At 73.0% G+C, this 57,671-nt stretch carries 47 protein-coding genes (2 of these 47 running past the window's edge); 30 read left to right on the plus strand and 17 right to left on the minus strand.

Features of this window, described 5'->3' with window-relative positions:
- Positions 1-2,125: the 5' portion of a NosR/NirI family protein gene (locus tag BLW17_RS06245; protein ID WP_231572839.1), read on the minus strand. 275 nt of this gene lie to the left of the window's left edge; only the first 2,125 of its 2,400 coding nucleotides appear in the window; the start codon lies at positions 2,123-2,125; the stop codon falls past the left edge of the window.
- A gap of 274 nt (positions 2,126-2,399) precedes the next feature.
- On the opposite strand from BLW17_RS06245, the gene BLW17_RS06250 reads away from it, so the two are divergent.
- From BLW17_RS06250 to BLW17_RS18500, 10 genes are all read left to right on the plus strand, one after another.
- Entirely contained in the window at positions 2,400-4,406 is a 2,007-nt protein-coding gene (locus BLW17_RS06250; RefSeq protein ID WP_269429102.1) for a cytochrome D1 domain-containing protein, read from the plus strand.
- Positions 4,407-4,506: 100 nt separating this feature from the next.
- Positions 4,507-5,292, plus strand: coding sequence for a uroporphyrinogen-III C-methyltransferase (cobA, locus tag BLW17_RS06255; protein ID WP_036736051.1), 786 nt, complete (start codon positions 4,507-4,509; stop codon positions 5,290-5,292).
- Positions 5,285-5,635, plus strand: a complete 351-nt coding sequence (locus BLW17_RS06260; protein ID WP_052176598.1) for a c-type cytochrome — start codon at positions 5,285-5,287, stop codon at positions 5,633-5,635. Before cobA ends, BLW17_RS06260 begins: the two co-directional genes overlap by 8 nt.
- Positions 5,632-6,951: a cytochrome D1 domain-containing protein gene (locus BLW17_RS06265; RefSeq protein ID WP_081969241.1), complete on the plus strand. Its 1,320-nt coding sequence runs from the start codon at positions 5,632-5,634 to the stop codon at positions 6,949-6,951. Before BLW17_RS06260 ends, BLW17_RS06265 begins: the two co-directional genes overlap by 4 nt.
- 2 nt (positions 6,952-6,953) lie before the next feature.
- Entirely contained in the window at positions 6,954-8,000 is a 1,047-nt protein-coding gene (ahbB, locus tag BLW17_RS06270; RefSeq protein ID WP_074826227.1) for a siroheme decarboxylase subunit beta, read from the plus strand.
- On the plus strand, positions 7,997-8,479 hold the full coding sequence (locus tag BLW17_RS06275) for an Lrp/AsnC family transcriptional regulator (RefSeq protein ID WP_052176417.1): 483 nt from the start codon (positions 7,997-7,999) through the stop codon (positions 8,477-8,479). The genes ahbB (BLW17_RS06270) and BLW17_RS06275 overlap by 4 nt, the downstream gene beginning before the upstream one ends.
- Positions 8,476-8,958, plus strand: coding sequence for a siroheme decarboxylase subunit beta (gene ahbB / locus BLW17_RS06280; RefSeq protein ID WP_036701770.1), 483 nt, complete (start codon positions 8,476-8,478; stop codon positions 8,956-8,958). The genes BLW17_RS06275 and ahbB (BLW17_RS06280) overlap by 4 nt, the downstream gene beginning before the upstream one ends.
- A 12-nt stretch (positions 8,959-8,970) precedes the next feature.
- Positions 8,971-10,194, plus strand: coding sequence for a heme d1 biosynthesis radical SAM protein NirJ (gene nirJ / locus BLW17_RS06285; RefSeq protein WP_036733974.1), 1,224 nt, complete (start codon positions 8,971-8,973; stop codon positions 10,192-10,194).
- Complete coding sequence (locus BLW17_RS06290) at positions 10,169-11,812, plus strand: nitrite reductase (protein ID WP_081969149.1); 1,644 nt, start codon at positions 10,169-10,171, stop codon at positions 11,810-11,812. Before nirJ ends, BLW17_RS06290 begins: the two co-directional genes overlap by 26 nt.
- A gap of 88 nt (positions 11,813-11,900) precedes the next feature.
- Entirely contained in the window at positions 11,901-12,062 is a 162-nt protein-coding gene (locus BLW17_RS18500) for a hypothetical protein (RefSeq protein WP_231572789.1), read from the plus strand.
- Here the strand turns inward: BLW17_RS18500 and BLW17_RS19015 are convergent.
- The 3 genes from BLW17_RS19015 to BLW17_RS06305 are packed head-to-tail and all read right to left on the minus strand — an operon-like array spanning position 12,059 to position 14,272.
- Entirely contained in the window at positions 12,059-12,517 is a 459-nt protein-coding gene (locus tag BLW17_RS19015; RefSeq protein WP_269429083.1) for an aldehyde dehydrogenase family protein, read from the minus strand. The genes BLW17_RS18500 and BLW17_RS19015 overlap by 4 nt on opposite strands.
- 37 nt (positions 12,518-12,554) lie before the next feature.
- The gene (locus BLW17_RS19020) at positions 12,555-13,475 is read right to left on the minus strand and encodes an aldehyde dehydrogenase family protein (RefSeq protein WP_197055280.1); all 921 of its coding nucleotides are present in this window, start codon (positions 13,473-13,475) and stop codon (positions 12,555-12,557) included.
- Positions 13,472-14,272 carry an SDR family oxidoreductase gene (locus BLW17_RS06305; protein ID WP_036733977.1) on the minus strand — a complete coding sequence of 267 codons (801 nt, stop codon included), beginning with the start codon at positions 14,270-14,272 and terminating at the stop codon, positions 13,472-13,474. Before BLW17_RS06305 ends, BLW17_RS19020 begins: the two co-directional genes overlap by 4 nt.
- Before the next feature lie 242 nt (positions 14,273-14,514).
- On the opposite strand from BLW17_RS06305, the gene BLW17_RS06310 reads away from it, so the two are divergent.
- The 7 genes from BLW17_RS06310 (at position 14,515) to BLW17_RS06340 (ending at position 22,728) form a co-directional block, all read left to right on the plus strand.
- A complete protein-coding gene (locus BLW17_RS06310) occupies positions 14,515-16,389 on the plus strand; it encodes a TRAP transporter large permease (RefSeq protein WP_036733979.1) in 1,875 nt (624 codons plus the stop codon).
- Positions 16,390-16,409: 20 nt separating this feature from the next.
- Entirely contained in the window at positions 16,410-17,426 is a 1,017-nt protein-coding gene (locus BLW17_RS06315) for a TRAP transporter substrate-binding protein (protein WP_036701757.1), read from the plus strand.
- Positions 17,426-18,274, plus strand: a complete 849-nt coding sequence (locus tag BLW17_RS06320) for an IclR family transcriptional regulator (protein WP_052176418.1) — start codon at positions 17,426-17,428, stop codon at positions 18,272-18,274. The genes BLW17_RS06315 and BLW17_RS06320 overlap by 1 nt, the downstream gene beginning before the upstream one ends.
- Positions 18,271-19,461, plus strand: a complete 1,191-nt coding sequence (locus BLW17_RS06325; protein ID WP_197055281.1) for an acetyl-CoA acetyltransferase — start codon at positions 18,271-18,273, stop codon at positions 19,459-19,461. Before BLW17_RS06320 ends, BLW17_RS06325 begins: the two co-directional genes overlap by 4 nt.
- Positions 19,458-21,047: an acyl-CoA synthetase gene (locus BLW17_RS06330; protein ID WP_052176419.1), complete on the plus strand. Its 1,590-nt coding sequence runs from the start codon at positions 19,458-19,460 to the stop codon at positions 21,045-21,047. Before BLW17_RS06325 ends, BLW17_RS06330 begins: the two co-directional genes overlap by 4 nt.
- A gap of 98 nt (positions 21,048-21,145) precedes the next feature.
- Positions 21,146-21,967, plus strand: coding sequence for a PCC domain-containing protein (locus tag BLW17_RS06335; protein ID WP_036733983.1), 822 nt, complete (start codon positions 21,146-21,148; stop codon positions 21,965-21,967).
- Complete coding sequence (locus tag BLW17_RS06340) at positions 21,964-22,728, plus strand: SDR family NAD(P)-dependent oxidoreductase (RefSeq protein ID WP_036733985.1); 765 nt, start codon at positions 21,964-21,966, stop codon at positions 22,726-22,728. Before BLW17_RS06335 ends, BLW17_RS06340 begins: the two co-directional genes overlap by 4 nt.
- A gap of 3 nt (positions 22,729-22,731) precedes the next feature.
- Here BLW17_RS06340 and BLW17_RS06345 read toward each other — a convergent pair whose 3' ends face one another.
- From BLW17_RS06345 to BLW17_RS06365, 5 genes are all read right to left on the minus strand, one after another.
- The gene (locus tag BLW17_RS06345; RefSeq protein WP_036733988.1) at positions 22,732-23,502 is read right to left on the minus strand and encodes an ABC transporter ATP-binding protein; all 771 of its coding nucleotides are present in this window, start codon (positions 23,500-23,502) and stop codon (positions 22,732-22,734) included.
- The gene (locus BLW17_RS06350; protein WP_036708591.1) at positions 23,499-24,398 is read right to left on the minus strand and encodes an ABC transporter ATP-binding protein; all 900 of its coding nucleotides are present in this window, start codon (positions 24,396-24,398) and stop codon (positions 23,499-23,501) included. Before BLW17_RS06350 ends, BLW17_RS06345 begins: the two co-directional genes overlap by 4 nt.
- Positions 24,395-25,327 (minus strand): nickel transporter permease, encoded by a 933-nt coding sequence (nikC, locus tag BLW17_RS06355; RefSeq protein ID WP_036733990.1) that lies wholly within the window; start codon positions 25,325-25,327, stop codon positions 24,395-24,397. Before nikC ends, BLW17_RS06350 begins: the two co-directional genes overlap by 4 nt.
- Positions 25,324-26,334 carry an ABC transporter permease gene (locus BLW17_RS06360; RefSeq protein WP_052176420.1) on the minus strand — a complete coding sequence of 337 codons (1,011 nt, stop codon included), beginning with the start codon at positions 26,332-26,334 and terminating at the stop codon, positions 25,324-25,326. The genes nikC and BLW17_RS06360 overlap by 4 nt, the downstream gene beginning before the upstream one ends.
- A 105-nt stretch (positions 26,335-26,439) precedes the next feature.
- A complete protein-coding gene (locus BLW17_RS06365; RefSeq protein ID WP_036701737.1) occupies positions 26,440-28,047 on the minus strand; it encodes an ABC transporter substrate-binding protein in 1,608 nt (535 codons plus the stop codon).
- Positions 28,048-28,342: 295 nt separating this feature from the next.
- Here BLW17_RS06365 and BLW17_RS06370 point away from each other — a divergent pair, with 295 nt between their 5' ends.
- The 3 genes from BLW17_RS06370 to BLW17_RS06380 all read left to right on the plus strand — a co-directional run bounded on the left by BLW17_RS06370 (position 28,343) and on the right by BLW17_RS06380 (position 37,788).
- Entirely contained in the window at positions 28,343-33,970 is a 5,628-nt protein-coding gene (locus tag BLW17_RS06370) for an alpha-2-macroglobulin family protein (protein ID WP_231572740.1), read from the plus strand.
- A complete protein-coding gene (gene pbpC, locus BLW17_RS06375) occupies positions 33,945-36,053 on the plus strand; it encodes a penicillin-binding protein 1C (RefSeq protein ID WP_139305922.1) in 2,109 nt (702 codons plus the stop codon). Before BLW17_RS06370 ends, pbpC begins: the two co-directional genes overlap by 26 nt.
- A 217-nt stretch (positions 36,054-36,270) precedes the next feature.
- A complete protein-coding gene (locus tag BLW17_RS06380; protein WP_036732235.1) occupies positions 36,271-37,788 on the plus strand; it encodes an aldehyde dehydrogenase (NADP(+)) in 1,518 nt (505 codons plus the stop codon).
- A 39-nt stretch (positions 37,789-37,827) separates the two neighbouring features.
- Here BLW17_RS06380 and BLW17_RS06385 read toward each other — a convergent pair whose 3' ends face one another.
- Both BLW17_RS06385 and BLW17_RS06390 read right to left on the minus strand, forming a co-directional pair.
- The gene (locus BLW17_RS06385) at positions 37,828-38,064 is read right to left on the minus strand and encodes an Lrp/AsnC family transcriptional regulator (protein WP_036704934.1); all 237 of its coding nucleotides are present in this window, start codon (positions 38,062-38,064) and stop codon (positions 37,828-37,830) included.
- Positions 38,065-38,137: 73 nt separating this feature from the next.
- The gene (locus BLW17_RS06390) at positions 38,138-39,487 is read right to left on the minus strand and encodes an MATE family efflux transporter (protein WP_052174893.1); all 1,350 of its coding nucleotides are present in this window, start codon (positions 39,485-39,487) and stop codon (positions 38,138-38,140) included.
- 265 nt (positions 39,488-39,752) lie between these two features.
- On the opposite strand from BLW17_RS06390, the gene BLW17_RS06395 reads away from it, so the two are divergent.
- Positions 39,753-43,580: a glycosyltransferase gene (locus tag BLW17_RS06395; RefSeq protein WP_036732233.1), complete on the plus strand. Its 3,828-nt coding sequence runs from the start codon at positions 39,753-39,755 to the stop codon at positions 43,578-43,580.
- A 58-nt stretch (positions 43,581-43,638) separates the two neighbouring features.
- Positions 43,639-44,757 carry a polysaccharide pyruvyl transferase family protein gene (locus BLW17_RS06400; RefSeq protein ID WP_036732231.1) on the plus strand — a complete coding sequence of 373 codons (1,119 nt, stop codon included), beginning with the start codon at positions 43,639-43,641 and terminating at the stop codon, positions 44,755-44,757.
- A gap of 58 nt (positions 44,758-44,815) precedes the next feature.
- On the opposite strand, the gene fmt is transcribed toward BLW17_RS06400, so the two are convergent.
- From fmt to def (BLW17_RS06425), 5 genes are all read right to left on the minus strand, one after another.
- Positions 44,816-45,709: a methionyl-tRNA formyltransferase gene (gene fmt, locus BLW17_RS06405; RefSeq protein WP_036702843.1), complete on the minus strand. Its 894-nt coding sequence runs from the start codon at positions 45,707-45,709 to the stop codon at positions 44,816-44,818.
- Positions 45,710-45,794: 85 nt separating this feature from the next.
- Positions 45,795-46,262 (minus strand): hypothetical protein, encoded by a 468-nt coding sequence (locus BLW17_RS06410; protein WP_052171841.1) that lies wholly within the window; start codon positions 46,260-46,262, stop codon positions 45,795-45,797.
- Positions 46,262-46,762, minus strand: coding sequence for a peptide deformylase (gene def, locus BLW17_RS06415; protein ID WP_036702845.1), 501 nt, complete (start codon positions 46,760-46,762; stop codon positions 46,262-46,264). The genes BLW17_RS06410 and def (BLW17_RS06415) overlap by 1 nt, the downstream gene beginning before the upstream one ends.
- A gap of 1 nt (position 46,763) precedes the next feature.
- Positions 46,764-47,375: a peptide deformylase gene (locus BLW17_RS06420; protein ID WP_083388340.1), complete on the minus strand. Its 612-nt coding sequence runs from the start codon at positions 47,373-47,375 to the stop codon at positions 46,764-46,766.
- Positions 47,376-47,409: 34 nt separating this feature from the next.
- Complete coding sequence (gene def / locus BLW17_RS06425; protein WP_036702847.1) at positions 47,410-47,928, minus strand: peptide deformylase; 519 nt, start codon at positions 47,926-47,928, stop codon at positions 47,410-47,412.
- A 94-nt stretch (positions 47,929-48,022) separates the two neighbouring features.
- Here def (BLW17_RS06425) and BLW17_RS06430 point away from each other — a divergent pair, with 94 nt between their 5' ends.
- Both BLW17_RS06430 and BLW17_RS06435 read left to right on the plus strand, forming a co-directional pair.
- The gene (locus tag BLW17_RS06430) at positions 48,023-49,219 is read left to right on the plus strand and encodes a MalY/PatB family protein (RefSeq protein WP_036732229.1); all 1,197 of its coding nucleotides are present in this window, start codon (positions 48,023-48,025) and stop codon (positions 49,217-49,219) included.
- Positions 49,216-49,845, plus strand: a complete 630-nt coding sequence (locus BLW17_RS06435) for a L,D-transpeptidase family protein (protein ID WP_036732227.1) — start codon at positions 49,216-49,218, stop codon at positions 49,843-49,845. Before BLW17_RS06430 ends, BLW17_RS06435 begins: the two co-directional genes overlap by 4 nt.
- 114 nt (positions 49,846-49,959) lie before the next feature.
- Here BLW17_RS06435 and hrpB read toward each other — a convergent pair whose 3' ends face one another.
- Positions 49,960-52,365, minus strand: a complete 2,406-nt coding sequence (gene hrpB / locus BLW17_RS06440) for an ATP-dependent helicase HrpB (RefSeq protein WP_036732225.1) — start codon at positions 52,363-52,365, stop codon at positions 49,960-49,962.
- Between the two features lie 174 nt (positions 52,366-52,539).
- Between hrpB and BLW17_RS06445 the strand changes: the two genes are divergently transcribed.
- The 6 genes from BLW17_RS06445 to BLW17_RS06470 all read left to right on the plus strand — a co-directional run.
- Positions 52,540-53,781, plus strand: a complete 1,242-nt coding sequence (locus BLW17_RS06445) for a hypothetical protein (RefSeq protein ID WP_036732223.1) — start codon at positions 52,540-52,542, stop codon at positions 53,779-53,781.
- A 107-nt stretch (positions 53,782-53,888) separates the two neighbouring features.
- Complete coding sequence (locus tag BLW17_RS06450; protein ID WP_036732221.1) at positions 53,889-55,259, plus strand: YcjX family GTP-binding protein; 1,371 nt, start codon at positions 53,889-53,891, stop codon at positions 55,257-55,259.
- A 63-nt stretch (positions 55,260-55,322) separates the two neighbouring features.
- The gene (locus BLW17_RS06455; protein WP_036732219.1) at positions 55,323-56,492 is read left to right on the plus strand and encodes a YcjF family protein; all 1,170 of its coding nucleotides are present in this window, start codon (positions 55,323-55,325) and stop codon (positions 56,490-56,492) included.
- 121 nt (positions 56,493-56,613) lie between these two features.
- Positions 56,614-57,237 (plus strand): CDP-diacylglycerol--glycerol-3-phosphate 3-phosphatidyltransferase, encoded by a 624-nt coding sequence (gene pgsA, locus BLW17_RS06460; protein ID WP_036702859.1) that lies wholly within the window; start codon positions 56,614-56,616, stop codon positions 57,235-57,237.
- On the plus strand, positions 57,234-57,488 hold the full coding sequence (gene moaD / locus BLW17_RS06465) for a molybdopterin converting factor subunit 1 (protein WP_036732218.1): 255 nt from the start codon (positions 57,234-57,236) through the stop codon (positions 57,486-57,488). Before pgsA ends, moaD begins: the two co-directional genes overlap by 4 nt.
- 3 nt (positions 57,489-57,491) lie before the next feature.
- On the plus strand, positions 57,492-57,671 hold the 5' end (the start) of the coding sequence (locus BLW17_RS06470; protein ID WP_036732216.1) for a molybdenum cofactor biosynthesis protein MoaE. 255 nt of this gene lie beyond the right edge of the window; 180 of the gene's 435 nt are visible here — the first part of the coding sequence; the start codon lies at positions 57,492-57,494; its stop codon lies beyond the right edge, outside the window.

The raw sequence follows: 57,671 nt of genomic DNA on the forward strand, positions 1-57,671 counted from the left end.
ACAGCACGCATTCGTTGGCGTTGATCCGGCCCAAGGGGTCGATGGCGCCGACGGTGCATTTCGTCTCGCACAGCCGGCACTCGCGCCCGCATTGCGGCCGGCGCTTGAGCCAGTCGAAGACCTTGAGCTTGGCCGGCAGCGCCAGCCCGGCGCCAAGGGGGCAGACATAGCGGCAGTAGAAGCGCTCGATGAACAGCCCCGCGGTCAGCAGCGCCACGGCGTAAAGCACGAACGGCCACGCCCGCAGGAAACGCATCGAGATCGCCGTCTTGAACGGCTCGACCTCGGCCATGACCAGCGCCCGCTCCATCGAGTAGAAGGAGAGCGCGACGAGGGCCACGAACAGCGTGTACTTGATCACCCACAGCCGCTCGTGCAGCGCCTGCGGCACGGCGATCTGGCGGATGCCGATCCGCTGGGCGGCCTGGTTGAGCAGCTCCTGCAAGGCGCCGAAGGGGCACAGCCAGCCGCAGAACACCCCGCGGCCCCAGAAGAGCATCCCCAGCGCCACCGCGCCCCAGAGGACGAAGATCAAGGGCGCGATCAGGAAGTTCTCCCACCGGAAGCCCAAGAGCAGCGCGTGCAGGAAGGCGATCACCTGCACCACCGAGAGCTGCGCGCCGAGCCACCAGCCCAGCACCAAGAGGGTGAGCAGCAGGTAGCCGGTCCTGAGCCTGAGCCAGAGCCGGTGGCGGCGGACGATCCACTCCTGCGCGAAGAGGATCAGCCCGAGCACCCCGAGCATCGCGCCGACGACGGCGACCTGATGGCGCTTCTGCCACCAGAACTGCTGCCAGAGCGGCGGCTCGGGCGCGGGCGCGGCAAGGCGGAACGCGGCGGGCAGCGTGACCTCGGCGCTGACCGGCAGGGTCAGCGTCTCGCCGCCCACGCCCGCGCGGGGGGTCAGGACGGTGACGCGGAAGGGCTGGGTCACGTCGATCCCGCCCGCCGCCGGGTCGGCGTTGATGCGGAAGACGCTGCGCTCTTTCAACTCGGGCGCGCCGGCGATGGGCAGGCCGGCGAGCTGGGTATAGTCGGCGGCCGCCGGGGTCAGGCGCACGTCGCCCTGCGTGATCTCGATCCGGGCAAAGCGCCCCTCGCGTTGCCAGCCGGTGCCGCGGTGGGATTGCAGCCCCCGCGACAGCACGACGAGCAGCGCCTGCCCGGGGCCGAGCGCGCCCGCCGCCTCGGTCAGCGCCGCCTGCCCGATGAGGTTGCGCCCCACGGTGGGGGTGTCGGCGAGGCCGGTCCACATCTCGAACCACGGCGCGTCCGAGGGGGTGATCGGCGGCGCGGCGGTGGGCAGCGCGGCGGCGGCCTCGGCCATCGAGACGCGGACGTGGGCCAGCGCGCCCATCGCCTCGAGCGCGGGCCAGTCGGCGGGGGCGTAGGCCACCCGGTCGATGCCGCCCGCGCCCAAGCCCTGCGCGCCCGCGAGGATGCGGGCCGCGCGCAGGATGCCGTCGCGGATCACCCCGGTCGAGATCGTCGCGCGCGAGATCACCGGCGGCAGGCCCGCGCCGTCCGCGGCGGGGTGGGCGGTGTCGTAGCCCGCGAACCCGTCCACATAGGCGGCGATGTCGGCGTCCGAGATGCCGAGCGTCAGCACCGGCTCGGCGTGGCGCATGAGCCGGGCGCCGGCGACGCGGCCTTCGGGCGTCACCGCCACCAGCACGTCGAGCGGGCGGCTCGAGTAGCCGGTCGAGCCGACCAGCTCCCACGTCGAGCCGATGAGGCCGAGCACCGCCCCCTGCGCCTCGGCCCGCCAGCCGGGGACCGGCGCGTCGATGCGGGTGAGGGTGGGCAGGGTGCCCTGCGGCAGGCCGAACAGCGCGGCGGCAAGCGCCGGGTCGGGCACGGCGGGGGCGAGGTCGGGGTCGGCGGCCTCTCCGCCGCCGTGTGCCCCGGTGTGCGATCCGGCCTGCGCCGCCACCTGCGCCGCGCCCTGCGCCAGCGCCGGGGCGGCGGCGAGCGGGGCGGCGCCCAGCATGGCCAGGCCCAGCGCCCAGAGGGTCAGGACAAGGACGCCCAGCCCCGCCCGGACCCCGGCGCGGGGCCGGACGGCCCGCGGCGTCCGCGGGCTGAGGCGGCAGCGGCGGGCGGCAGGTCTGGGGATAGCGGGCATGATGTTCCAGCGAAGGCGGCAGGGCGGGCCGCGGGGACGGCAGGGCAGCGGTGGGACCGACCGGCAGAGCGGCGGGCGATCTGCAATCGACTATGTCGGCGGTCGATGGCAGGCTGGCCTTAACCGAAGTCAAAGACGCGACACACGGGATTGTTAACGTCCCGCAGCCTCACCAGCAAACACGGAGATTCTGATGAAGACCCCAGCGCATTCTGCCAGGACGTCGCTTCTGGCGTCTGCGGCATTGGCCTTGGTGCTCGGCGCCGGGATGGCAGTGGCCCAGACGGCCGCGCCCGCACCCGCCGATGCCACGGCCGCCGCGCCCGCTGCGACTGCCCCTGCTGCGACCGCCCCCGCCGCAACCGCGCCTGCGGCCGACGCCGCGGCACCGGCGGCGAACGACAACGCGGCCCCTGCCGCGGACGCCGCCCCCGCCGCGGATGCGGCCCCTGCTGCGGACGCCGCCCCGGCTGCGGATGCCGCTCCGGCTGCCGATGACAGCGACCCGAACGCCGTGTCCGGCCCGCGCGCCGGCGCCGACACCAAGGTCGAGATCGCCCCCAGCTCGGCGGGCGCCGAAAAGACCACCGCCGACCAGGCCGCCCAGAAGGGCGAGGTCGCCGACCACACCTCGAAGCCGCAGGACCAGTACCAGCCGGCCCTGACCACGCTGGCCCAGGAACAGGTCGCCGCGCCCGGCACCGTGGACGGCGTCCCCTCGATGACCGAGGACGAGTTCAACCAGGCCAACAAGATCTATTTCGAGCGCTGCGCGGGCTGCCACGGCGTGCTGCGCAAGGGCGCGACCGGCAAGCCGCTGACCCCCGACATCACCCGCGAGCTGGGCTTCGACTACCTCAAGTCCTTCATCACCTACGGCTCGCCGGCCGGGATGCCCAACTGGGGTACCTCGGGCGACCTGACCGAGGCGCAGGTCGACCTGATGGCGAAATACGTCATGCAGGACCCGGCCAGCCCGCCCGAGTTCGGGATGCCGGAGATGAAGGAGACCTGGAAGCTCATCGTCAAGCCCGAGGACCGGCCGAAGCAGAAAGAGAACGACTGGGACCTCGAGAACCTGTTCTCGGTCACGCTGCGTGACGCGGGCCAGATCGCGCTGATCGACGGCGGCACCTACGAGATCAAGGCCGTGCTCGACACCGGCTACGCCGTCCACATCAGCCGGATGTCGGCCTCGGGCCGCTATCTGCTGGTCATCGGCCGCGACGCCAAGGTCGACATGATCGACCTGTGGATGAAGGAACCGGCGGTCGTCGCCGAGATCAAGGTCGGCTCGGAAGCGCGCTCGGTCGAGACCTCGAAGATGGAAGGCTGGGAGGACAAGTACGTCATCGCCGGCTCGTACTGGCCGCCGCAGTACGTGATCATGGACGGCGCGACGCTCGAGCCGCTCAAGATCGAATCGACCCGCGGGATGATCTACGACGAGCAGACCTATCACCCCGAACCGCGGGTGGCGGCGATCCTGTCGAGCCACTACCGGCCCGAGTTCATCGTCAACGTCAAGGAAACCGGCAAGATCCTGCTGGTGGACTACACTGACATCAAGAACCTCAAGACCACCGAGATCGAGGCCGAGCGGTTCCTGCATGACGGCGGCCTGGACAGCACCCACCGCTATTTCATCACCGCGGCGAACGCGCGCCACAAGCTGGTCGTCATCGACACCAAGGAAGGCAAGCTCGAGACCGTGGTGGACACCGGCGGGCAGACGCCCCACCCGGGCCGCGGCGCGAACTTCGTGCACCCGACCTTCGGGCCGGTCTGGGCGACCTCGCACCTCGGCGACGACAGCGTGGCGCTGATCGGCACCGACCCCGAGGGCCACAAGGACCAGGCCTGGAAGATCGTCGACAGCTTCCCGGCGCTCGGGGGCGGCTCGCTGTTCATCAAGACCTATCCGGGGTCGAACCACCTCTATGTGGACGCGCCGCTGAACCCCGAGGCGGACATCTCGGGTTCGGTCGCGGTGTTCGAGATCGACAAGATGAAGGGCGACGGGTCCGACCCCGAGTTCAAGACCCTGCCGATCGCCGAATGGGCCGAGATCGCCGATGGCCAGCCGCGCGTCGTCCAGGGCGAGTTCAACAAGGACGGGACCGAGATCTGGTTCTCGGTCTGGAACGCCAAGGACAAGGAATCGGCCATCGTCGTGGTGGACGACAAGACGCTCGAGCTGAAGAAGGTCATCAAGGACCCGCGGCTGGTCACGCCGACCGGCAAGTTCAACGTCAAGAACACCATGGGCGACATCTACTGATCGCCTGACTGAACCCGGGGGGCGCGGGTCCGCCTGCGCCCCCCTTTCTTCCCCCCCCAAGCCTTCCCCCCAGCCTTTCATGCAAGGGACACCGACCAAGATGCCGGGCAAAGTCTTCCTCATCGGCGCCGGATCGGGCGATCCGGACCTGCTGACGCTCAAGGCGCTGCGTCTCATCCAGAGCGCCGATGTGGTGGTCCATGACCGGCTGGTCAGCCCCGAGATCATGGCGCTGGTGCCCGCCGCCACGCGCCGCATCTCGGTCGGCAAGACCGCGGGCTTCCACTCGGTCCCGCAGGACCAGATCAACGCGCTGCTGGTCGAGCTGGCGCAGGCCGACCTGACCGTGGCGCGGCTGAAGGGCGGCGACCCGCTGATCTTCGGCCGCGGCTCGGAAGAGGCCGAGGAGCTTGCCGCCGCGGGCGTGGCCTATGCCTATGTGCCGGGGATCACCGCGGCGCAGGGGGCGGCGGCCTCGACAGGCGTGCCGCTCACCCACCGCGGGCTCGCCACCGGCGTGCGCTACGTCACCGGCCACCGCGCCGCGGACGAGGCGCTCGAACTCGACTGGGAGAGCCTTGCCGACCCCGACACGACGCTGGTCGTCTATATGGGCGCGGCCAACATGGCCGAGATCGCCGCCCGGCTGATCGCCCACGGCCTGCCCATCGACCTGCCGGTGCTGGCCGTCGCCCACGCCACCACCCCGCGCGAGCGGCGCCTGCCCTCGACGCTGGCGCGGATCGCCGCGGACCTCGCCGCCGAGCCGATGGAGGCGCCGGTGCTGTTCATGATCGGCCGCGTCGCCGGGCTTTACGCCACCGCCGCGCTGCCCCTGCCGCGCGAGCTGAAGGCGGCGCATCTGCGCGTGGTCGGGCATGGCTGACCCCGGCGTGACCGCGGCCCTCTGCGCGGCCGCCCTGGCCGTCACGGGCGCGGTCGCGGCAGCGCCCGGGACGGTCGCGCCCGACACGGTTGCACCCGCGCGGGCGGCCGAGCTGCGCCACATGGTCGTGCAGGACTGCGGCTCGTGCCACGGGCTGACGATGAAGGGCGGCCTCGGCAAGCCTATCACCCCCGCCGACCTCGCGGGGTTCGACACCGAGGGGCTGGCCGCGATCATCCTCGACGGCATTCCCGGCACCGCGATGCCCCCCTGGCGGCCGCTCATCTCCGAGGCCGACGCCCGCTGGATCGCCGACTACCTCAAGACGGAGAAGGTCGAATGACCCCGAAAACCCTGCTCGCCCTGACGGCCCTCACGCTTTCCCTGCCGCTCGCCGCCGCCGCGCAGGCGCCCGCGGCCCCGCAGGGGTCCGCGGTTGCGGAACCTGCGCCCGCGGCCCTCGCCGCCAGCGCCCCCGCCACCAGCGCCGCCTCCACCAGCGCCGCGGCGGCCGCGGACGTGCCGCACATCCCCGTCCCCACCCCGCCCTCGGTGCCCCCGGCGCTGTTGCGCGGGACCGGCGACCTCGGCGTCGTGATCGAGCGCGCCACCGGTTCGGTCCTCGTCGTGGACCAGTCCGATCGCGCCGCACTCTGCCGGATCGAGGGGTTGGGCGACCTTTCCCACGCCTCGCTGACCTTCTCGCCCGACGAGCGGCACGCCTATGTCTTCGGCCGCGACGGGGGGCTGTCGAAGCTCGACATCCTCGCCTGCACGCTCGAGGCGCGGATCGTCCAGGCCGGCAACGCCATCGGCGGGGCGATCTCGGACGACGGCAAGCTGGTCGCGGTCTCGAACTACGAGCCGGGCGGGGTGCGGGTGTTCGACGCCGACACCCTCGCCCCGGTGGCCGACGTGCCGATGGGGTCGAAGACCGTGGGCCTCGCCGACGTGCCGGGGTCGCGCTTCATCGTGGCGACCTGGGACACGGGCGAGGTCTGGCTGCTCGACCACGCCCGCAACCCCGCGAAGCCCGAGATCACCCGCGTCGAGGGCGTGGGCAAGAACCCCTATGACGGGCTGATGACCGCGGACGGGCGGACCTATCTGGTCGGGCTCTTCGGCGAAAAGGGGCTGACCACGCTGGATCTGTGGCAGGACCCGCCGGCGGTCCGGCGCATCCTGCCCGACTACGGCAAGGAGGAACCGGACCTGCCGGTCTACAAGATGCCGCATCTGCAGGGCTGGACGCTGGCCGCGGGCAGCTATGCGCTGCCGGCAGTGGGCCACCACGAGGTGCTGTGGGCCGATGCCGCGACCGGGGCCGAGACCGGCCGCACCAGGGTCGCGGGCCAGCCGGTGTTCGTCACCGCCCGCCCCGACGCGCGCGAGCTGTGGGTGAACTTCGCGCCGCCCGACAACGGCACGGTGCAGGTGCTCGACGCGCTGACGCACGAGGTCAAGCGCACCCTGACCCCCGGGCGCGGCATCCTGCATATGGAGTTCACGCCGCGCGGCCGCGAGGTCTGGCTGTCGGCGCGCGACGAGAACAAGGTGCTGATCTACGACACCCGCACCTATGAGCTGATCGGCGAGGTGCCGGCGCAGGCGCCCTCGGGCATCTTCTTCACCGCCCGGGCGCACCGGATGGGGCTGTGACGATGAACGACCTGACCCCGCCCCGCCCCACGCCGCCCCGCCCCACCCCCTGCCCCGACACGCGGCTGCTGGACGAGTTCCAGCGCGACCTGCCGCTGGTCCCGCGCCCCTTCGCGGCGATGGGCGCGGCGCTCGGGCTGACCGAGGCCGAGGTGCTCGACCGCCTGACCCGGCTCAAGGCGTCGGGGCGGATCACCCGCGTCGGCGCGACCTGCCGGCCGAACACCGCGGGCGCCTCGACCCTCGCGGCGCTGGCGATCCCGGCGGCGCGGATCGAGGCGGTCGCGGCCATCGTCGGCGCCGAGCCGGGGGTGAACCACTCGTACCTGCGCGAGGACGACTGGAACCTGTGGTTCGTCGCCACCGCGCCGACCGAGACGGAGCTTTCCGCCTGCCTCGCCCGGATCGAGGCGGCGAGCGGCCTGCGCGTCCTGTCGCTGCCCTTGGTGCGGCCCTTCAACATCGACCTCGGCTTTCGGCTCAGCGGCCCGCGCGCGGCACTCGGGCTGGACCGCGCGGCGGATATGGACGTGCTGCGCGACGACGACCGGCCGCTGATGCAGGCGCTGTCGGCGGGCCTGCCGCTGGTGCCGCAGCCCTTCGCGGCGCTGGCCGAGACGCTGGGGCGCAGCGAGGCCGAGGTGATCGACCGCATCGCCGCGCTGTCGGCGGCGCGCATCCTGACCCGCGTGGGGGTGATCGTGCGGCACCGGGCGCTCGGCTGGACCGCCAACGCGATGGTGGTCTGGCAACTGCCAGAGGACCGGATCGAGGCCGCCGGCACCGCGCTCGCGCAGTTGCCGGGGGTCACGCTCTGCTACCAGCGCCGGACGGTGCCGGGGGTCTGGGACTGGCCGCTCTTCTGCATGATCCATGCCCGCACCCGCCCCGAGGCGATGGCGGTGCTGGCCCGCGCCCGCGCCCTGCCGGCGCTGTCGGACGCGCCGCACAAGATCCTGTTCTCGACCCATTGCTTCAAGCAGCGCGGTGCGCTGATCGAGGCCCCCGCCGAAGACCCGGCCGCGCACCTCGCCGGGGCGGACGCATGACCCGCCCCGCCCGCCAGACCCTGCCCGAGGGCACGCTCGACGCGACCGACCGCGCGATCCTCAACGCGCTGCAGGAGGGGTTTCCGATCACCCCGCGCCCCTATGACGACGCGGGCGCCGCGCTGGGGATCACCGGCGATGCGCTGATCGCCCGGATCGCGCGGCTCAGAGAGATCGGTGCCATCACCCGCTTCGGCCCGTTCTTCGACGCCGCCGCGATGGGCGGGGCGTTCTGCCTCTGCGCGATGTCGGTGCCCGCCGAACGCTGGGACGAGGTCGTGACAAAGGTCAATGCGCGGCCCGAGGTGGCGCATAACTATGAACGCAGCCACGCGCTGAACATGTGGTTCGTGCTGGCCACCGACCGGCCCGAGGGCATCGCCCGCGCGGCCGGGGCGATCGAGGCAGAGACGGGGCTGAGCGTGATGCTGTTTCCAAAGCTCGAGGAATATTTCATCGGCTTCCGGGTGCCGGCATGACCCCGCTCGACGCCATCGACCGCAGCATCGTCAAGGCCACGCAGGCCGGGCTGCCGCTGACGCCCGCGCCCTATGCCGAGGTCGCGGCCGTGATCGGCCTGACCGAGGCCGAGGTGATCGAGCGCATCGCCGCGATGCAGGAGCGCGGGATCATCCGCCGCATCGCCATCGCGCCGCATCACTACGCGCTCGGCATGACCGCCAACGGGATGAGCGTCTGGGACGTGGACGACGACCAGATCAGCGCGCTCGGCGCCCGGATCGGCGCGCTGCCCTATGTCACCCACTGCTACCAGCGCCCCCGCGCGCGGCCGGCCTGGCCCTATAACCTCTTCGCCATGCTGCACGGCTCGGGCCGGGACGAGGTCGAGGCCAAGCGCCGCGAGGTCGAGGCGATCCTCGGCCCCGCCTGTCGCGCGTCCGACATCCTCTATTCGACGCGCATCCTGAAAAAGACCGGCCTTCGGCTGGCCGACTGAGAAGGGAACGCCATGTTCCGCCTGACCCAGTACATGCACCAGCTCAAGCACCCCACCCCGGTGCGCCGCCGCGGCACGCCGGGATCGGTGAAGCCGGTGGTGATCTGGAACCTGACCCGCACCTGCAACCTCAAGTGCCGGCACTGCTATACCGTCAGCTCCGACAACGTCTTTCCGGGCGAGCTGACCCACGACCAGGCGATGGGGGTGCTCGATGACCTCGCCGCCTTCCGCATCCCGGCGCTGATCCTGTCGGGCGGCGAGCCGCTCTCGCGCTTCGACTTCTGGGACCTGGCCGAGCGGGCGCGGGCGCTCGACTTCCGCCACCTGTCGCTTTCGACCAACGGGACGAAGCTGGGCGAGCCGGGGGTGGCCGACCGGGTCGCGGCGCTGGGGTTCGACTATGTCGGCATCAGCCTCGACGGGATCGGGGCCACGAACGACTGGTTCCGGGGGGTCGAGGGGGCCTTTGCCAACGCCCTCGCCGGCGTCCGGGCCTGCAAGGCGCGCGGCGTCAAGGTGGGGCTGCGCTTCACCATCACCCGCGACAATGGCGACCAGCTGCCGCAGATGCTGGACCTGTGCGAGGCCGAGGGGGTGGACAAGTTCTACCTGTCGCACCTCGTCTATGCCGGGCGCGGCGACAAGCACCGCGGCGAGGATCAGGAGCACGACCACACCCGCCGGGCGATGGACCTGCTGATCGAGCGCGGCTGGGATGCGGTGGCGAACGGCCGCCCGCTCGAGATCGTGACCGGCAACAACGACGCCGACGCGGTGTATTTCCTGCGCTGGGCCGAGAGCCGCTTCGCGCCCGAGGCGGTGGCGCATCTGCGCGAGCATCTCGTGGCGTGGGGCGGCAACTCGTCGGGCCTGGGGGTCGCCAACATCGACCCGCAGGGCAAGGTGCACCCCGACACCTACTGGTCGGACTACACGGTGGGCTCGGTCAAGGAAAAGCCGTTCAGCGCGTGGTGGACCGGCGACGACCCCATGCTGGCGACGCTGCGGACGCGGCCCCGCCCGCTCAAGGGCCGCTGCGGCGCCTGCGCCTTCCAGGACGTGTGCGGCGGCAACACCCGCATCCGGGCGCTGCAACTGACCGGCGACCCGTGGGCCGAGGACCCGGCCTGCTATCTCTCCCACGCCGAGATCGGGGTCGCGCACGACCTCGACCGGCTGACCGTTTCCCCGTTCCGAGGCAAGAGCCATGATCCCGCGCATCGTTTCTTCTGAAAGACACCCTCGGCGGGGGGATTTTCACCAGAAGGAAACGCCCGCGCGCGCACGCTCCGGCGTCCTTCTGGCCCGGATACCCCTTCGCCCGCTGTCGCTCGCGCTCACGCTGGCCCTGCCCGGCGCGGCGCTGGCCGATGCCGCGGCGGATTACGCCGAGCATTGCGCCTCCTGCCACGCCGAGAACCGCATGGGCGGCACCGGGCCGGCGCTGATCCCCGAGACGCTGGGGCGGGTCAAGGGCCTTGACGCGGTGATCGCGCATGGCCGCCCCTCGACCCAGATGGCGGGATTCGAGGGCACGCTCTCGCCCGAGCAGATCGCCGGGTTGGTCGAGTTCATCAAGTCCCCGGTGGCCGAGGTGCCCGCCTGGGGCGCGCCCGAGATCGCCGAATCGCGCGTGATGGCCGAGGACTACACCCCCGCCGAAAAGCCCGTGTTCAGCGCCGACCCGATGAACATCACGCTGGTCGTGGAAACCGGCGACCACCACGTGAGCGTGCTGGACGGCGACAGCTTCGAGGTGCTCGACCGCTTCCCCACGCCCTACGCCGTCCACGGCGGGCCGAAGTTCTCGCCCGACGGGCGCTATGTCTTCGTCATGTCGCGCGACGGCTGGGTCGAGAAATACGACATCTGGTCGCTGAAAGAGGTCGGCCGCGTCCGCGCCGGCCTCAACAGCCGCAACATCGCCATGAGCCACGACGGCAAGTGGCTCGCCGTCGCCAACTACCTGCCGCAGACGCTGACCATCCTCGACACCGCCACGCTCGAGCCGGTCAAGGTGATCGAGGTCAAGGCCAAGGACGGCACCCCCAGCCGCGTCTCGGCGGTCTATCAGGCGCCCGATCGCAAGAGCTTCATCCTCGCCCTCAAGGACGCCCCCGAGATCTGGGAGGTGGCGACCTCGCCCGACGCCGGCCCCTACGAGGACGGCTACGTCCACAGCTACGAGGCCGGCGCGAAAGAGAGCTTCGGCGCGCAAGCCGGGCTGTTCGCGCGGCGCCGCATCCCGATCGCCGAGCCGCTGGACGATTTCTTCTTCGACCCCGGCTACCGCAACCTGATCGGCACCAACCGCGAGGGCACCAAGGGCGTTGTGATCAACCTCGTCTCGGGCGGCAAGGTGGCCGAGCTGCCGCTGCCGGGGATGCCGCATCTCGGCTCGGGCATCACCTGGGATCGCAACGGCCACAAGGTGCTGGCCACCCCGCATCTGAACGAGGGGGTGCTGTCGGTCATCGACATGAGCGACTGGAGTCTGGTCAAGCAGATCAAGACCGACGGGCCGGGGTTCTTCCTGCGCAGCCACGAGACCTCGCCCTATGTCTGGGCGGACGTCTTCTTCGGCCCGCACAAGGACGAGATGCACATCATCGACAAGCAGACGCTCGAGATCGTCAAGACGCTGAACCCCGCGCCGGGCAAGACCGTCGCGCATACCGAGTTCACCAAGGACGGCCGCTATGCGCTCGTTTCGGTGTGGGAGGATGAGGGCGCGGTGATCGTCTACGACGCCAAGACGCTTGAAGAGGTGAAGCGCCTGCCGATGCGCAAGCCCAGCGGGAAGTACAATGTCTGGAACAAGATCCACTTCGAGGAAGGCACCAGCCACTGAGCGGTGCGGTGGCCCGGTCCCTGCGGCAGGCCGGGCCCCGTTCCGCTGGCGGCTGGCGCTCGGGCTGGCGCCCTTCGTCTGGGCGGCGGTGGCGATCAACCTGTTCATGGGGGCGCTGATCGGGCAGGCGATGGGCTGGGGCAGCCTCAGCCCATGGCTGGCGATGGCGCTGGCCGTGCCGCTGACCGTCCCCGCGGGCTGGCTCGCGGCGCGCTGGGTCGGCGGGCTCCTCGACGCGGCCGAGGGCTAGCGGCGCCCCGCTCCTGCGAGCTTGCGCGCAGCGGCGAGCAGCGTGCCGACCAGCTGCCCGCGGGCGCCCCACGGCGGGCGCACCAGCGCCGTCCCGGCCCAGCGCGCCTGCACCATCACCGGCCGCTTCTTCGAGAACTGCGCGAAGCCGTCGAGCCCGTGATAGGCGCCCATGCCGCTGTCCCCGACGCCCCCGAACGGCAGGTTGAGCTGCGCGAGGTGGAAGATCGTGTCGTTCAGCGTCACCCCGCCCGACATGGTCCGCGCCAGCACCTCATCCTGCCGCCCCCGGTCGTCGTCGAAGTAGTAGAGCGCGAGCGGGCGCGGCCTTGCGTTGACGAACGCCAGCGCCGCGTCGAGCGTCCCGGCCGGGACCACGGGCAGGACGGGGCCGAAGATCTCCTCGCGCATCAGCAGGCTGTCGGGGTCCGGGTCGATCAACAGCGTCGGCGGCATGATCCGGCCGTTGGCACCGGGCGGCACCGGGGCGAGCTCAACAACCCGCGCGCCGCGTCCGCGCGTCGGCGACCAGATCGCGCAGCCGGGTCAGGTGCCCGTCGCTCACGATCCGCGTGTAGTCCGCGCCGAGCCCCTTGGGGTAGAGCCGCGCCACCGCCCGCGCCGCCTCGGCCTCGAACGCCGCGATCCGGCCCGACGGGACCAGCGCGTAATCCGGCGCCACGCAGGTCTGCCCGGCGTTGTAGAGCTTGCCGGTCATCAGCCGCCCCACCGAACGGGGCAGGTCGGCGCTGTCGTGCAGGATCGCGGGCGACTTGCCGCCCAGTTCCAGCGTCACCGGCGTCAGGTTCCGCGCCGCCGCCGCCATCACCTCGCGCCCGACCCGGGTCGAGCCGGTGAAGACCAGATGGTCCCAGGGCTGCGCCGAGAAGTCGCGGGCGACCTCGACCCCGCCGGTCACGATGGCCAGCTTCTCGGGCGGGAAGGCGCCAGAGACCAGCGTGGCCAGCGCCTCGGCCGTGCGGGGGGCGAGTTCCGAGGGCTTCAGCATCACCCGGTTGCCCGCCGCGAGCGCCTCGACCGCCGGGCCGAGGGTCAGCAGGATCGGATAGTTCCAGGCCCCGATCACCCCCACCACGCCGAGCGGCTGGTATTCCCACAACGCCCGCGCCGGCCACAGGAAGGGCGAGCCCGCCACCCGCCGCCGCCGCATCCAGCGCGCGAGGTGCCGGCGCGCGTGGGCGATCTGTGCGTAGAGCGGCACGAGTTCCAGCGCCTGCGTCTCGGCCGCCGGACGGCCGCCGAAGTCCTGATCGACGGCGGCGATGAGCGCCGCTTCATGGGCGCGGATGGCGCGGGCCAGCGCCGCCAGCGCCGCCCGCCGCGCCGCCGCATCGGGGCGCGGCCCGGCGGCGAAATCCGCGCGCTGGCGGGCGAGCAGGTCCGCCGCGCTCATTCCCGCCCCCGGAAGCGGTCCATCGAGTGATAGACGCCGAACATCCGTGCGCCCACCGCGTCGAATACCCGCACGGGCATCAGCCCCTTGAGCAGCGGCAGGGTGTTCACGATCGCGGGAAGGCGCAGGAAGATGCGGTCGCGCCGGATCGCCCGCACGATTGCATCCGCGACCTTTTCGGGTTTCAGCAGCGGGATCAGCCGCAGCTTGGCGCCCGCGAACATCCCGGTGTCGATGTAGGTCGGGGCGACGGTGGTGACGCGGACCCCGGTGCGCCCCATCTCCATCTCGAGCCTGAGCGAATCGGACCAGCCGATCATCGCCCATTTGCTGGCCGCATAGACCGCCATGTTGGGGTTCGACAGCATCCCTGCGGCCGAGGCGATGTTGACGACGTGCCCGCGCCTGCGGGCGATCATGCCCGGCAGGAACGCGCGGGTCAGGACCATCGGGGCGACGCTGTTGATCTCGACGGTGCGGCGGATGTCGCGGTCCGAGTGATCCGCGAAGGGCTTGCCGACCACGATGCCCGCGTTGTTCATCAGGATGTCGGGGGCGAAGCCCGCCGCCTCGGCCTCGGCAATGGCGCGCGACAGGTCGTCGGGATCGGAGAGGTCCACGCGCACCGCCGTCACCGCAGGCCCGAGCTGCGCGGCAGTGCGGGCGAGCGCCGCGGCATCGACGTCCCACAGTGTCACCTGCGCGGCCCCGGCGGCGAGCAGCCGCTCGGCCGTCAGGCGCCCGATCCCCGACGCGCCCCCGGTCACCAGCGCCACGGCGCCCCTGATCTCGGTCATGGCTGGCCTCCCCCCGCCGCTTCGGGGCGAAGCCTACGCCGCGCTGCGGGCTGCGCGAAAGCGACGTGGCGTCACACGGTGAGGGGGCGACAGGGCCAGCACGCCTGTTCCATATTGCGGAACGACGACAACCCGCATTTTTCCCTTGCCCGCGGCGTTTTCCGCGGCTTCTCTGTCGTCTGAGGAGAACGCGACGCGACCCCCGCTCCATAAGGCGGAACGCGCGCGGCGGGGGAGGACGGATGGAGCGCGCCGAGGAACCGGACGCCGAGCTTGCGCTGGGCGGCATCGAGACGCTGACCGAGCCGAAGAAGGCCGAGCCGTGGATGCGCCCGGTGGAGCTCGCCGCCGCGGCGCTGCTGGCGCTGATGATGACGGTGGTCGTCGCCAACGTGTTCTTCCGCTACGTGCTGCACCACCCGCTGATCTGGGGCGACGAGCTCGCCTCGCTCGCCTTCATCTGGATGGCGCTGCTGGGCGCGGCCATCGCCGTGGACCGGCACGAGCATCTGCGCCTGACCATCGTGCTGCCGCTCTTTTCCGAGCGGATGCAGCGGGCGCTCGACGTGTTCGGGCGCATCGCGGTGGCGGTGCTGCTGATCCGGCTGCTGCCCGAGGCAGTCAGCTACGCCTATGAGGAATCCTTCATCACCTCGCCCGCGATGGGCCTGCCGATGTCGATCCGCGCCTCGGCGCTGCCGGCGGGGATCGGGCTGATGACGATCCTCATGCTGCTGTCGGTGGCGCGCAGCCGCGACTGGCCGGCGATCTTCGGTTCGATCCTGCTGATCGGGGCGGTGGTGGGGGTGCTGCTGTGGGCGCGCCCGACGCTCGCGGGCTTGGGGAACTGGAACCTGCCGCTGTTCCTCGGGCTGGTCGTGGCGGGGCTCTTGGCCATCGGGGTGCCCATCGCCTTCTGCTTCGCGCTCGGCACGCTCGCCTATCTGACCTTCGCCAGCCACGCGCCGGTGTTCGTCATGCTGGGCCGGATGGACGAGGGGATGTCGTCGCTGATCCTCTTGTCGGTGCCGGTCTTCGTGCTTCTGGGCTGCATCCTCGACGAGACGGGGATGGGCCGGGCCATCGTCAATTTCCTCGCCTCGCTGCTGGGCCATGTGAAGGCGGGGATGAGCTACGTGCTTCTGGGCTCGATGTTCCTCGTCTCGGGGATCTCGGGGTCCAAGGTCTCGGACATGGCGACCGTGGCCCCGGCGCTCTTCCCCGAGATGCGCCGCCGCGGCCATTCGCCGGCCGAGATGACCGCGCTCTTGGCCACCGGCGCGGCGATGGCCGACACGGTGCCGCCGTCCATCGTGCTGATCGTGCTCGGCTCGGCGGCCGGGGTGTCCATCGCCGGGCTCTTCACCGCGGGCTTCGTCATCGCGATGGTGCTGCTGCTGGTGCTCGCGGTGCTCGCGCGCTGGAAGGCGCGGGGCGAGGACATGGGCGGCGTGCGCCGCGCGCCGATGTCGATCATCGGCAGGACGGCGCTGATCGCCGCCCCGGCGCTGGCGCTGCCCTTCATGATCCGCAGCCTCGTCGGCGGCGGCATCGCCACCGCGACCGAGGTCTCGGCCATCGCCGTCGTCTATGCCTTCGTGATCGGCGTCGTGCTCTATGGCGGCATCCCGCGCCGGCGGGTGGTGCCGATGCTGGTCGAGACGGTGGCCATGTCGGGGGCGATCCTGCTGATCCTCGGCACCGCCTCGGCCATGTCCTGGGCGCTGACCCAGTCGGGGTTCGCCCGCGACCTGACGGCGCTGATGGCCGGGCTGCCGGGCGGGCCGGCGATCTTTCTGGTCGCCTCGATCGTGGTCTTCCTGATCCTCGGCTGCGTGCTCGAGGGGTTGCCGGCCATCGTCCTGCTGGCGCCGATCTTGTTCCCGCTGGCCCGGACGCTGGGGATCAACGACATCCACTACGCGATGGTCGTCGTCACCGCGATGAACATCGGCCTGATGGCGCCGCCCATCGGCATCGGCTTCTACATCGCCTGCAAGATCGCGGGCATCTCGCCCGATCAGGTGATGGGCCGCATCTGGCCCTATCTCGCCGCGCTGCTCGCCGGCCTCGCGGTGATCGCCGCGGTGCCGGCGCTGTCCACTGCCTATCTGTAACTCTCTGGGAGGAGACCACCATGCAGACCACCCGCCGCACGCTTCTGCTCGGCGCCGCCGCCGCCGGCCTCGCCGCGCCTTTCCTGCGCCCCGGCCCGGCGCGGGCCGCCGAGTTCACCATGAAGCTGGCCAACAACCAGCCGATGACCCACCCCACGAACATTCGCGCCGCGGAAGCCGTCAAGGCCATCGCCGAGGAAACCGGCGGGCGCGTGGACGTGCAGGTGTTCCCGTCGAACCAGCTTGGCGCCGACACCGACGTGCTGGGCCAGCTGCGCTCGGGCGGGGTCGAGTTCTTCCTGCTGTCGCCGATCATCCTGTCGACGCTGGTGCCGAACGCCTCGATCAACGGGGTGGGCTTCGCCTTCCCGAACTACGACGCCGTCTGGGCGGCGATGGACGGCGAGCTGGGCGCCTATGAGCGGGCCGAGATCGAGAAATCCGGCCTCGTGGTGATGGAGAAGATCTGGGACAACGGCTTCCGCCAGACGACCTCGTCGGTCAAGCCGATCACCGCCCCCGCCGATTTCGAGGGGATGAAGATCCGGGTGCCGGTCTCGCCGCTCTGGACCTCGATGTTCACGGCGCTGGGGACCGCGCCGACCTCGATCAACTTCGCCGAGGTCTATTCGGCGCTGCAGACCGGGATCGTGGACGGGCAGGAGAACCCGCTCGCCATCATCTCGACCTCGAAGCTGGCCGAGGTGCAGAAATACTGCTCGCTCACCAACCACATGTGGGACGGGTTCTGGATGCTGGCCAACCGCCGCGCCTGGGGCGGGCTGCCCGAGGATCTTCAGGCCGTCGTCGCCAAGCACTTCAACGCCGCGGCGGTGAACCAGCGCGCCGACGTGCAGGCGCTGAACGCCTCGCTCAAGGGCGATCTGGAAAAGGCGGGGCTGGTCTTCAACGAGGTCGACCCGGCGCCGTTCGAGGCGAAGCTGCGCGAGGCGGGCTTCTATGCCGAGTGGAAGGGCAAGTACGGCGACGAGGCCTGGGCGATCCTCGAAAAGGCCATCGGCCGGACGCTCGCCTGATGCTGTCCCGGCCCGCCGCGCTGGCCACGGCGCCCGACCGCGCCACCCCCGCCCCTGCCGTGCAGGGCGGGGCGCAGGCGGTGGACCGGGCGCTGGGGCTGCTCGCGGCGGTGGGCCGGGCCCCGGCCGAGGGGGCGACACTGGCCGCGCTCGCCTGCGCGGCGGGGATGTCCAAGCCGACCGCGCGGCGGCTGCTCATCTCGCTCATCGCCGCGCATCTGGTGGAACAGGACCGCGGCAGCCGCGCCTATCACCTCGGGCCCGGCGCGTGGCTTCTGGGCCTGCGCGCCGGGCGGCGGCACGACATGGCGCGGCTCGCCGCCGACTGCGTGGCCCGGCTGGCGGCGGAAAGCGGCGACAGCGCCTTCGTCGTGGTGCCGCAGGGCGACGAATACCTGTGCCTCACGCGGATCGAGGGCGCCCACCCGGTCCGCACCCACGCGATGCTGGCCGGCGACCGCAACCCGCTGGGCGCGGGCGCGGCGGGGATCGCGCTGCTCGCCGCGCTGCCCGAGGCCGAGGCGCAGGCGGCGCTGCGGCGCCTCGCCCCCGCGCTGACCGCGAGGATGGGCGAGGAGGCCGCCGCCCACGTGGCGGGCGACGTGGCCCGCGCCCGCGCCACCGGCCATGCGCTGAACCCCGGGCGGGTCGTCGCGGGCTCGTGGGGGATCGGCGTGCCGGTGCTCTGGCCCGACGGGCGGCCCGCCGCGGCGCTCTCGATCGCCGCGGTCGAGACGCGCATGGGCCCGGCGCGCGAGGAGGATCTGGCCCGCCTGCTTCGGGCCGAGGCCGCCACGCTGGCCGACCGGCTGGCCCATCACCTGACCCCGGAAAGGATGCTGCCGTGACCGACCCCACCCTTCGCCCGAACGACCCGCTGATCGTCGGCTGGGCGCATACGAAGTTCGGCAAGTCCGAGGCGCCCGACACCCAGGCCCTGATGGCCGAGGTCGCGGGCCCGGCGCTGGCCCACGCGGGCGTCACGGCGGGCGACGTGGACGGGATCTTCGTGGGGGTCTGGAACAACGGCTTTTCGCGGCAGGATTTCCAGGGCGCGCTGGTGGCGATGGGCACGCCCGAGCTCGCCGGCGTGCCGTTCCTGCGGACCGAGAACGCCTGCGCCACCGGCTCGGCCGCGCTTTACGCGGCGGCGGATTTCATCGCCTCGGGCCGGGGGCGGGTGGCGCTGGTGATCGGGGCCGAAAAGATGACCGCCACCCCGGTGGCCGAGGTCGGCGACATCCTGCTGGCCGCCAGCTACGTCCCCGAGGAGGCGGCGGTCGCGGGCGGCTTTGCCGGGGTCTTCGGGCAGATCGCCAAGAGCTATTTCCAGCGCCACGGGGATCGCAGCGAGGAGCTCGCCATGATCGCCGCCAAGAACCACGCGAACGGGGCGCGGAACCCGCTGGCGCATATGCAGAAGGATGTCGGCGTCGATTTCTGCAACACGCCCAGCGACAAGAACCCGCTGGTGGCGGGGCCGCTCAGGCGCACGGACTGCTCGCTCATCTCGGACGGGGCGGCGGCCCTCGTGCTGGCGGATGCGGCGACGGCCGCGGGGCTGGCGCGCGGGGTCCGGTTCCGGGCCCGGGCGCAGGCGGGCGACCTGCTGGCGCTCTCGCGGCGCGACCCCATCGCGTTCCAGGGCGCACATCGCGCCTGGGCCGGGGCGCTGGCGCAGGCCGGGGTGGGGATCGCGGACCTCGATCTGGTCGAGACGCACGACTGCTTCACCATCGCCGAGATGATCGAATACGAGGCGATGGGCCTCGCCGCGCCCGGCGAGGGCTGGAAGGTGGTGCGCGAGGGCACCGCGCGGATGGACGGCGCGCTGCCGGTGAACCCCTCGGGCGGGCTCAAGGCGCGCGGGCATCCGATCGGGGCCACGGGGGTTTCGCAGCACGTCATGGCGGCGATGCAGCTCGTGGGCGAGGCGGGCGCGATGCAGGTGCCGGGCGCGACGCTCGCCGGGGTGTTCAACATGGGCGGGGCGGCGGTCGCCAACTACTGCTCGATCCTCGAGAGGGTGCGATGAAGCCGGTCTCGACCCGCGTCATGAACCTCGCCACGCTGCTCACGCAAGCGGCGCGGCGCGACCCCGAGGGCGTGGCGCAGGTGATGGGCGAGGCGCGGTGGAGCTGGGCCGCGTTCGACGCACGCGTGGATGCGCTGGCGGCGGGGTTGCAGGACCGGCTGGGGCTGCAGAAGGGCGACCGGGTGATGGTCCAGTCGCAGAACTGCCTTGAGATGATGCAGGCGATGTTTGCGGTCTGGCGCGCGGGCGGGGTCTGGGTGCCCGCCAACTTCCGCCAGACGCCCGACGAGGTCGTCTATCTCACCCAGGCCTCGGGCGCGCGCGGGCTGATCTGCAACGCGGCCTTTCCCGACCACGCCGCGGCCTGCGCGGCGGACTGCCCCGATCTGGCGTGGACGCTGTCCATCGGCGGCGGGACGTTCGACCCCGCGCTCGAGGCGCTGACCGAGGATCACATGGGCCAGCGCCCGCAGGTGGCGGCGGTGGACCGCGACGATCCCTGCTGGTTCTTCTTCACCTCTGGGACCACCGGGCGGCCCAAGGCCTCGGTCCTGACGCATGGGCAGATGGGGTTCGTGGTGACGAACCACCTCGCCGACCTGATGCCGGGGCTGACGGGGGCGGATGCCTCGCTGGTGGTGGCGCCCCTCTCGCATGGCGCGGGGGTGCACCAGCTCACGCAGGTGGCGCGGGGGGTCAAGACGGTCCTGATGCCGTCCGAGCGTTTCGACGTCGAGACGGTGTGGCGGCTGGTGGCCGAGTGGCGGGTGTCCACGATGTTCACCGTCCCCACCATCCTCAAGCTGCTGGTCGAGCATCCCGCGACCGCCTCGGCCGACCTGTCCTCCCTGCGCTATGTCATCTACGCCGGCGCGCCGATGTACCGCGAGGACCAGAAGCGCGCGCTGGCGACGCTGGGCCCGGTGCTGGTGCAGTATTTCGGGCTGGGCGAGGTGACCGGCAACATCACCGTCCTGCCCGCCTGGGCGCATGACGGCGACGACGCGACGGCGCGGATCGGGACCTGCGGCTTTCCCCGCACCGGGATCGAGGTGCAGGTGCAGGACGACGCGGGCCGCGAAGTGGGGCCGGGCGAGACAGGGGAAATCTGCGTGATCGGCCCGGCGGTGTTCGCGGGCTATCACGACAACCCCGAGGCCAACGCCAAGGCCTTCCGCGACGGCTGGTTCCGCACCGGCGATCTGGGCCACATGGACGCCGCGGGGTACCTTTATATCACCGGGCGGCAGTCGGATATGTTCATCTCGGGCGGGTCCAACGTCTATCCGCGCGAGATCGAGGAGAAGATTCTCACTCACCCCGCGATCAGCGAGGTCGCCGTGCTGGGGATGCCGGACCCGCTCTGGGGCGAGGTCGGCTGGGCGGTCTGCGTGGCGCGTCCGGGCGCCGAGGTGGACGAGGCGGGGCTGACCGCCTTCCTCGACGGCAAGCTGAGCCGCTACAAGCTGCCCCGGCGCGTGGTGTTCTGGGAGGCGCTGCCCAAATCCGCCTACGGCAAGATCACCAAGAAGATGATCCGCGAGGAACTTGACCGCCGCGAGGCGGATCGTGGGGCGGGGACATGAGTGCGCCGGCCCCGCCCGGACGGGGGCGCGCTGCGGCGGGCGCGGCGCCCGGCGTGGCCGCCCGGCCGGGATATTTGGGCAGGGAAGAAACCGGGCGCATGGTCCATCCCGGCCCGCGCGCGGCCGAGCGGGCGGTTGCGGTGCGGGCGCGGGTTGAGCCGGTCTCGGGGGTGCTGAGGGCCGGCGAGACGGTGATGGCGGGCGTGGCGAGGCTGTTCGCCGAGGCCGGCTGCCGCGGCGGGATGGTGTTTCTGGACGGCTTGACCTGCGAGCCGCTGCGCTATGTGCTGCCGGCGCTCTCCACCGACGGGGTCCATGCGGCGTGGTATTCGGACACGCACAGTCTGGAGGACGCACGGATCATTCGCGCCACGGCCAGCGTCGGGACGCGCGACGGGGCGGCTTTCCTGCACGGACACGGGCTGTGGCAGGCGGGCCGGGCGCCGGTGGCGATGGGGCATCTGCTGCCGTTCGAAAGCGTCGTGGCCGCCGACGCCCCGGTGACGGGGCTGGGGGCGCGGGACGCCGGGTTCGTGGCGCGCCCGGACGACGAGACCGCCTTCACCCTGTTCCAGCCCGAGGGTGGCGGCGCGGGCGACAGCCTCCTCGCCCGGATCGCGCCGGGCGAGGACGTGGTGACCTCCATCGAGGCGCTCGCCGCCGCGCATGGCATCATCGACGCCCGGCTGCATGGCCTCGGCAGCATCGACCATGTGCGCTTCGCCCAGGGGGGCCGGATGGACTGCCTCGCCACCGAACTGCGGCTGCACGGCGCGGTGCTGCGCGCGGGTCGGGCGCAGGTGGGCATCGAGGTCGTGGACATCGCCGGGCGGATCAAGTCGGGCGAGCTGAAACGCGGCGCCAACCCGGTGGGCGTGACGCTGGAACTGCTGATCGAACCGATGGAGGACCGCCCATGACCACCCACGCCAAGGTCGCGCTGATCACCGGGGCCGCGCGCGGCATCGGCCTCGCCACAACGGAAATCCTGCTCGAACGCGGCTGGCAGGTGGCGATGGTCGACCGCGACGGCCCGGCGCTGTCCGAGGCGGCCGCGGGTTTGCAGGGGGTGAATCCGATCGTCGCGGATGTCTCGATCCCGGCCGAGGTGGACGCCATGCGGGACGCGGCGCTCAGCCGCTTCGGGCGGCTCGACGGGCTGGTCAACAACGCGGGCGTGGCGCTGTTCGCCCGCGCCCCGCAGACCGATTTCGAGGCGTGGCGCGAGGTGATGGCCACCAACCTCGACGGGGTGTTCCTCTGCACCCAGGCGCTGGTCCCGGCGCTGGCCGAGACGCGGGGGGCGATCGTCAACATCGCCTCGATCTCGGGGCTGCGGGCGTCCACGCTGCGGGTCGCCTATGGCACCTCGAAGGCGGCGGTGATCCACCTGACCAAGCAGTTCGCGGCGGAACTGGGCGAGCAGGGCATCCGCGTGAACTGCATCGCGCCGGGGCCGGTCAGGACCAAGCTCGCCATGGCCGTCCACGCGCCCGAGATCATCGCGGCCTATTACGACGCCATCCCGCTCAACCGCTACGGCGAGGCGCGCGAGATCGGCGAGGGGATCGCCTTCCTGCTGTCGGAGGCGGCGAGTTTCGTCACCGGCCAGACGCTGGCGGTGGATGGCGGGTTCGACGCGACCGGCGTGGGCCTGCCGGCGCTGCGGCGCGAGGACTAGGCCCTAGCCCGCCGAGCCGACATAGCTGGCCGACGCCTCGATCAGGTGGCGCGTATAGGCGCTGTCGGCGCGGCCTGCGCGCAGCGCCGCGGCGTCCAGCCGGTCCACGATCAGCCCGCCCTGCATCACCGCCAGCCGCTGGCAGAGATGCCCGATCACCGCGAGGTCGTGGCTGACCATCAGGTAGGTCAGCCCCCGGTCGGCGCGCAGATCGGCGAGCAGGTTCAGGATTTCCGCCTGCACCGACACGTCGAGCGCCGAGGTCGGCTCATCCAGCAGCAACAGCGCCGGCTCTCCGGCCAGGGCGCGGGCCACGGCGACCCGCTGGCGCTGGCCGCCCGAGAGCTGGTGCGGATAGCGGAAGCGGAAGCCCTGCCCCAGCCCCACGTCGTCGAGCAGCCGGGCGATCCGGCGGTCGATGTCGTCCATCCCTTGCAGCTTGAGCGTCTCGGCCAGCACCCGGTCGACGGTGTGGCGCGGGTGCAGGCTCGCATAGGGGTCCTGGAACACCATCTGCACCTTGCGGTGGAACGCCTTGCTGCGGGCGGTGCCGCGCAGGCTCTCGCCATCCACGGTGATGGTCCCCGACCAGGTCGGCGCCAGCCCGGCGAGCGCGCGCAGGATGGTGGACTTGCCCGAGCCGGATTCGCCCACCAGCCCGAAGCTTTCGCCCCGCGCGACGGTCAGGTCGACGCCCTTGACCGCATCCACGCGGTCGGGCGGGTTGCCGAACCACACCCGCAGGTCGCGGATCTCGAGGATCGGCGCGCTCATCGCACGCCCCCCGGAAACGCGTCGATCATCGAGGCATCGACCAGCGCGGGGTCGAGCGGGCCGTCCTTCCACTCGGGGCGACGCTCCAGCACCGCCAGCCGCTCGACCGGCGCATCGAGGCGGGGCAGGCTGTTCAAGAGCCCCTGCGTATAGGGGTGCCGGGCGGCGTGCAGGTCGCGGGCGGCCAGCGTTTCCACCACCCGGCCGGCATACATGATGAGCACCCGGTCGCAGAACTGGGCGACGAGGTTCAGGTCGTGGCTGATGAAGATCAGCCCCATGCCGCGGTCGCGCACCAGATCGTCCATGATCCGCAACACCTCGGTCCGCACCGAGACGTCCAGCGCGCTGGTCGGCTCGTCCGCGATCAGGATTTCCGGGCCCGAGGCGAGCATCATGGCGATCATGATCCGCTGCCCCATCCCGCCCGAGACCTCGTGCGGATAGGCGCCGAACACCCGCTCCGGCTCGCGGATGCGGACCGCCTCGAGCATCTCCATCGCGCGGGTGCGGGCGGTGGCGCGGCCGGCGCCGGTCTGCTGGCGATAGGCCTCGACGATCTGGTCGCCGACCCGCATCACCGGGTTGAGGCTGAACTTGGGGTCCTGCATCACCATGCTGATCCGGCGGCCGCGGATGGCGCGCATCTGCCGCTCGGGCAGGTTCAGGATCGACTGGCCGTCAAGCTCCATCCGCTCGGCCGTCACGCGGCCGGGCGGGCGCACGAGGCCGAGGATGGCGCGGCCGGTCATCGACTTGCCCGAGCCGGATTCGCCCACCACGCCCAGCCGCTCACGGCCGAGGTCGAAGCTGACGCCGCGCACCGCCTCGAACACGCCCTGCCGGGTGGGGAAGGCGACCCGCAGGTCGCGGACTGAGAGGAGCGGCGCGCTCATTCCGCGCCTCCCTTGGGGTCGAGCACGTCGCGCAAGCCATCGCCGAGGAAGTTGAAGGCGAGGCTGACGAGGAAGATCGCGATCCCCGGCATCGCCGCGACCCACCAGAAATCGAGGATGTAGGTCCGCCCGTCCGAGATCATCGCCCCCCACTCCGGCTGCGGCGGCTGCGCACCGAGGCCGAGGAACCCGAGCCCCGCCGCCGACAGGATGATCCCGGCCATGTCGAGCGCCACCCGCACGATCAGCGACGAAAGGCAAAGCGGCCAGATGTGCAGCACCAGCAGCCGCAGGGGCGAGGCGCCCTGCATCCGCGCCGCGGCGATGAAGTCGGCGTTGCGGATGGTCAGCGTCTCGGCCCGCGCGAGGCGGGCATAGGGCGGCCAGCCGGTGATCGCCAGCGCAAGCACCGCGTTGGTGATCGACGGCCCCAGCGCCGCGACGAAGGCCAGCGCGAGGATCAGCTTGGGGAAGGCGAGGAAGATGTCGGTGATCCGCATCAGCACCTGGTCTACCCAGCCGCCCGCGAAGCCCGCCAGCGTGCCGACGATCAGCCCGATCAGCGGCGAGATCAGCGCCACCGTGCCGACGATGAACAGCGTGATCCGCGACCCCCAGATCAGCCGCGAGAGGATGTCGCGCCCGAGGTGGTCGGTCCCCAGCCAGTGCGCGGCCGAGGGCGGTTGCAGCCGCTCGGCGAGGTTCTGGGCATAGGGACTCGCCGGGGCCAGCAGCGGGGCAAAGATCGCGGTGCCGATCAGCAGGATCAGGATGATCAGCCCGACGACGGCCAGGTGGTTGGCGCGGAACACCAGCCAGCCCTGATAGAGCGCCCCCAGCCGCGCCTGCCGGCGGGTGGTGGGCGCGTCCGACAGAAGCCACTCGCGGGTGGATTGCGGGGTGGCGGCGTGATCTGGCAGGGGGGTCATCCGGCCCTCGGGTCGAGCACGCGATACAGGATGTCGCTGAGCAGGTTCAGCGCCACGAAGCAGGTGCCGACGACGATCGTGCCGCCGAGAACCGCGTTCATGTCGCCGGCGAGCAGCGTCTTGGTGATGTAGCTGCCGATGCCGGGCCACGAGAAGATGATCTCGGTCAGCACCGACCCTTCGAGCAGCGAGCCGAACGACAGCGCGATCACGGTGATCAGCGGCACCGCGATGTTGCGGAAGGCATGGCCCCAGATCACCCGGCGCTCGGACAGGCCCTTGACCCGCGCGGTGGTGATGTATTCGGACGAGAGCTGTTCCAGCATGAAGCTGCGGGTCATGCGGCTGATGTAGGCGAGGCTGAAATAGCCCAAGAGCGAGGCCGGCAGGATGATGTGCGAGAACGCATCCCGCCACGCCGCCCAGTCCCCGGCCAGCGCCGAGTCGACCAGCAGGAGCCCGGTCCGCACCGGCACCATGCCGTCATAGATGATCCCCTGCCGCCCCGGCCCCCCGACCCAGTTGAGGATGCCGTAGAACACCAGCAGCCCCATCAGCCCCAGCCAGAAGATCGGCACCGAATAGCCGACCAGCGCCAGCACGCGGGCCACCTGGTCGATCCAGCCGCCCCGGTTCGCCGCCGCGATGACGCCCAGCGGCACCCCCACGGTGACCCCGATCAGCGTGCCCAGCGCCGCCAGCTCGAGCGTCGCGGGGAACACCCGGCGCAGGTCCTCGGCCACCGGATGCCCGGTCGAGATCGAGCGCCCGAAATCGCCCTGCAGCACGTCGCCGATATAGCGCAGGAACTGGACGATCAGCGGCTGGTCGAGGCCCATGGCCTGCCGCGCGGCCTCGTATTGCGCGGGCGTGGCGCGCTCGCCCACCACCTTCAGCACCGGGTCGATGGGCATCACCCGGCCGATGATGAAGGTGACGAGCAGCAGCCCCAGCATCGTCAGCAACAGCGACAGGAACACCCCGCCGATCTGACGGGTGCGGCGCATGGCCCGGCTGGGGCCGCGCGGGGACGCGCCCGGACCCTCGGGGCCCGGATCGGCAGAGCCGGGCGGTAGGGTCCGCCCGGCGAGCTGGTCGGTCGTGGACAAGGGTTACTCGGCCTTCTTCGTCACCGAGCGGTACTGCACCGAGGTCACGGCGCCGCCGCCCGACCAGCCCTCGACGCCCTTCTGCGAGGCGGTCTGTTCGACCCGCTGGAACAGCGGCAGGATCGGGGCCACGTCGTGGTACTGCTTCTGCAGGTCCAGATACATCGTCTTGCGCTTCTCGCCGTCGCCCTCGGTCACCGCAGCCTCGACGGCGGCCTGCATCTCGGCCGGCACCGCGTACGAGTTGCGCCACGCGAGCGTCGAGCCCTTCTCGGCCTCGTTGTCGGGGTTCAGCGCAAAGGTCGAGGCGTTGGTCTGCGGGTCGGCATAGTCCGGCCCCCATTCGCCCAGGAAGATCGGCACCTGCCGGGCGCGATAGGCGTCGAGCACCTGCGCCCCGGTCATCTGCTCGATGTTGAGCGTCAGCCCGGCCTCGGCCATCGACGCCTGCAGCGTCTGGGCCACGTCCAGATATTCGCGCAGGTCGCGGACCTTGGTCGTCACGGTGCCGCCCGTCACCCCGCCCTCGGCGAGGATCTTCTTCGCGGCCTCGACGTCATAGGTCCACGAGTTGTCGTCCGAGGCGCCCAGATACCCCTCGGGCAGGAAGTTCTGGTGGATCTTCCACTGGCCCTTGAGGAAGCTGCCGGCCATGCCCTCGAAGTTGACGAGGTGGCGCATCGCCTTGATGACGGCCGGGTTCGACAGCAGCGGGTCCTTCTGGCTCAGGCCCATGTAGAGGATGCGGCCGCGCGGCTCGTCGGTGATCTTGAGCGCGTCGTTGCCGGCCACCGCCTCGACGTCGGTGGGGGTCAGGTTGCGGGCCACGTCGATGTCGCCCTGCTCGAGCTGCAGCCGCTGGGCGCTGGATTCCTGCACGTTGCGGACGATCACCCGCTTCATCGCCGGGGCGCCCTGGAAATAGCCCTCGTTCGCGACGAGCTGCACGGCCTCGTTCGGGCGCCACGCGGCCAGCGAATACGGACCCGAGCCGGCGCTGTTCGTCGACAGCCAGGTGTTGCCCAGGTCCTCGCCCTGGACATTGGCCATCACGGTTTCCTTGTCCACGACCGAGGCGACGCTGGCCGTGAGGCAGTTCAGCACGAAGGTCTCGGCGTAGGGCTTGTCCATGGTGATGGACAGCGTGTTGCCCTCGGCCTTGACCATCTGCTCGACGTTCTCGGGCGTCAGGCCGAACTGGGTCAGGATGAAGGCCGGCGACTTGTCCAGCTTGACGGCGCGCTGGATCGACCAGGCGGCGTCCTCGGCCCGGACCGGGTTGCCGGACTGGAACTTGACCCCCTCGCGCATGGTCAGCGTCAGGGTCTTGCCGTCCTCGCTGGTCTTCCAGCTTTCGGCGAGGCTGGGCTGGAAGCCCTTGTCCAGCGCCAGCGGGTCGAAGTCCACGAGCCGGTCATAGAGGTTCTGGGTGACGTCGTTGCCCGAGAACTCGAAGCTCTGCGCCGGGTCGAGGCTGATGATGTCGTCGATGGTTGCGGCGACGACCAGCGTGTCGGCGGGCGTCGCGGCCCAGGCGGCGGGCAGGGCGAGGGGCGAGAGGGCCACGGCCGAGGCCAGCAGCAGCGCACGGGCGGTGATCTGGAATGTCATGGGATGATGTCCTGTTGGTGGCGCGTGAGGCCCGTCTTGGCGCGGGTCCAGCCGCGACACTGCGGCAGAAGTGCGGGGGAAACAAGACCGGGCTGGTTTTTCGCCCCCGCCCCGCCCGGCTCGCGCGGCCCGTCCGGCCCCCCGACCGCCCCCCGACCGCCCCCCGACCGGTCCCCGCCGCGGTCCGCCTCACGCCATCGGCACCGGCCCGCCGGGGCGGCCGCCCGTCCGGGCGATTGCCGCCCCGGCCCGGTCGTGGCACCATGACCGCGCCGCGTCCCGAGGAGGTTTTGCCATGTCCGGTCCGATGCGTTTCCGCCCCGCAGCCCCCCGTCAGACGCCTCGGCCGCGCCCCCGCCGCGGGCTCGGCGCGCTTCTCGCCCTGACGCTGGGGCTGGGTCTCGCGCCCACGGCATGGGCCGAATCGCCGCTGCCCGAGCGGCGCGTGGTGCTGCAGGCCGACATGGACCTGCCGGGTGGCGACCTCGCCCCGATCTTCCAGACCACGGCGGATGCCTGCGTGCAGTTGTGCCTTGCGAACCCCGACTGCCAGGCGCTGACCTACAACGCCCGCTCGCGGGCCTGCTTCCCCAAGGCCGCCGCGGGCGCGCCTGCGCCCTTCGTCGGCGCGCAGTCGGGGCAGGTGCTGGCGACCGACCCCGCGGCGCTCGCCGCCGTGGCCGCCCGGACCGAGGGCACCGCGGGCTGGCTGCGCCCCGACGACCTGACCGCCGCGCGGCGGCAGGCCGAGGGGCTGGGCACGCTCTACCCCGGCTCGGGCGAGCCGCTGGACGTGCTGCGTGGCTATGCCGACGCCGCCGCGCAGGCCAACGACCCCACCGGCGCGGTGCGCTGGCTGGGTGCGGTGACGGCCGCGACCGATGCACCCGACGACTGGCTGGCGCTGTCGGCGGCGCTCGAGACGGCGGGGCGGCAGAACGGCGGCAACGATTTCCAGATGGACCGCGCCGCGCAGTCGGCGGCGCTGAACGCCTGGCTGCGGACCACCGGGCCGGGGCTGCCGGCGCTGACCGCCTGGGCGCTGATCGCCGAGCGGCAGGACCGCGGCCCCGACGGGCTCAAGGCGCTGCGCCATGCCGAGGCGCATGGCGGCGCGGGTGATCCGCAACTCGCCACGCTGATCGAGGGCTTTCAGGACCGGCACGGCTTCCGCGTCACCGACAACCAGGTGGACGCCAACACCCCCGATCCGCGCGCCTGCGTGAACTTCTCGGGCGAGCTGGCGCCGGGCGTGGACTTCCGCCCCTTCGTGGCGCTGCCCGACCAGGGGCTCGCGGTCGAGGGTGAGGGCAGCCAACTCTGCATCACCGGCATGGCGCGCGGCGCGGCGCTGGACATCACCTTGCGCCCCGGCCTGCCGGCCGCGGATGGCGAGGTGCTGGCCAAGCCCGTCACCCTCTCGATGTATGTCCGCGACCGGGCGCCGATGGCGCGGTTCCCCGGCCGCGCCTATGTGCTGCCCACGGGCGGCGACCAGGGGCTGACGCTGACCACCGTCAACGCCCCCGAGGTCGGGCTGACGCTCTACCGGATGTCGGACCGCAACCTCGTGCGGGCGCTGCGCGACCGCATCTTTGCCGCACCGCTGGACGAATGGCGCGCGCAGACCTTCTCGGCCGGGATGGGCGAGCGGATCTGGACCGGCACCGCCACCGTCGCCCCGCCCGCGGGCGGCGGCAGCCATCCGGTCAACGCCGAGGTGGCGACCCGCATCGACCTCAACCGCGCCGGGGCCGGGCCGCTGACGCCCGGGATCTATGTGCTGACCGCGCAGGTCGAGGGCGTCTCGGCCGAGGTCGCGCCGGCGGCGGCGCAGTGGTTCATGATCTCGGACCTCGGGCTGGCGAGCTGGTCGGGCAGCGACGGGCTGACCGTCGCGGTGCGCGGCCTTTCGGACGCCGCCGCCCGGGCGGGGGTCGAGGTGGCGCTCATCTCGCGCGGGAACGCGGTGCTGGCCACGGCGCAGACCGACGATCAGGGCGTGGCGCGCTTCGACGCCGGGCTGACCCGCGGCCGCGACGCCGCCGAGCCTGCGGTCGTCACCGCCACCACCCGCAGCGGCGACGAGGTCACCGACCTCGCCTTCCTGTCGCTCATCGACCCCGAGTTCGACCTGTCCGACCGCGGCGTCGAGGGCAACCCGCCCGCGCCCCCGGTCGATGTCTTCGCCGCCACCGACCGCGGCGCCTATCGCGCGGGCGAGACCGCCTTTGCCACCGTGATGACCCGCGACGACCGTGGCCGGGCGATCGACGGCCTGCCGCTCAGCGCCGTGGTGCTGCGCCCGGACGGGGTCGAGCACGCCCGGCTGATGCCGGAACCCGCGGGCGCGGGCGGCTATACGCTCGCCGTGCCGATCCCCGACACCGCCCCGCGCGGCGCCTGGCGGGTCGAGTTCCGGCTCGAGGATCAGGGCCCGCCGCTCGCCACCGCGCGACTGCTGGTCGAGGATTTCCGCCCCGAGCGCATCGCCTTCGACCTGAACCTCCCCGACCCGCCGCAATCGCCGGCCGAGCCGGTCGCGGCCGCCATCGACGCCCGCTGGCTGTTCGGCGCCCCCGCCGCCGGCCTGCCGGTCGAGGGCTCGCTGCGCCTGACCCCCACCCGCGCCCTGCCGGGGTGGGAGGGTTATGTCTTCGGCCGCGCCGACGCCGACAGCGCCCCCGATTACGTCGCCATGCCCGCCGGCACCACCGACGCCGAGGGCCGCTTTGCCGCCCGCGTGGACCTGCCCGCCTCGCTCGCCGCGTCCGCCCGGCCCTATGAGGCCGCGCTGACCCTGACCCTGCGCGAGGGCGCCGGCCGCCCGGTCGAGCGCACCGACACGCGGCTGGTCCTCCCCGCCCGCCCGGCGCCCGGCATCCGCCCCGAGTTCCCGGACGGCACCGTGCCGCAGGGCGCCGAGGCGCAGTTCAGCCTCGTCGCGCTCGGCCCCGACCTGACGCCGACCGCCGGGCGGCTCGACTGGGTGCTGAACCGGGTGGACACCGACTACCAGTGGTTCGCCCTCGGCGGGGACTGGAGCTATCAGCCGATCACCCGCCGCGCGCGGGTCGCCAATGGCGTGGTCCAGCCCGAGGACGGCCCGGCTACGCTGACCGTGCCGGTGGACTGGGGCAGCTACGAGCTGGTCGTGACCGGCAGCGACGGGGCGGAAAGCTCGCTGCGCTTCGACGCCGGCTGGGGCGTCGCCGCGACCGGCACCGACACGCCCGACCGGCTGAGCGTGGCGCTGGACAAGCCCGCCTACCGGATCGGCGACACCGCGCGGGTGACGCTCGAGGCCGCGGCGGACGGGGTCGCGATCGTCTCTGTCCTGTCGAACCGGGTGATCGACCTCAAGGCCGTGCCTGTCACGGCGGGGACCAACACCGTGGACCTGCCGGTGACCGAGGACTGGGGCGCCAACGCCTATGTGGCGGTCAGCGCCATCCGGCCGGTCGCCGCAGGCACGGGCGAGCTGTCGCGCCACACCCCGGTCCGCAGCCTCGGCATCGCCGCCGCCGCGGTCGAGCCGGGCGACCGGGCGTTGCAGGCGACGCTGACCGCGCCCGCCGAGGCCGACCCGCGCGGCACCGCGCAGGTGACGCTCGCCGTCGCGGGCGCGGCGCCGGGCAAGACCGTGCAGGCGACGATCTGGGCCGTCGATCAGGGCATCCTGAACCTGACCAGCTACCAGCCCCCCTCGGCCAGCGCCCATTACCTCGGCCAGCGCCGGCTGGGGGTCGGGATGCGCGACCTCTACGGCCGGCTGATCCTGCCCGGCGGGGCCGCCGACGCGGCGATCCGCGCGGGCGGCGACGCCGCCTCGATGCAGACCCAGGCGCCGCCGCCCACCGAGAAGCTGATGGCGTGGTTCTCGGGCCCGCTGACGCTCGACGCCGAGGGCAAGGTGACGGTCGAGGTGCCGCTGCCCGACTTCAACGGCGAGGTGCGGGTGATGGCGCTGGTCTGGAACGCCGATGGCGTGGGCCAGACCGACACCACGATGCTGGTCCGCGACCCGGTGGCGATGACCGCCACCGTGCCGGCGTTCCTGTCGCCCGGCGACACGGCCGAGGCGAGCCTCGCGCTGACCCATGTCACCGGCCCCGCCGGGGCGGTGGCGCTGCGGGTCGAGAACCTTGCCGGTGTGCAGACCGCCGCGGGCGAGGCGCCAGTGGCCGAAGGCTCGGCCGAGCCGCCCGCCGCGGTGGCGCTGACCACCGACGGCCTGCCGAGCGAGGTCACGCTGGCCGACCGGCAGTCCGTCACCCTGCCCCTGACGCTGACGGCCCCCGAGGCCGAGGGCACCGCCGTGTTGCGCGTCTCGGCCACGCTGCCGGACGGGCGGACGGTCACCAAGGACCTGACCATCCCGGTCGCGCGCAGCGATGCGCCGGTCACGCGGCGGATCGAGCTGACGCTCGCCCCCGGCGCGGCGCAGACGGTGGACCTGGCCCCGCTGGGGGCCTTCCGTCCCGGCACCGGTCGGATGACGCTGACCTCGGGCGCCTATGCCCAGCTCGACGTGCCGGGCGCGGTGGCGCGGCTCGTCACCTATCCCTACGGCTGCACCGAGCAGATCGCCTCGGGCGCGCTGCCGCAGCTTTACGCCGCCGGGCTGATGCCCGAGGGCGTGCCGCGCCCGCCCTCGGTCGAGCCGAAGGCGGTGGATGACGCCATCGCGCAGGTGCTGACCCGGCAGACGGCCGAGGGCGACTTCGGCCTCTGGCGCGCGGAAGGGGGCGACCGCTGGCTCACGGCCTATGTCACCGACTTCCTCGGCCGGGCGCGGGCGGCGGGTCATGCGGTGCCCGAGGCGTCGTTCAAGGCGGCGCTGCGGGCCTTGCAGAACGGCCTCAACGCCGCCGCCGACCCGCAGAACGCCGATCCCGACGAGAATGCGGCGACCGCCTATGCGGCCTATGTGCTGGCGCGCGAGGGGCAGGCGGTGGTCAGCGACCTGCGCTATTACGCCGACACCGGGGGCGAGGGCTTCGCCACGCCGCTCGCCGCCGCCCAGATGGGCGCGGCGCTGGCAGCGGTGGGCGACCAGCCGCGCGCCGACCGGATGTTCCGGCAGGCGCAGGCGCTGGCCGACGCCGGGCGCGAGCCCGAGGCGCTGTTCCGCGCCGATTACGGCACCCTTCTGCGCGACCGCGCGGGCGTGCTGGCGCTCGCCGACGAGGCGGGGTCGCAGGCGGTGGACCGCGCGGCGCTGTCGGCCGGGATCGCCGAGGGGGCCGACAAGGTCGCGCTCTCGACGCAGGAGGCGGGGTGGCTCGTCCTCGCCGCGCAGGCGCTGAGCGCGGGCGGGGACGCGGGCGGCGGGCTGACGCTTTCGGGGGCGGCGCTCTCGGCGCCGGTGGTCGATCTGGGGGACGCCGCCGCGCTGCCGCCGGTGGCGCTGGCGAACGGCGGCGCCGCGCCGGTCCGGGTGGTGATCGGCGCGACCGCCGTGCCGGTCGATCCGCCCAAGGCCGGCGGCACCGCCTTCAAGATCGCCCGGCACTACTTCACCGAGGCCGGCCTGCCCGTGGACCCGGCGCAGGTGGCGCTCGGGACGCGGCTCGTCGCGGTGCTCGAGGTGCTGCCGCTCGGCCCCGCGGACGGGCGGTTGCTGATCGCCGACCCGCTGCCGGCGGGGTTCGAGATCGACAACCCGAACCTGCTCACCAGCGGCGAGACCGGCGACCTCGCCTGGCTGGGCGAGACCGGCACGGCGGACATGACCGAGTTCCGGCAGGACCGCTTTGCCGCGGCCGTGAACGCGAGCGGGTCGGACCCGATCCGCCTCGCCTATCGGCTGCGGGCGGTCACGCCGGGCCGGTTCCACCACCCGGCGGCGAGCGTCGAGGACATGTACCGCGCCGAGCGGCGGGCCTGGACCGACAATGGCACGACGACGATCACCCGCTGATCCGCGCCGGGCCGGCCGCCGCCTGATCGCGGCGGCGGTGGCGCTGGGGGTGATGGCCGGGGCCGCCGACCGGGGACGGGCGGCGTTCTCGGCCTGGATCGACGCCACCGTGCTGCCGCCGCTGGTGGTCGCCACCGGCACCGAGGTGGTGGCCCGCGATGGCAGCCTGCTGCGCGCGTTCCCGGTCGAGAACGGCCTCTGGCGCCTCGCCCCGCCCGCCGAGGGGGTCGACCCCGGCTTCCTCAAGCTGCTGATCGCGTGGGAGGATCGGCGCTTTGCCGACCACGACGGGGTGGACCCGCGGGCGGTGGCGCGGGCCGGGTGGCAGGCGCTGACGCATGGGCGGATCGTCTCGGGCGCCTCGACGCTGTCGATGCAGACGGCGCGGCTGCTGGAACGCTCGCCCCCCGGCGACTGGCGCGCCAAGCTGCGGCAGGCGCGGGTGGCGCTGGCGCTGGAGCGGCGGCTGGGCAAGGCGCGCGTGCTCGACCTCTACCTGCGGCTCGCGCCCTATGGCGGCAACACCGAAGGGGTGCGGGCGGCCAGTTTGATGTGGTTCGGCAAGGAGCCGCGCCGCCTGACGCCCGCCGAATCGGCGCTGCTGGTGGCGCTGCCGCAGGCGCCCGAGGCGCGGCGGCCCGACCTGCCCGCGCGGCGCGAGGCCGCCCGCATCGCCCGCGACCGGGTGCTGGCGCGGGCCGAGGCGCTGGGGCTGCTGACGGCCGAGGCCGCGGCCACCGCCCGCGCCACGCCGCTGCCCGACCGCCGCCGCGCCTTTCCGGCCCTGGCGCCGCTGCTCGCCGACCGGCTGCGGCGCGCCAACCCCGGCGCGCTGCGGATCGAGACGACGCTGGACGCAAGCCTGCAGCGGCAGGCCGAGCGGCTGGCCGCGCGCGCGGTGGCGGGGCAGCCGGCGCAGGTCTCGGCGGCGCTGATCCTCGCCGACCACGAGACGGGTGAGATCCTCGCCCATGTGGGCGCGGCGCAGTTCACCGACCCGCGGGCGGGCGGGTTCATCGACATGACGCAGGCGCTGCGCTCGCCCGGCTCGACGCTGAAGCCGCTGGTCTATGCGCTGGGGTTCGACGACGGGCTGATCCACCCCGAGACGCTGATCGAGGACCGCCCGGCGAGCTTCGGCCGCTGGCAGCCCGAGAACTTCGACCGCCGCTTCCGCGGCACGGTGACGATCCGGCAGGCGCTGGCCGAATCGCTCAACATCCCCGTGGTGCGGGTGGCCGAGGCGCTGGGACCGGCGCGCATCGCCGCGGCGCTGCGCCGGGCCGGCGCGCCGGTGACGACGCAAGGGGCGCCGGGGCTGGCCATCGTGCTGGGCGGCGGGGGCGTCTCGCTCGAGGGGCTGGTGCAGGCCTACGCGGGGCTGGCGCGCGGCGGGCGCGGGGTGGCGCTGCACGTCCGCCCCGAGGCGCCGCGGGTCATGCCCCCGGTGGTGGGGCCGGTCGCGGCCTGGCAGACGGGCGAGATCCTCGCCCGCCACAGCCCGCCGGGCGGGCGCGCCGCGGGCCGCGTGGCGTGGAAGACAGGGACCAGCTACGGCCACCGCGACGCGCTCGCGCTCGGCTGGGACGGGCGGTTCGTGGCCGGCGTCTGGATCGGCCGCCCGGACGGGACGCCCGTGCCCGGCGCCTTCGGCGGCGATGTGGCGGCGCCGTTGCTGTTCGAGATGTTCGACGCGCTGGCCGACCGCGCCGTGCCGCTGCCGCCGCCCCCGCCCGGCGCGCTGCCGGGGCCGAACGCCGCCCTGCCCCCGGCGCTGCGCCGCTTCCAGCCGCGTGGCACCCCGCGCCCGGCCGACCCGGTCGCGCCGGCGGCCGAGGCGCTGGCGATCCTGTTCCCGCCCGACGGGGCCGAGGTGGAGCTTGCTGGCGGTCGCCTCGCGCTCAGGATCAGGGGCGGGACCGGGCCCTACAGCGTGCTGATGGACGGCCGCCCGCTCGCCGTGGGGCTGACCGCGCCCGAGGCGGTGCTGCCCGCAGCGCCCGGCTGGGGCACGCTGTCGGTGATCGACGCGGGCGGGCAGGCGGCGCGGGCCGCGCTGCATCTGGTGGCGCCCTCGGGCTGACGGCCCAACCGGCGCGCCCGGCTCGGCCGCGGGAGCCTCCGGCGGGGATATTTTGGTCCAGCCCGAGGCGGGTCTGGCGCGCCCCAAGGCGTCTTTCTGGCGCAAATACTCTGGGGGAGCGCGGCACGCGCGGGGGCGAAACCCCTCTTGCGGACAAGGCGTCGACAGTTCAGACCGAACGTTGGTCCGAAAATCGGTTTTGTGAGGAGACGACGCGATGGCCCAGTTCACCCCCCACGGCAAGCACCTGATCGGCGGCGAATGGGTCGCGGGCGAGACGACGTTTGCCTCGTCCCCCGCGCACGGGCCGGCGCATGACTATGCCGTGGGCAGCCCCGAGCTGGTCGCCCGCGCCTGCGAGGCCGCCGCCGCCGCCTTCGACGCCTATGCCGCCACCTCGCGCGAGGCGCGCGCGGCCTTCCTCGAGGCGATCGCCGACGAGATCGAGGCCCGCGCCGACGCCGTCACCGAGATCGGCACCCAGGAATCCGGCCTGCCCGAGGCGCGCCTGAACGGCGAGCGCGGGCGGACCACCGGGCAGCTGCAGCTGTTCGCCGAGCATATCCGCAAGGGCGACTACCTCGACCGCCGCACCGACAAGGCGCTGCCCGACCGCCAGCCCGCCCCGCGCCCCGAACTGCGGATGATGCAGATCCCCGTCGGCCCGGTCGCGGTGTTCGGCGCCTCGAACTTCCCGCTCGCCTTCTCGACCGCCGGCGGCGACACCGCGGCGGCGCTTGCCGCCGGTTGCCCGGTGGTGGTCAAGGGCCACTCGGCCCACCCCGGCACGGGCGAGATCATCGCCGAGGCGGTCAAGGCGGCCATCGAGTCGACCGGGATGCCCAAGGGCGTCTTTGCCCTGATCCAGGGCGGCGACCGGAAGGTGGGCGAGGCGCTGGTGACCGATCCGCGGATCAAGGCGGTGGGCTTCACCGGCAGCCTCGCCGGCGGCCGGGCGCTCTTCGACCTCTGCGCCGCGCGGCCCGAACCCATCCCGTTCTTCGGCGAGCTGGGGTCGGTGAACCCGATGTTCGTCCTGCCCGCCGCCGCCGCCGCGCGCGCGGACGAGATCGGCACCGGCTGGGCCGGGTCGCTGACCATGGGCGCGGGCCAGTTCTGCACCAACCCCGGCATCGCCGTGGTGACCGACGGCCCCGACGCCGACCGGCTGGTCGCCGCGGCCAAGGCGGCGCTCGAGAAGGTCGGCCCGCAGACGATGCTGACCGACGGCATCGCAAAGGCCTACCGCGAGGGCGCCGACCGGATGAACCGCTCGAACGCCGTGCAGCCCGTGCTGACCACCGAAAGCGCGGCGCGCAACGCCTCGCCCAACCTCTACGAGACCACGACCGACGCCTTCCTGTCCGAGCACCAGCTGGGGGAAGAGGTGTTCGGCCCGCTCGGCCTCGTGATCCGGGTCAAGTCCGCCGACGAGATGGAGCGGCTGGCGCGCGGCTTCGAGGGCCAGCTCACCGCGACGCTGCACACCGACGCGGGCGACGCCGAGCTTGCCCGCCGGCTGCTGCCGATCCTCGCGCAGAAGGCCGGGCGGGTGCTGGCCAACGGCTTCCCCACCGGGGTCGAGGTCGCCGATGCGATGGTCCACGGCGGTCCCTACCCGGCCTCGACCAACTTCGGCGCGACCTCGGTCGGCACGCTGTCGATCCGCCGCTTCCTGCGGCCGGTCAGCTTCCAGAACCTGCCCGACTATCTGATCGAGGGCGATTTGGCCTGATCCCTGGCGCGGCGCGGGGCCGGTCCCCGCGCCCGCAGCTCAGTAGGCCTTGAAGGTCATCGTCGTGAGGGTGCGGTTGATCCCCTCGATGTCGAACAGCCGCTCGGCGAGGAAGCGGCCCACGTCCTCTTCTTCGGGGATGTAGATCTTGGCGATCAGGTCGTAGTCGCCCGAGGTCGAGTAGAGCTCGCTCACCACCTCGCGGTCGTAGATGGCGTCGGCGACCTCGTAGGTCTTGCCGGGGGCGCAGCGGAACTGGACGAAGACGGGGCGCATGGGGACCTCGGGGTGTGGCGGATGGCGGCAGCCTAGCGCCCGGGGGCGCGCGCGGCCAGACCCGAGGCGCCGGTCAGGCCGGCAGCGCCGCCCACGAACGGCGCCAGAACCGCGCCATCAGCAGCCCGGCGGCGCAGGTCAGGCCGATCAGCAGCCCCATCCACAGCCCCGCCGGGCCGAAGCCCAGCGGAAACGCCAGCGCCCAGCCGGACGGCAGGCCGATCAGCCAGTAGCTGACCACGGCGAGCCACATCGGCACCCGCGTGTCGTGCACCCCGCGCAGCAGGCCCAGCGCGATGGCCTGCATCGCGTCGACGAGCTGGAAGAGCCCCGCATAGACCATCAGCCCCGCCGCCAGCGCCACGATGGCCGGAGCCTGCGGGTCGGCGGGGTTGAGGTAGAACTCGGTCAGCGTCCGCGGGATGGTGAGGAACGCCAGCATCGGGATCAGCGCGAACCCCGCCGACATGGCGATGGCGGCGAGCGCGGCGAGCCGCAGCCCGGCGGGGTCGGCCGCGCCATGCGCCGTCCCGACCCGGATCGTCGCCGCGTTCGAGATGCCGAGATGGACCATGAAGGTCAGCGAGGCGATCTGCAGCGCGATCCCGTGCGCAGCCAGCGGCGCGGCCCCGAACCAGCCCATCATGACGTTGGTGCCGGTGAACATCCCGGTTTCCGCCACCAGCGTCAGCCCGATCGGCAGGCCGAGCCCGAACAGCGCCCGCGCCGCCGCCGGGTCGGGCCGCCAGAACCGCTGGAACAGGTGGAACACCCGCGCCTCGGGCAGTCGCGCCGACAGCCACGCCAGCGCGGCGAGTTGCAGCCAGGTGACGGCGAGGCTTGCCAGCGCGGCGCCGGTCACGCCCAGCTCGGGCGCCCCGAGGTGGCCGAAGATCAGCACCCAGTTCAGCCCGGCGTTCACCGGCAGCCCTGCCAACGTGACCCACAGCACCATGTTGGCCCGCCCCAGCGCGGCAAGGAAGCTGTTGAGCGCCATCCCCCCCAGCGTGGCGGGCATCGCCCAGGCCATGACCCGGGTCCAGTCCTGCGCCAGCGCGGCGATCTGCGGCTCTTGCCCGAGCGCCACGAGGATCGGCCCCGACCAGATCAGCAGCGGCGCGACGAGGGCGGCGTGGGCGGCCGAGAGCCACAGCGCCATGCGGGTGGCGCGGCGCACCTGCACCTCGTCGCCCTGGGCGCGGGCGGTGGCGATGACGCCGAGGACGCCGATCGCGTAGCCCGAGCCGAGCATCAGCAGGATGAAGAACCCCGAGGTGGCCAGCACCAGCGCCGCCAGCGGCTCGACCCCGTAGCGGCCGACCATCACGGTGTCGATCACGCCCAGGAGGTTGCGCGCGACATGGGCGCCGACCAGGGGCAGGCCCAGCCAGAAGGTCGCGGCGAGATGGGGGCGCAGGCTCATGCCTGCGGGCGTAGCGGGATTCCGCCGCGGCGGGAAGCGGCCGGCGCAGGAGGCTGCACCGTTCGTGTGATGTTCATGCACGGTTCATGCGAACGCCGTGCTGACGTCGGGGGGGCCACAGGCGAGGTGCGGGTCGGGGCCGCGGCGGCTCGACCCCGCAGCAGGGGTGACGTCCGGGCCCGATCCGGGTGCGCCCCTACCGGGTGGCGTCGCCCTTGCATCTCGACTACATCCTGCGTCGGAAAAGACCATGGTTTCAGGTTCAATGTCGAAAGCGTCCGTCACGACCAGTTCGCCGAACCCCGCGGATCGTCGCATTGCACTCTGCCTCGGCCCGCACCGGTCGGGAACCTCGCTGATCGCGGCGGCCATCCGGGCGGTGGGCGCCGACCTGGCGCTTTCGACGCACGAGGCGAGCGAGGAGAACGCCCGGGGCTTCTTCGAGCACCCCGAGGTGGTCGCGCTGGACGACGACCTGCTGCGCGCGGCGGGCAGCGCCTGGGACGACGTGACCTTCGACAGCGGCGACCTGACCCGCATCCCGCCCGACACCGAAGCGCAGCTGTCCGACGCGGCGGCGCGGATCGTGACGGGACAGTTCCGGCCCGCGCCGCTCGCGGCGGTCAAGGACCCGCGGATGTGCCGCCTGCTGCCGTTCTGGTTTCCGGTGCTGGCCGCGGCGGGTTATGAGGACGACGCGGTCCGCTGCATGATCGTGACCCGCGATCCGGTCGAAGCCGCGATCTCGCAGCGCACGCGTGCCGCCCGGAACGGCGACTTCTACGACTTCGGCCGTGACCTCATCGAGGGCGCACTGCTCTGGTCCAGCCATATGCGGCAGGCGCTGCGCGACTGCGGGCCGCGCGACGTGCTGGTCGTCGCCTACCGCGATTTCCTCGACCGGCCGACCGAGCTGATGGGCCGGATCGCCGCGTTTCTCGGCGTGGTGCCGGACGACGCCGCCGTCGCCGACTTCGTGTCCGGGTTCGTCAGCAAGGCGCTGTGGCGCAGTCACCCGGACGCGCGCGAGCTGGCCAACATCGAGGCGCGTCTGCCCGGGCTGATCGCGGCCGAGGCGAGGCTCGCCGCGCTCTCGGGGCAGGTCGTCCCGGCCGCCACGCTGGCGCCCATCCGTGCGGCGCTGGACGACATCGCGGACGACGTCCAGACGCGCGGGGTCGTCAGCCGCGCCTATGGCCGCCTCTCGGACCGCCGCCGGACCGAGCGGGCGGCGGCGCTGCGGGACCGGCACGCGCTGGACGTCGCCATCGCCGCGCGGGACGCCTTTGCCCGTGAGCGCGACGAGCTGGCGCAGGTGTCTGGCCAGCAGGTCGAGGCGCTGCGGGACCGGGTGACCGCGCTCGACGCCGCCGTCGCCGACCGCGAGCGCGAGATCGCGCGGCTGCGCGACGAACAGGCGACCGCGATTCGCCAGATCGGCGAGGGGATCCGGTCCCTCGACCATCAGCTCGCCGAACTGCGCGACGAGCGGAAGGCGCTGGGTCAGGAGTTGCGCAGCGCGCGGGATGAGCGCGATGCGCTGGGCCGGCAGATCGACGACCTGTCCGCCGAGCTAGCCGACAGCCGCGCCGAACTGGCCCGGCAGGACGACGCACGGACGGCGCTCTTGCAGGACCTGCGCGGCGCGCGGGACGAGCGCGATGCCCTCGGGCGGCAGCTCGCCGAGGCGAACGAGATCGCGTCCTACCTCGGCACGCTCAGCAACGCGATGCAGGCGTCGCATTCCTGGCGGATCACCGCGCCGCTGCGGGCCGCCGGCACGGTGCTGCGCTCGACCACCCAACTGCCCAGGACCGGGCTGCGCGGGCTGAACCGGACCAGCCAGGTCGTCCACCAGCGGCTCAAGCGGTCCCACCCCAAGACGGCCGAGCTGCTGCGCCGCGGTCTTCAACCGTTGATGACCCGCGCCAACATGCGGGTGCTGGGCCAGGCGACGGTTCCGGCCCCGCCCGCCCCGCCGACGGGCGACCCGGCCTCGGTCTATCAGCGGCCGGCGGATCTTGCCCCCTACCGCCCGCTCGTCACGGTCATCGTGCCGAACTACAACCACGCGCCCTATCTCGCCCAGCGGCTCGAGAGCATCTTCGCGCAGACCTATGACCACTTCGAGGTGCTGCTGCTCGACGACTGCTCGACCGACGAGAGCCGCGCGATCCTGACCGACTTCGCCGCCCGCCACCCCGACAAGGCGCGCACCGTCTTCAACGAGACGAACTCGGGCGGGGTGTTCCGCCAGTGGGAGCGCGGTCTGGCCGAGGCGCGGGGCGATCTCGTCTGGATCGCCGAAAGCGACGACTGGGCCAGCCCGAATTTCCTCGAGACCTTGGTGCCGTTCTTCCGGAACGAGGCGATCCAGCTCGCCTATGCCCGCACGATCTTCATGGACGCCGCGGGCGAGAAACAGATCTGGTCGATGGAGGAATACCTCAACGATCACGGCCCCGAACGCTGGGGCCGGCCGTGGGTCGAGACGGCCCCGAACATCGTCCGGGACGTGTTCTCGATGGTCAACATCGTGCCGAATGTCAGCTCGGCGATGTTCCGCAGGTTCGACCGGATGGACGTGCTCGAGATCGACGCGTGGCGCACCATGCGCACCTGCGGCGACTGGATGTTCTACCTCAACGCCATCCGCGGCGGGCTGATGGCCTATTCGCCGGACGCGCAGAACTATTACCGCATCCACGACAAGAACACCTCGGTCACCTCGCACAAGGCGGACCAGTTCTACCGCGAGCACGAAGAGGTCGCGAAATGCGCCCGGCGGCACTACAGCGTGCCGACCGACAACCTGCTTCGGATGGACGCCAACCTGCGCCATCACTGGAAGCTGACGCGCGGCGACTACAGCGACGCGGCGTTCGCGGCCTGCTTCGACCTCGGGCGGATCAAGGCCGCGCCGGTGCGGGCGCCCAACCTGCTGATGGTCAGCTATGCGTTCTGCTCGGGCGGGGGCGAGGCGTTCCCGATCCAGCTCGCCAACGAGATGAAATCCGTGGGCTATCAGGTGACGTTCCTCGACTGCGCGCAGGAAGAGCGGGTCGAGGGGGTCAGGGCGCGGCTGGCGAACGACATCCCCGTGGTCAGCAACCTGCCGGACCTGCGCCGGATCACCGCGGATTTCGACATCGACGTGATCCACACCCACCACGGCTGGGCCGACAACACGGTGCTGGACCTGATGCCCGAGGGCGAGGGGGCGAGCACGGTCATCACGCTGCACGGCTTCTACGAGACGATGCCGGACGACCAGCTCGGCGTCCTGCTGCCGCGGTTGATGCGGCGGACCGCGGCGATGGTCTATATCGCCGACAAGAACCTTGTCCCGATGCAGCGCGACGGCGCGCTGCCCGCGGGGATGTTCCACCGCATCGACAATGCCGTGAGCCCGAACCTCTCCGCCCCGGTCGACCGCGCCGCGCTGGGGATCGCCGCGGATGCGTTCGTGATGGTCGTCGTGTCCCGCGCGCTGCCCGAGAAGGGATGGGCCGAGGCCATCGAGAGCACCATCCGGGCGCGCGAGATCTCGGGCCGCGACATCCACCTGATCCTCGTCGGCGACGGCGAGGGCAAGGCGGAGGCCGAGGCCGCGGGCGTGCCCGGGTTCATTCACCTCGAGGGGTTCCGGCCCAACACCCAGGACTATTTCGCCGCCGCCGACCTCGGCGTGCTGCCATCGCGCTTCAAGGGCGAAAGCTTCCCGCTGGTCGTCATCGAAAGCCTGATCGCCGGCACGCCGGTCCTGGCCAGCAACGTGGGCGAGATCGCCTCGATGCTGGCGACCGAGGAGGGGCCGGCGGGCGTCCTCTTCGACCTGAACGAGGACTGGAGCATCGACACCGAGGCGCTGGCGCGCATCATCGCCCGGCTTGCGACCGACCCGGCCGAGGTGTCGGTGCTGCGCGACCGGGTGCCGCTGGCCGCCCGGCGCTTCGATCCCCGGCTGATGGCCGGGAAATACGATGCGGTCTATCGCCAGGCCGCGGGCCTGCCGGCCCCGCCGGCCCCGCTGGCACCGCCGGCCCAGTATCACCGTCCCCCGTCGGCCCGGCCCGCCGGGGCCGACCATTGAACACGCGCGACGCAGCACAGCCCCGCGGGGCCGCGCTGCGTCATCGAAAGGGAATGACTTGAACACATACAAAAAGCCGCTGGTTCTGGGGATCAATCAGGACGCGCCGCGCGACGGGATGCCGCTCGACACCCGCCTTGACCGGTTCGGGCAGAACACCGGCAACCTGCTCTTCGGCGAGGCGCTGTTCCAGGTCGTGGGCAACAGCCAGCGTGCCTCCTATCACTACGGCGTGCGCGAGATCGAGGCGGCCGACGTCGTGGTCGTTGCCGCCGCGAACTGGATCAACCCGCACAGCGATTTCGGCGGCATCGCCCAGCGGCTGAGGTCGCACGGCAAACCGGTCGTGCTGGTCGGCATCGGGCTGCAGCAGCCGAGCCTCGAGCTGTCCGACCTGAAGGACGGGACGCGCGCGCTGCTGGACCTCGCGGCCGAGACCTCGGGGGCGATCTCGACGCGCGGCCACCGCACCGCCGAGCTTCTGCGGGGCTGGGGTTACGCGAACGTCATGGCCACGGGCTGTCCGTCGCTGCTGTTGTCGGACGGCAAGTTCACCTCGCACGTGTTCACGCCCGAGCCGACGCCGGAGAACACCGTGCTGATGGGAACCCGGCACCTGCTGCATCGGACCTCGCCCGTGCAGGACGAGATCTACCGCACGGCCTATCAGTCGGGCAGCGATATCGTCATGCAGTCCGAGCTGGCGGACATGTATTTCATCCTCGGCGAGCCGCGCGACGACGATCTGGGCGCCAAGGCCAACGCCACGCTGTCGGCCAGCTACGGCGAGCCCGACATCGCGGCGATCCGCAAATACCTGGTCGAGCATGGCCATGTGTTCTTCCACGCCAGGGACTGGCGCAGCTATCTGCAGCGCAAGGAATACGTGGTCGGGACGCGCGTCCACGGCGTCATCGCCACCATCCTGTCGGGGCGGCGGGGGATCCTGTTGAACCACGACCCGCGCACCGCCGAACTGGCCGAGATCATGGGCATCCCGAGCGTGAGCCTCGAGGACGTCGGGCCGATCAGCTTCGAGCGGATCGCCGAGCTGATCAAGGACGCGGACTTCGACCAGACCCGCCGCCGCTTCGCCGAGTATCACGCCAACTTCGCCCGGTTCTTCGCCGCCAACGGCCTGCCGATGCGCGCGCCGAACCGGCTGTTCGGAGAATAGGCACCGCCACGACCGGCAGAGCGCGCGGCAGGTCGCGGCCAACGCCCGGCGCGTCCCCTCACCCCAGCCGGTCGGGCAGCGGCATCCCGCGCAGCGCCTCGGCGGTGGGCAGGGGGCGCTTGCCCTGACGTTGCAGCTCGAGCACCTCGACGGCGCCCGCGCCGCAGGCGACCACGAGGGGGCCGAGCACCGCGCCCGGCGCGCCCTCGCCCGGCACCACGCGGGCGCGCAGGAGCTTCACCCGCTCGCCGGCCACCTCGCACCAGGCGCCGGGGAAGGGCGAGAGGCCGCGGATCAGCCGGTCCACCTCGGCCGCCGGGCGGGTCCAGTCGATCCGCGCCTCGGCCTTGTCGATCTTGGCGGCGTAGGTCACGCCGTCATCGGACTGCGGCACGGCCTCGAGCGGCAGGCGGTCGAGCACCTCGGCGATCAGCGCCGCACCCATCCCGGCCAGCCGGTCGTGCAGGTCGCCGGTGGTGTCCTCGGGGCCGATGGGCGTGCGGGCCTCGGCCAGCACCGGGCCGGTGTCGAGCCCGGCCTCCATCTGCATGATCGCGACGCCCGTCTCGGCATCCCCGGCCATCACCGCCCGGTGGATCGGCGCCGCGCCTCGCCAGCGGGGCAGGATCGAGGCGTGGATGTTGAGACACCCCAGCCGCGGCGCGTCGAGGACCGGCTGCGGCAGGATCAGCCCGTAGGCCACCACCACCGCCACATCGGCCCCGAGCGCGGCGAAATCCGCCTGATCCTCGGGGGCCTTGAGCCGCGCCGGCGTGCGGACCGGCAGGCCCAGCGCCTCGGCCGCCGCCTGCACCGGCGAGGGGCGCGGCTTCTGCCCCCGCCCGGCGGCGCGCGGCGGCTGGGTGTAGACGCACACGACCTCGTGCCGCGCCGCCACCGCCTCAAGCGCCGGGACCGAGAAGCCCGGCGTGCCCATGAAGATCACCCGCATCGCAGCCCCTCTTTCTGGCCCAAATCCCCAAATCCGGCGCCTCCGCCCGCACGGCGCCCGCTGCAGGCGCCGGCGCGGCCCGCGCTCAGCACATCCCCTCGGGCAGGCGGTCGGCCAGATAGGCCGCCGCGCCCCGCCCGCGCTCGCTGCCGCCGCCCGCGTCGCCGTCCATCATCGCGGCGATCCACGCCGCGCGCTCATGGGCGATCACCGCCAGCTCCCACACGCAGGCGACCAGCGGCCGCGGCGCGACCGGCAGGAAGGGGCCGCCCGCGGTGCCGGCAAACAGCCGCTGCGCCAGCGCGTCGCCGTTCACCCACCAGTCGACCAAGAGCCAGTCGGCATCCGCCCCGAGATGCAGGATCGCGAACCCGAGGCTGCCGGCCGCCACCCCCTCGTCGGCCAGCGCCCGCGCCGCCGTGGCCTGCGCCTGCCCGAGCCGGGTCGGGGTCGGCATCCCGCGCCCCGCGGCGCGCAGCAGCGTGGGCTTGAGGTGGACGCCGCCACTCTCCCACAGCGGCAGGGGCGATGCGGCGCGCGGGACATAGGCCATCAGCCGCGCCGCAGCTTGGCCGAGCGCGCCACCAGCATCTTGCGGCGCAGCGGCGACAGGTGATCGACGTAGAGCCTGCCGTTCAGGTGGTCGATCTGGTGCTGCACGCTGGTGGCCCAGAGGCCGACGAAATCGCGGTCCTCGACCTCGCCCTGATCGTTGAGGAACCGCACCGTCACCGCGCGGGGCCGCTCGATCCGCGCCGAGACGCCGGGCAGGTTGGGCGACGCTTCCTCGTGCGCGCGCAGCTGCACGGATTCGTGCAGCACCTCGGGGTTGGCCATCCGCACCGCCTCGCCCCGCCGCGATGAGGCGTCCACCACCGCGAGGCGCAGCATGATCCCGATCTGCGGCGCGGCGAGGCCGACACCGGGCATCGCCTCCATCGTGTCGATCATGTCGTCCCAGATCATCCGCACCGACTCGGTCACCGCCTCGACCGGCGCGGCCGGGCGGTGCAGGCGCGGGTCGGTGTAGGGCAGGAACGGGCGCGCCGGCACCTCAGGCGCCCGTCGATGCGCCCGCGGCCGCGCGGCGGCGGCGGGCCGGGGCGGCGGGGGGCGCGGCGGGGGCCGCCTCCGGCCGGGGGTCGAGAATCAGCACCCCGTCGAGGTGGTCGGCCTCGTGCTGGGCGATCCGCGCCGCCATCCCGTCCAGTGGCAGCGACTGCGCCACGCCCGCGAGGTCGAAGAAATCCAGCCGCACCCGCGCCGGCCGGCGCACCCGCACCGGGCGGCCGGGGATCGACAGGCACAGCTCCTCGGCCTCGGCGGTGCGGCGGCCCGCGGGGGTCAGCGCCGGTTCGATCACCGCGAGCGGCGCGGGCGTGCCGTCCTTCCAGCCGGGGTCCATGACGAACACCCGCCGGGCGACGCCGATCTGCGGCGCGGCGAGGCCGCGGCCGCCGGCGGCGTAGAGCGTGGCGAAGAGGTCGGCGACCAGCGCCTCGAGCTCGGGGAACTTCAGCTCGCCCGCCGGGCGGCAGCGGGTGCGCAGCACCGGGTCGGGGTAGAGCACCACCGGCCGCACCCGCCCCGGGGGGCAGGGCAGCGCCGCGGGGCCGGGGATCACCGGGCGGACCGCGGCGCCCGCGCTGGCCTTGGCGAGGGCCACGGGGAGGGCCGCGGGGTCGGGCAGGGCCGCCGCGCTAGGCACGCGCCAGCTCGCGTTTCATCTTGGCCATGCGGCGGGTGATGAGCTGGCGCTTCATCGGGCCGATGTGGTCGATGAACAGCCGGCCGTCGAGGTGGTCCAGCTCGTGCTGCGCGCAGGTCGCCCACAGCCCGTCGAAGTCACGCTCGACCCGCTTGCCGTCGAGCCCGGTCCAGCGCATCCGCACCTCGGCCGGGCGGGTGACCTCGGCATACTGGTCGGGGAAGGACAGGCAGCCCTCTTCGTAGACGTTGAGCGCCTCGGAGGTCGAGACGATCTCGGGGTCGACCATCACCACCGGCGCGCGGGGCGCGTCGGGGTCCTTGGTGCAGTCCATGACGAACAGCCGGCTCAGCACGCCGACCTGCGGGGCGGCAAGACCGACGCCGGGGGCGCCGTACATGGTCGCCAGCATCTCGTCCGCCAGCGCCTCGATCTCGGGCGTGATGCGGCCGATGGGGGCGCAGGGCTTCTTGAGCCGGGGGTCCGGGAACAGCAGGATCGGGCGGGTCATGCCCGCGCATTACAAGGGTTTTCGCGGCGCAACAACTCGCTATTGTCGGCCCGGCGCCACGCCAGCCCGCGCGCAGGACCGATGAGGAGCCGCCATGTCCCCCGCCCCCACCACCCCGGATTTCGACGAGCTGATCGAGCGGCGCGGCACGGACTGCAACAAGTGGGACGACATGGGCAAGGTCTTCGGGCTGACCGCGCCCGATGCGCTGGCGATGTGGGTGGCGGACATGGATTTCCGCGCCCCCGCCCCGGTGCGCGCCGCGCTCGAGCAGATCGTGGCGTCGGGCGTCTATGGCTACCCGGGCGAGAACCGCGCCTATCTCGACGCGATCCGCTGGTGGATGGAGACGCGGCACGGCTGGGCGGTCGCGCCCGAGGCGATCCTGTCGGTGCACGGGCTGGTCAACGGCACGGCGCTCGCGGTCGATTCCTATACCGCGCCGGGGGATGCGGTGGTGCTGATGACGCCGGTCTATCACGCCTTCGCGCGGGTGGTGAAAGCCGCCGGGCGCCGCGTGACCGAGCTGCCGCTGGCGGAGGTGGACGGGCAGTACGCGCTCGACTGGGCCGGGTGGGAGGGGCGGCTCACCGGGGCCGAGCGGATGCTGATCCTGTGCTCGCCGCACAACCCCGGCGGGCGGGTCTGGTCGGCGGACGAGCTGCGCGAGATCGCCGCCTTCTGCCGCGAGCGCGACCTGATCCTCGTCTCGGACGAGATCCACCACGACCTCGTGCTGCCGGGCAGCCCGCGCCACACGGTGACGGCGCTGGCCGCGCCCGAGATCGCCGACCGGCTGGTGACGCTGACCGCGGCGACCAAGAGCTTCAACCTCGCCGGCGCGCATCTGGGCAATGCGATCATCCCCGACGCGGGGCTCAGGGCGCGCTATGCGGCGCGGATGGGGGCGCTGGGGATCTCGCCGGGGCTGTTCGGGCCGCCGATGGTGGCGGCGGCCTATTCGCCCGAGGGGGCGGCGTGGATCGACGCGCTGGTGGCCTATCTGGCCGAGAACGCGCGGGTGTTCGACGCAGGCATCGCGGCGATTCCCGGCGCGCGGTCGATGAAGCTGCAGGCGACGTATCTCTCGTGGGTGGACTTCTCGGGCACCGGGATCGACGCCGAGGGGTTGCGCGCCCGGGTCGAGGGCGGGGCGCGGATCGCCGCCAACCACGGCGAGAGCTTCGGGACCGGGGGCGCGCAGCACCTGCGGTTCAACATCGCCACACCCCGGGCACGGGTGGCCGAGGCGGTGGCGCGGCTGCAGCAGGCCTTCGCCGACCTGCAATGAGGCTGCTCGCGCTGCTGCTGTTCCTCGCCGCCGGGCTGGTGGCCTGGGGCGCGTGGGGACCGGGGTGGCGCCTGCCGCTGCCGCTGCCCCTGCCGCTGCCGCTGCCGCCGACGCTGCCGGTCCCGGTGCCGCCGCCCACGGTCCCCGTCCCGCCGCTGCCGAAGCCGCCGCGGATCGAGCTGCCGCAACCCGCGCCCCACATCACCAGCCCCGTCGAGCGCATCCTGATCGAGAAAGCCGCCCGCCGGATGACGATCTTCCAGGCGGACGGCAACCCGCGGGTGATGCGCATCGCGCTGGGCTTCGCGCCCGAGGGCGACAAGGCCCGGCAGGGCGACGGCAAGACCCCAGAGGGGGTGTTCCGCATCGACCGGCTGAACCCCAAGAGCCAGTTCCACCTGTCGCTCGGCCTCGACTATCCCCGCCCCGCCGACCGGGCGCGGGCGCGGGCGGCGGGCGTGAACCCCGGCGGCGACATCATGATCCACGGCCAGCCGAACCAGGTCCCCGAGGGCTACCGCGTCAAGGGCGACTGGACGGCGGGTTGCATCGCCGTGACCAACCCCGAGGTCGCCGAGATCTTCGCCCACACGAAGATCGGCACCGAGGTCGAGATCCGTCCCTGAGCGGGCCGCGCGGCGGCACGGCCTATGGGTATTTCGGCCAGAGAGAAGCCGGGCGCGCGCCGAAGTCTCAAGCGGGCTTCTTTCCGGTGAATACCCCCGGCGGCGCTGCCTCCCTCACGTCCCGCGGGGCTTGGCGCGCAGCGTGGGGTCGGCGGCGGTGGGGTCCTCGGGCCAGGGGTGGCGGGGATAGCGGCCGCGCATCTCCTTCCTGACCTCGGCGTAGCCGCCGGCCCAGAAGCCGGGCAGGTCGGTCGTCACCGCGATCGGCTTGGCGCCCGGCGACATGAGCTCGATCCTGAGCGGGCGGCGGCCGGCGGTGGGGTGGCGGGTGACCCCGAACAGCTCTTGCAGGCGGGCCGAGATGGTCGGCGTCTCGGCGTCGTAGTCGATGGGGATGCGGCGGCCGAGCGGGGTGGTGAAGGCGGCGGGCGCCGCCTCGTCCAGCCGGCGCTGGCCGTCCCAGCCGATCAGCGCCTTGAGCGGCTCGGTCAGGTCGAGCGCGCGCAGCGCCGCCGCCGTCCGCGCCCCGCCGAGATGGGGCAGAAGCCAGTCCGGGTCGGCGAGCAGGGCGGCGTCGGTCACGTCGGGCATCCCCTCGACCAGCGCGATCCGCGCCCGCAGCCGCGCCGCCGCCGGGGTCCATGGCAGGCCGAGGTCGCGCAGCCCGTCCAGCGCCGCCTGCGCCACCGCGCGCGGGTCGGGGTCGTCGAGCGGCGCGTCCGACAGCACCAGCGCCCCCAGCCGATCCTGCCGCCGGGCCAGCACCCGCCCCTCGCGCCGGGACCAGGCGACGTGCGCGACCGTCTCGATCCGGTCGCCCATGAGCGCCCGCAGCCCCTCCTCGTCGAAGGCTGCGCCGACCCGCACCCGCGCCTCGCGCGCGTCGCCGTCGAGGTCGGTCGCCACGATCAGCCGCTCGGCGCCCAGCGGGTCGCCCTCGGCCAGCACCGCGCCCTTGCCACCCGACAGGACGAAGCGCGGCGCCTCGCCCTTGCGGCGCAGGCCGATGCGGTCGGGATAGGCGAGCGCGGCCATCGCGCCTGGCGACATCGGCGGACCGTCCGGGACCATCCGGCGGAGGCGCCGGCCCTCAAGGCGGATGCGCTCGACCGTGGCGCGGTCGGCGGGCCACGGGTGGCGGTCGGCGTAGCCGCGCGGGTCGGCCAGCGCCGCCAGCCGCAGCCCCAGGTCGGCGGGCGCGCCGCGCAGCGGGTCGCGCTCGGCCAGCAGCGCCGCGAGGGGCGCCGCCCCCCGCCCCGCGGTCAGCAGCATATGCGCCAGCCGCGGGTGCAGCGGCAGCGCCGCCATCGCCCGCCCGTGCGCGGTGATCCGACCGGCGGCGTCGAGCGCGCCGAGGCCTGCGAGCAGCGCCCGCGCCTCGGCCAGCCCGGCCTCGGGCGGAGGGGTCAGGAAGGCAAGGCCCTCGCCCCCACCCCAGACGGCGAGTTCCAGCGCCAGCCCGGCGAGGTCGGCGGTCAGCATCTCGGGCGGGGCGAAGCCGGGCAGCGCGCCCTCTTCCGCCCGCGCCCACATCCGGTAGCAGACGCCCGGCGCCACACGGCCCGCCCGGCCGCGGCGCTGGTCGGCCTCGGCGCGGCTGACGCGCTCGGTCACGAGGCGAGACATCCCCGAGCCGGGATCGAAGCGCGCCCGCCGCGCCCGGCCGGCGTCCACCACCACGGTCACGCCGGGGATGGTCAGCGAGGTCTCGGCGATCGCCGTCGCCAGCACGATCCGCCGCCGCGCGCCCGGCGCGGCCAGCGCCGCCCGCTGCGCCTCGGCCGGCAGCGCGCCGTAGAGCGGCAGCACCTCGGCACTCGTGTCGAGCAGGGCGGTCACGCGCCGGATCTCGCCCTCGCCGGGCAGGAAGGCGAGGATGGTGCCGCTGTCGGTCTCGGCTTCGGCCTGGGCGATGAGCCGCGCGGCCTCGGGGACCAGCCGGGCGCCCGCGGGCAGGGGGCGGGGCAGCCAGCGCGTCTCGACCGGGAAGGCCTGCCCCTCCGAGCGGACCACGGGCGCATCGTCCAGCAGCGCCGCCACCGGCTCGGCCGCCAGTGTCGCCGACATCACCAGCAGCGCGAGGTCGGGGCGCAGCGCCGCCCGCGCCTCCCACACGAGCGCCAGGCCGAGGTCGGCGTTGAGGCTGCGCTCGTGGAACTCGTCGAAGATCACCGCGCCGACGCCGTCGAGCGACGGGTCGGACTGGATCATGCGGGTGAGGATGCCCTCGGTCACGACCTCGATGCGGGCGCCCGGCACCGCCTTGCCGCGGATGCGGTAGCCGACGCGGGCGCCCACCGCCTCGCCCAGCGTGGCGGCCATGCGCTCGGCGGCTGCGCGGGCGGCGAGGCGGCGGGGTTCCAGCATGACGATCCGGCCGGGGATCTGGTCCATGAGCGCGAGCGGCACCCGCGTCGTCTTGCCCGCGCCCGGCGGGGCGACGAGGACCGCGCGGCCGTGGTCCGCCAGCGCGGCGCGCAAGGCCGGCAGGGCGGCGTCGATGGGCAGGGGTTCGGGCATCGCACCAGCGCGTCGGGGACAGGGGGACAGGTGCGGTGATGGCGCGAAACCGTGGCAATGTCACCCGCCCGGCGGCCGTCGTGTCGCATATGTCGAATATGTCTTGACGGTGCGGCCCCCGCCCCGCCAGAACCCTGCAAAACGAGGCAGTTGCAGGCGCGACGGGGGGCAGGAATGGTGTTTCGGGTGATCTCGCTGACGGGCGGCAATGACACGCTGGCGGTGGGTCCGGCCACCTCGGGGGTGATCCATGCGCTCGGCGGCGACGACCGCCTGACGCTGCACGGCCGCAGCGCGGCGACGCTGCAGCTGGTGATGGACCAGCCCGGCGGGATGCCCACGCTGCCCCGGTGGGAGCCGCTGCCCGGCCACACCCTGTCCGCCGGGCTGACCCAGGTCTGGGGCGGGGCGGGGGCGGATGTCCTGACGCTCACCGGGCGCGGGATCGAGGCGACGGTCGCCGACGACGCCACGGGCGACCGGATCAACGCGCGCTGGCTGACGCAGGGGGTGCTGCTGGTCGGCCGGCAGGACCTGGTCGTCGGGCCGAACGACGCGACCGCCCAGGTCGTGGTGCTGGGCGTCGGCCCCACCGACGGGTTCGAGTTCCAGGGCGGGATCGCCAACGACGTGGTGCGGGTCGAGCATCGCACCCAGGTCTTCGGCTGGAACGGCGACGACGTGCTCGCGGTCGGCGACCGGTCGCTGGTCAACGGCGGCAACGGCGACGACCGCCTGTTCGCCGGGGCCACGAGCCGCGCGGTCGGCGGGGCGGGCAACGACCGCATCACCGGCACCGGCGTCGGGGTCACGGCGCTCGGCGGGGCGGGCGACGACACCATCGGCTCGACCCTGCGGATCGTCGCGGCGGGGGGCGCGGGGCGCGACACGCTGCACTCGGCGGCCGCCGGCTCGGTCCTCGACGGGGGTGACGGCGACGACCTGCTGCGCGGCACCTATCTGCGCGAAAATGCCCTGTCGGGCGCCGACCGGTTCGAGCTGCACTACTCGGGCCACCGGACGGTGCTGAAGGGCGGGGCGGGCAACGACACGATCCGCATGGATGCCGACGACAGCGCCTGGGGCGGCACCGGCGCTGACCGGTTCATCGCCTTCGAGCGGGCCGGCGACGCGGCCACGATCGGCGACTTCGCGGCGGCCGCCGACACGCTGCTGCTGAAGCTGCCCGAGGACGAGGCCGCCGCCGACTTCAGCGACCTGACGGTGGAGGAGCGGAACGGCCACACCATCCTGCGGCTCGACGGGCAGGTGGTGATGCGGCTTCTCGGCGCGACCGATCTTGCGGTGCGCCTGCAGCACGAGGACGGCGACTCGGTGCGCTATACCGACCTTCACGGCACGCCGGTGACGGGCGGGCAGTGGGACGTCACCATCGACGTGTTCGAGACGATCTGACGCGACGCACCGCCCCGGATGGCGGCCCCGAGTGAACCCGCCCCGGCCTCTGGTCGTTCGACGCCTGCGACCCTATCTGTAAGGCCGCGCAAGGGATTGGGGGCCGCATGGGTCTGTCAGACACGCTGCTCAGGGGCATCGGCCTCGGCGATCCGGTGCTCAGGATCGGCGTCACCGGGCTGAGCCGGGCGGGCAAGACGGTGTTCATCACCTCGCTGGTGGCGAACCTGCTGGACCGGGGGCGGATGCCCGCGCTGCGCGCCGCCGCGGACGGCTCGATCCGGGCCGCGTGGCTGCAGCCGCAGCCCGACGACACCGTGCCGCGCTTCGAGTTTGAGCGGCACCTGTCGGCGCTGACCGGCCCCGACCCGCACTGGCCCGAGGGCACCCGCCACGTCAGCGAGCTGCGCCTGTCGCTCAGGGTCCAGCCGCGCGGGCTGCTGGGCGGGCTCAGGGGGACGCAGACGCTGCATCTCGACATCGTGGACTATCCCGGCGAGTGGCTTCTGGACCTGCGGCTGATGGAGCGCAGCTTCGCCGAATGGTCGGCCGAGGTGCTGGACCGGATGCCGGGGCGGCCGGGGGCCGAGACCTACCTCGCCGCGCTCGACGGCATCGACCCGGCCGCGCGGTTCGACGAGCCGACCGCGCAGCGGCTGGCCGCGGCCTATACGGCGCATCTGGCGGCGGCGCGGGCTGCCGGGTTCTCGGACTGCACGCCGGGACGGGTCCTGCTGCCGGGCGAGATGGAGGGTTCGCCCGCGCTGACCTTTGCGCCGCTGCCGCCCGTCGAGGGCCGCTCGCCCCTCGCGCGCGAGTTCGAGCGGCGGTTCGACGCCTACAAGAAAAGCGTGGTGCGGCCCTTCTTCCGCGACCACTTCGCCCGTATCGACCGGCAGGTGGTGCTGGTCGACGTGCTGGGCGCGGTCCACGCCGGGCCGCGCGCGGTCGAGGACATGCGCCGGGCGATGGCCGACATCCTGTCGGCCTTCCGGCCGGGGCGGGCGGGCTGGCTGGCGCAGCTTCTGGGGACGCGGCGGGTCGAGCGGATCCTGTTCGCCGCGACCAAGGCCGACCACCTGCACCACACCCAGCACGCCCGGCTGACGGCGATCCTGACCGCGATGCTGCGCGAGGCGCGGGACCGGGCCGATTTCCAGGGCGCGCGGACCGAGGCGCTGGCCATCGCCGCGCTGAGGACCACGACCGAAGAGACGATCCGCCAGGACGGGGCCGAGCTGCCCGCCGTGCGCGGGACGCTGATGGACGGGCGCGAGGCGGCCTTCTATCCCGGCGAGTTGCCCGACAACCCCGCGGCGCTCTTGGCCCCCGCGGCCGAGGGCGCGGCGCGGTGGCTCGACGGCGACTATGCGGCGATGGACTTCGCCCCGGCTCCGAACACGATGCGCCCGGGCGACGGGCCGCCGCACATCCGCATGGACCGCGCGGCCGAGTTCCTGATCGGGGACCGGATATGAGCCGGTGCGGCCCGCGGGGCGTCCTTCCGGCCCAGAACCCCTTTCGACCGCAGGTGACGCGCCGTGGCTGACAGTCCGAAACCTCCGCGCCGCGGCCCGGTGCTCGTGGAATACGGCCCCGCCGCCACCCCGGCCGAGCCGGTGGCGCCCGACGCTGCACCGCGCGCGGCGGCCTCGCAGCCCGAGCCGGCCCGCCGTCCCGAGGGCCGCCCCGACGCCCGGCCCGAGGCCCCGCGCAGCGACGGGCGCGAGGCGCGGGCGCCGCGGGGCGGGACGCGGCCGCCCTCGCCCGCCGATGCGGCGCCGATCGACGACGGGCTGCCGCAGGCCCTGCCCTGCCCGCGGACGAGGGAGATGGTGACGCGGATCGCCGGCGCCCGGCCGTCGCGGGTCACCCGCTTCTTCATCAACTCGGGCGTGGCGCTTCTCACCTTCATCCTGTCGATGGCGGCGTTGCGGTTCTTCGACAACCTCATGGCCACCTATCCGCTGCTCGGCTGGCTGGGGATCGCGCTCTTCGCGCTGTTCACGGTCGCCGCGCTGGCGATGGCGGTGCGGGAATACGCCGCCTGGGCGCGGTTCGGGAAGATCGACGAGATCCACCGCGCCTCGGGCGCGGCGCTCGCCAAGGGCGACCTGACCGCGGCGCGGGCGGTGGTGGACCAGCTCGACACGCTCTATGCCCGCCGGCCCGAGATGGCCTGGGGGCGCCAGAGCCTCGCCGAGCGCCGCGGCGATGCGTTCGACGCCCACACCCTGCTGTCGCTGGCCGAGGCCGAGCTGCTCGCCCCCCTCGACCAGCAGGCCCGGCGCGAGATCGAGGCGGCCTCGCGCACCGTGGCAGCGGCGACGGCGCTGATTCCGCTGGCGCTGGCCGATGTGCTGGCAGCGCTTGCGGCGAACCTGCGGATGATCCGGCGCATGGCCGAGATCTACGGCGGCCGCGCGGGCGCGGTGGGCGGCTGGCGGCTGGCGCGGACGGTGATCACCCATCTGGTCGCCACCGGTGCGGTGGCGGCGGGGGATGACCTCATCCACACCGTGGCGGGCGGCGGGGTACTCGCCAAGGTCAGCCGGCGCTTCGGCGAGGGGGTGGTGAACGGCGCGCTGACCGCCCGCGTCGGCATCGCCGCGATGGAGGTCTGCCGGCCGCTGCCCTTCATCCAGGCGCGCCGGCCCTCGGTCGGGAACCTCGTCGGGCGCGGGCTGAAGGGGCTGTTCGGCAATGACTGAGGCCGCGCCTGCGGCCCGGTCGCGCTGGCGTACCTGAACCGGAACGACGCCGTGACGCGGGGCGCCCGGTTCGGATGCCGGGGGCTTCCGCCGGGCGCAGCAAGGGACTAGCGTGGCGCGCATGAGATGGAACCTGCCCAACCTGCTGACGCTGATGCGTCTGGTCGCCGCCCCCGGCGTGCCGCTGATGTTCCTGTACTTCAGCCGGCCCTTCGCGGATTTCGCGGCGCTCACGCTCTTCGTGCTGGCGGCGGTGACGGACTGGATCGACGGGCACCTTGCCCGGCAGTGGCAGCAGGAAAGCCGCTTCGGCGCGGCGATGGACCCGATCGCCGACAAGGCGATGGTGGTGATCGCGCTGGTGGTCATCACCGGCTATTCGGGCATGAACCCGTGGCTGATCCTGCCCGCCACGGTGATCCTGTTCCGCGAGGTCTTCGTCTCGGGCCTGCGCGAGTTCCTGGGCGCCGACGCGGGCAAGCTGAAGGTCACGAAGCTCGCCAAGTGGAAGACCACGGCGCAGATGGTGGCGATCGCGATGATGTTCCTCGGCACCGGGCTCGACTATTACGAAAAGGGCCATGCGCCGCTGGTGGGTGAGGGGCGGCTGCCCTGGTCGGACGACTGGTCGGACCTCGCCACCCAGGCCGGGCTGCTGCTCATGTGGGTCGCGGCGCTGCTGACCGCGATCACCGGCTGGGATTACTTCCAGAAGGCGCGGCCGTGGCTCAGGGACGTGCGATGACCACGCTCGACGTCCTCTATTTCGCCTGGCTGCGCGAGCGGATCGGCGCGCCGCGCGAGCGGGTCGCGACCGCCGCCGCGACGGTCGGCGACCTCGCCGCCGAGCTGGCCGCGCGGGACGACCGCCACGCCGCGGCGCTCTCGGACCTGCGGGCGGTGCGGGTGGCGGTGGACCAGCAGCTCGCCGCGATGGACACGCCGCTGGCGGGCGCGCGCGAGGTGGCGTTCTTCCCGCCCATGACCGGGGGCTGAGCCATGCGCGTCCTCGTCCAGTCCGAGGCGTTCGACGCCACAGCGCTGCTCGACGGGTTCGGGGCGGGCGCGGGGGCGGTCGTGACCTTCACCGGGCTGGTGCGGGGGGACGGCGGGCTCACGGCGCTCGACATCGAGCATTACCCGGGGATGACCGAGCGAGCCCTGCGCGACCATGCGCAG

The sequence above is a fragment of the Paracoccus sanguinis genome, from assembly GCF_900106665.1.
Classification (GTDB): Bacteria; Pseudomonadota; Alphaproteobacteria; order Rhodobacterales; family Rhodobacteraceae; genus Paracoccus; species Paracoccus panacisoli.

Bases quoted from the DNA above. Each gene is read 5' to 3' on its own strand.
- BLW17_RS06330 (WP_052176419.1), top strand. From the start codon at position 19,458: ATGAAGCCGGTCTCGACCCGCGTCATGAACCTCGCCACGCTGCTCACG.
- BLW17_RS06345 (WP_036733988.1), bottom strand. From the start codon at position 23,502: ATGAGCGCGCCGATCCTCGAGATCCGCGACCTGCGGGTGTGGTTCGGC.
- BLW17_RS06305 (WP_036733977.1), bottom strand. From the start codon at position 14,272: ATGACCGAGATCAGGGGCGCCGTGGCGCTGGTGACCGGGGGCGCGTCG.
- moaD (WP_036732218.1), top strand. From the start codon at position 57,234: ATGACCACGCTCGACGTCCTCTATTTCGCCTGGCTGCGCGAGCGGATC.
- BLW17_RS06370 (WP_231572740.1), top strand. From the start codon at position 28,343: ATGTCCGGTCCGATGCGTTTCCGCCCCGCAGCCCCCCGTCAGACGCCT.
- ahbB (WP_074826227.1), top strand. From the start codon at position 6,954: ATGAACGACCTGACCCCGCCCCGCCCCACGCCGCCCCGCCCCACCCCC.
- BLW17_RS06385 (WP_036704934.1), bottom strand. From the start codon at position 38,064: ATGCGCCCCGTCTTCGTCCAGTTCCGCTGCGCCCCCGGCAAGACCTAC.
- cobA (WP_036736051.1), top strand. From the start codon at position 4,507: ATGCCGGGCAAAGTCTTCCTCATCGGCGCCGGATCGGGCGATCCGGAC.
- BLW17_RS06320 (WP_052176418.1), top strand. From the start codon at position 17,426: ATGCTGTCCCGGCCCGCCGCGCTGGCCACGGCGCCCGACCGCGCCACC.
- pgsA (WP_036702859.1), top strand. From the start codon at position 56,614: ATGAGATGGAACCTGCCCAACCTGCTGACGCTGATGCGTCTGGTCGCC.
- BLW17_RS06410 (WP_052171841.1), bottom strand. From the start codon at position 46,262: ATGGCCTATGTCCCGCGCGCCGCATCGCCCCTGCCGCTGTGGGAGAGT.
- BLW17_RS06310 (WP_036733979.1), top strand. From the start codon at position 14,515: ATGGAGCGCGCCGAGGAACCGGACGCCGAGCTTGCGCTGGGCGGCATC.
- BLW17_RS06275 (WP_052176417.1), top strand. From the start codon at position 7,997: ATGACCCGCCCCGCCCGCCAGACCCTGCCCGAGGGCACGCTCGACGCG.
- def (WP_036702847.1), bottom strand. From the start codon at position 47,928: ATGACCCGCCCGATCCTGCTGTTCCCGGACCCCCGGCTCAAGAAGCCC.
- BLW17_RS06395 (WP_036732233.1), top strand. From the start codon at position 39,753: ATGTCGAAAGCGTCCGTCACGACCAGTTCGCCGAACCCCGCGGATCGT.
- BLW17_RS06365 (WP_036701737.1), bottom strand. From the start codon at position 28,047: ATGACATTCCAGATCACCGCCCGTGCGCTGCTGCTGGCCTCGGCCGTG.
- BLW17_RS06350 (WP_036708591.1), bottom strand. From the start codon at position 24,398: ATGAGCGCGCCGCTCCTCTCAGTCCGCGACCTGCGGGTCGCCTTCCCC.
- ahbB (WP_036701770.1), top strand. From the start codon at position 8,476: ATGACCCCGCTCGACGCCATCGACCGCAGCATCGTCAAGGCCACGCAG.
- fmt (WP_036702843.1), bottom strand. From the start codon at position 45,709: ATGCGGGTGATCTTCATGGGCACGCCGGGCTTCTCGGTCCCGGCGCTT.
- BLW17_RS19020 (WP_197055280.1), bottom strand. From the start codon at position 13,475: ATGAGCGCGGCGGACCTGCTCGCCCGCCAGCGCGCGGATTTCGCCGCC.
- BLW17_RS06430 (WP_036732229.1), top strand. From the start codon at position 48,023: ATGTCCCCCGCCCCCACCACCCCGGATTTCGACGAGCTGATCGAGCGG.
- nirJ (WP_036733974.1), top strand. From the start codon at position 8,971: ATGTTCCGCCTGACCCAGTACATGCACCAGCTCAAGCACCCCACCCCG.
- BLW17_RS06360 (WP_052176420.1), bottom strand. From the start codon at position 26,334: ATGCGCCGCACCCGTCAGATCGGCGGGGTGTTCCTGTCGCTGTTGCTG.
- BLW17_RS06340 (WP_036733985.1), top strand. From the start codon at position 21,964: ATGACCACCCACGCCAAGGTCGCGCTGATCACCGGGGCCGCGCGCGGC.
- BLW17_RS06450 (WP_036732221.1), top strand. From the start codon at position 53,889: ATGGGTCTGTCAGACACGCTGCTCAGGGGCATCGGCCTCGGCGATCCG.
- BLW17_RS06390 (WP_052174893.1), bottom strand. From the start codon at position 39,487: ATGAGCCTGCGCCCCCATCTCGCCGCGACCTTCTGGCTGGGCCTGCCC.
- nikC (WP_036733990.1), bottom strand. From the start codon at position 25,327: ATGACCCCCCTGCCAGATCACGCCGCCACCCCGCAATCCACCCGCGAG.
- hrpB (WP_036732225.1), bottom strand. From the start codon at position 52,365: ATGCCCGAACCCCTGCCCATCGACGCCGCCCTGCCGGCCTTGCGCGCC.
- BLW17_RS19015 (WP_269429083.1), bottom strand. From the start codon at position 12,517: ATGCCGCCGACGCTGTTGATCGACCCGGACCCCGACAGCCTGCTGATG.
- BLW17_RS06380 (WP_036732235.1), top strand. From the start codon at position 36,271: ATGGCCCAGTTCACCCCCCACGGCAAGCACCTGATCGGCGGCGAATGG.
- BLW17_RS06445 (WP_036732223.1), top strand. From the start codon at position 52,540: ATGGTGTTTCGGGTGATCTCGCTGACGGGCGGCAATGACACGCTGGCG.
- BLW17_RS06315 (WP_036701757.1), top strand. From the start codon at position 16,410: ATGCAGACCACCCGCCGCACGCTTCTGCTCGGCGCCGCCGCCGCCGGC.
- BLW17_RS06435 (WP_036732227.1), top strand. From the start codon at position 49,216: ATGAGGCTGCTCGCGCTGCTGCTGTTCCTCGCCGCCGGGCTGGTGGCC.
- BLW17_RS06290 (WP_081969149.1), top strand. From the start codon at position 10,169: ATGATCCCGCGCATCGTTTCTTCTGAAAGACACCCTCGGCGGGGGGAT.
- BLW17_RS06260 (WP_052176598.1), top strand. From the start codon at position 5,285: ATGGCTGACCCCGGCGTGACCGCGGCCCTCTGCGCGGCCGCCCTGGCC.
- BLW17_RS06335 (WP_036733983.1), top strand. From the start codon at position 21,146: ATGGTCCATCCCGGCCCGCGCGCGGCCGAGCGGGCGGTTGCGGTGCGG.
- BLW17_RS06265 (WP_081969241.1), top strand. From the start codon at position 5,632: ATGACCCCGAAAACCCTGCTCGCCCTGACGGCCCTCACGCTTTCCCTG.
- pbpC (WP_139305922.1), top strand. From the start codon at position 33,945: ATGGCACGACGACGATCACCCGCTGATCCGCGCCGGGCCGGCCGCCGC.